The sequence below is a fragment of the Aquaspirillum soli genome (genome assembly GCF_054781915.1).
In genome coordinates this window covers 1-57,112 of record NZ_BAAGTM010000013.1, presented here as the reverse complement: position 1 = coordinate 57,112, position 57,112 = coordinate 1, and the positions used below count along the sequence as shown (strand labels likewise).

Sequence of the window (57,112 nt, the reverse complement as noted above, 5' to 3'; positions counted from 1 at the left end):
CGTAAGGAATTTGGCGAAGAACTGAAGCAGTATTACTGGAATAAGCCGGTGTTCTGGAGCCGCAGCTATTGCATCATCAGTTGCGGCGGAGCGCCATTGTCAGTGATTCAACAATACATCGAGCAACCCGTTGGGCGGCACGCCCCTTCACCCCCAGCCAAATCCTTTCGCCTGCGGCTCAGAAGGAAGGGATTGTGGCTGGAGCACTGGGGCGTAAGTCCGGTAGAACGTGGCTTGGGTTTGTGAGATTCAGAACTGATAGGGCTGCTGTCTGTTTAGAATCAACACTTTTTTATGTTGGCTCGCGCTATGATGCGCACTTTGCTTAAATTCGGACTGTTTAATGACAAAGTTCTGGAAAAGCATGGTGCAATATTTCACCTTGCCTGCACGGTTGGACAAGGCGTTTATCTTGTCCCTGTTGGTACCTTTTGGCCGACCGATGCACCTGCGCCGTCATGCAGCATCGGTCATTCTCGACCGCGTGCAGTTGATCGCTGCCCTTTTTGCCGTGTTAGTGCCTTTGGGTGCCGTGATTGATTTATTGGTGTTTCCGGCACCGTTAGCATGGCAGTTGGTGGGGTTGCGTTTTGCTTCGGCGTTTGCCTTTTTTCTGTTAGCAAAAAAGCGCGAGTTATCATCAAAACACCCATATCGACAGGCGATGGTCAGTTTATTGGCCTTGTTGATGATTCCCCCCTTGTTCCACTTATGCTCAGCAGACGCTTTAGCAGCGTCGAGTGTGACGCAAACACAACGATTGGTGGCCGAGCTATACGCTTATTTGCCAACGGTGGTGTTGGGTGGTTTGGCTATTTTTCCATTAACTGCGCTAGAAACTTTACTGTTATCGATTCCGGTGATTACAACGGGTAGCGTTGGTCTGCTGTTTGCTGAACAACATCTTTCATTGCAACAACATGGCGGGACTTTATGGTTTATGTCGATGATGTTGGGGGTGGCGGTATTTTCTGGCATGAGCCAGTGTCACTATATGGCCAGTTTGGTATTAAAAGCGATGCACGATCCACTGACAGGGGCGTTTACTCGGCAATCGGGAGAAGAGGCATTAAACCTGCTGTTTCGCTTGAATGCGATGGCAGAAAAACCGTTAACCGTAGCATTTTTCGACCTCGATCGTTTTAAAAGTGTGAACGATACATGGGGACACGAAGCCGGTGACCGTTGTTTATGTGCGTTGGTGAATTCGTTGCGGCAGGGTTTACGGCGCAGTGATTTATTGGTGCGTTGGGGAGGAGAAGAATTTATTGCGCTACTGCCAGATACTCCCAGTGAAAACGTCCCTGCTTTGCTACAACGCTTGCGTGAAAAAGGGTTTGGCTTGCGTCCCGATGGTCAGCCTTTAACGGCATCGATTGGTATTGCCGACAGCCACGAAGCGGGTATTGAATCGTGGAAACAGGTCATCGAGCTGGCCGACCAGCGGATGTATCAAGCGAAATCCGCCGGTCGTGATCGGGTGGTGAGTGCACAAGCCACAGTGCCGTTGACACCGGCGGTTGAGGCTCAACGCGCCGAAGGGACATGATGTTGCAGTTTTTCTGCCAATTCGGCTTGCTTGATCGGCTTCGATAGGTAGTCGTTCATCCCTGCCGCCAAGCAGTGTTCTCGGTCGCTTTCCATGGCATTGGCGGTCATGGCGATAATTGGCAAGGCGGTGAGACCGTGTTGTTGTTCATAGCGGCGAATTTCGCCAGTGGCGGCAATCCCATCCATCACTGGCATCTGCATATCCATCAACACCAACTGATAGCGGTCGTGGGCGGCGGCGATCATCTCGACTGCTTGTTGGCCGTTTTCAGCCAAGCTGACTTGATGACCCCATTTTTGCAAAATCAGCGTCGCCAATTTTTGGTTGACCGGATTATCTTCCACTAACAAAACCTGTAAACCGCTGTCGGTCTCGAAGGGGATGGGGGCCGGTACTGGCGTGCTTTTGACCACAGTTGTGGTATGCGTCTGGTGACTTAAGGCCCGTAGCATTGCCTGTTGTAAATCGTGATCGGTAACCGGTTTGGTGTAATGGCCTTGTAGATTGAGCTCGCGACAGCGTTCGCTATCGTTACCGAGAGGGCCCGACGACAGCATTAAAATCGGTATGGATTGGAAGGATGCTTGGGCACGAATCCATGCTGCAAGGCTAAAACCATCCATGTCAGGCATGTGTACATCAAGCAATACCAAATCGGGCATGGGGTGTTGTTGCAGCCATGTCTGTGCCAATGTAGCGTGTGCAACGGCATCGGGTTGTAGTTGCCACCGTTGCAGTTGGCGCAGGAAAATCTCACGATTGACTGCATTATCATCGACGATCAACACCCGCTTGCCGCGCAGTTGGCTTAAATCATGATGCGGTGGATCGAATGCACAATGTTGCAACGGTAGGCTAAAACTAAAGGTGCTGCCGACACCGATTTCACTGCTTACCTGCATTTCACCACCCATCAAGCGTACTAATTGCTGGGTAATGCTTAGCCCAAGCCCAGTACCACCATATTTGCGGGTAATTGAGTTGTCGGCTTGTGAGAAAGCTTCAAAAATTGTCGCCAATTTTTCAGCAGCAATGCCAATCCCACTGTCACACACGGCAAATTGCAGCACGCTGCTTTTGGCTTCATGGTTAAGGGTTTGCAGACGCAGCACAATTTGTCCACGTTCAGTGAATTTAATCGCATTACCCACGAGGTTAATCAAAATCTGCCGCAGGCGAACGGGGTCACCTTGTACTTGATCGGGGACGTCGTCGCCGATTTCACACAAAATTTCCAGCCCTTTTTCATGGGCGCGCAACGTCAGTGGCCGTAGGGCATCAATCAGGGTTTGCCGTAGCTGGAACGGCACTTGTTCGATTTCGAGTTTACCGGCCTCGATTTTTGAAAAATCCAGAATGTCGTTCAAAATCGCCAGCAACGCTTCGGCGGAGGATTTCACAATCCCAATATACTCATCCCGCTCTGTTTCATTGCGGGTGTCTAAGGCCAATTCACTCATACCAATAATGCCATTCATCGGCGTGCGGATTTCGTGACTCATATTGGCCAGAAAATCGCTTTTGGCGCGATTGGCGGCTTCAGCAGCATCTTTGGCCAGTTGCAAGGCTTGTTCAGTGCGTTTGCGTTCGGAAATATCCGTGCGAATACCGATATATTGATAGGGTTGTCCCGACTCATCGACAAAGGGGACGATGGTGGCGTTGACCCAATAATAACTGCCATCTTTGCGGCGGTTACAAATCTCGCCAGTCCATACTTTACCCGCCATCACGGTTTGCCACAGTTGGCTAAAAAAGATTTCCGGATGGTAGCCAGAATTGACCACACGGTGATTTTTCCCAATCAACTCCTCACGGTTATAACCACTGATATCACAGAATTTATCGTTGGCATACGTGATATTGCCTGCTCGGTCAGCCATGCTGACGATGGCGTGTTGGTCGAGGGCAAATAGCTGTTGACTGAGTTTACGTTGCGTGTCGCGCAGTTGGCGGTTGGAGTTTTCGGAGGCTAAAGCGGTTCGGTGGAGACCGCGCAGCGTCAACCACAGCAATAAAATGGTGCTGAGAATAAGGGCTGCGCTGATATAAGCCGCATGTTGTAACCCTGTTTCGAGGGCGGAGGAAGACAGCGGTCGCCGAATTTCCACCACACCCCGCACATCACCCACTTTCCAATCTGTTTTTGGCGAGCCTGGATAGCTGTTGTGGCAAGCAACACAGTTGGCTTTCATGCGATCAGCGGTGGCATAGCGCAGGGTTTTGACACCATTGAGTATGTCCACTTTGACATAAGGTTGATCAGGTGCGCTTTCGATAGCGGTTAAGGCTTGTTGTTGAAACTGATCCAGTTTGCGGTTGGCTTGCCGCCACGGGAAAGGGTGGGCGCTGAACATCTCGACCGCAAATCCCTGTTGTTGATTGCTGAGATATTCACCGAAATCGAGGGTAAAAGTCGCGGGGAGCGGCAGGGCGTGGGGTTGGTTTTTGTAGTCGTGGGTGATGCTAAGACCAGCATCTTTGGCACGCGGCACAATCTCGGCACTATAAAAGTTGCGAAATTGTGTGACCGAGTGGGAAAAAGCAGCGGCATCGCCAGTCGCATTATGCAGTTCGTGTTTGTGTAGTTGTTCTGATAAATACCATAACACCCCACCGGCACCCAAAGTGAGAAGAACGCCGAGGGCTGGGAGAAGCAATCGGTATCGTTGCTGTGACAAAATTCCTCTCCTCAAAAGCATGACCATTGTGATGGTGTGTGCTGTTTGGTTGGATTGATGGGGTGAGATGATTGATTGGATTAACGCCGAGCGTCAAAGATTGTCTGGGATTTTAACAGTTTTAACATTAAACGGTGGCGTCATAGGTACCGGATACAACAAAAGAAACCGGTTATAATCGCCGCCTGCTTAATTGTTAGGTGTCCTCCGTGTCTGATCGACTTGCTGTTCTTCCCCAATATCTGTTACCAAAACGAGCGTTGACGGTATTTGCTGGCCGTATTGCCGCTGCCGAAGCAGGTCATCTGACAACTGCCTTGATTCGTTGGTTTGTGCAGCGTTATCAGGTGGATATGAACGAAGCTGCCAACCCTGATATTGCCAGCTACCAGAGTTTTAACGCTTTTTTCACGCGCCCTTTAAAAGCGGGGGTGCGTCCTTTAGCCAAAGCCGATTTTATTTCGCCGGTGGATGGTGCCATTAGCCAGCTTGGGCCGATTGAACAAGACCAAATTTTTCAGGCGAAGGGGCATCATTATTCGACTAGCACGTTATTAGGTGGCGATGCGTCGTTGGCTGCACAGTTTCAACATGGCGCGTTTGCAACGCTCTACCTCAGTCCACGCGATTATCATCGGATTCACATGCCCTGTGCGGGACGTTTGCGCAGTATGACCTATATTCCGGGGGATTTATTTTCAGTCAATCCTACAACCGCGCGAGGGGTGCCCGGACTGTTTGCCCGTAATGAGCGGGTGGTGTGTGTGTTTGATGGTGAGTTTGGCCCATTTGTTTTGGTGTTGGTTGGGGCGACGATTGTGGGCAGTATGGCTACGGTGTGGCATGGCGTGGTGAATCCACCGCGTTTGGGTGAAATCAAAACTTGGCATTACCAAGGGAAAGATGCCATTCATTTGGTGCAAGGGGCTGAGATGGGCCGCTTTTTGTTAGGCTCAACTGTGGTCATGCTATTCCCGAAATATACCTTGCAATTCAATCCCTCTTGGCAACCCACCCGCCCAATCCGGATGGGTGAGGCCATGGCAAGTCGGGTGATTTAATGGTGCGTCGCCCCTTCGGGGTGACGGCACCCTACTAGACGTGGCTATCTGACTGGGCCTGCGGCAAAATGGACGCCCTGTATAAAATTTACCGACGTTCACCATGGAACTTCCCACACTTAAGACCATTGTTCATAGGTTCTATTCTGATGTATGGAATAAGCACGACAAATCAGCAATTCCCAATCTGCTTCAGCCAGACTTTACTTTCCGAGGCTCTCTCGGCCAATGTAAAACTGGACATTCCGAATTTGCCGATTACGTTGATTTTGTACATCAGGCCCTTGGTGCATACCAATGTGACATTCTTGATTTGGTGACAGAAGGTAATCAGTGCTTTGCCCGAATGCGCTTTTCAGGAAATCACCATGGCGAATTTTTTGGTTTCAAGCCAACAGGAAAAAAGATCGAATGGGCTGGTGCAGCACTCTTTGCTTTTAGAGACGGGCTAGTTGCCGACTTGTGGGTTCTCGGTGATGTGCATGGGCTGTTAGAACAGTTAGAACGTAACAGCGACTGAATCTGTGTAAGCCTAGCCTAGATATCGCCTTGTGCCGAACATCCAAAAACGGCAAAACACTGCCGTACATAACACCCAACCGCCTCACCATGAATTAAGTGTGGCGGTTTTTTCATGGTGTGTTGTTCGTACATCGCTTCATTCGTTTGGTAGGCACAAGACCCGTGCCTACCTTACCTCACTTATTTGGCAACCTAACAAAACCGACATCGGCAAACGGCAAAATACCGTCGTATGTAACACCGAATCGCCTCGCCCTGAATTGGGGGGGTATGTTGTTCTCAGTTTGTGTTGGGTTGCTAAACTGATCAATCCTCGAAAATATCCTCTAACCGTTGTGCCTGTGTTAACGACACTCCCCATTGCTGCAACTGCTCCGGCGTCGCTGCCCGTAACCGCGACAACACCCAATCTGGTAATGGTTGACCAAATTTTGTTTCAATCATACTGCGGAGGAATATTTTCATGCCTTCTTCGCGGCCTTGCTCGCGACCTTTTTGTATGCCTTTTTCCAAACCTTTTTGAATGCCTTCTTCTAAACCCTCTTCCCGTGCAGTGATGATGTCGGTGTTGTAATCCCACACCGCCCTCTGCCGTGCAATGGCACGCAGTTGTTCTTCTTTGGTTTGGCTGAGAGTTTCTAAAGAGCGTAGTGCAGTCACCACTGGGGTATGTGTCAGCTGTGCCATGATGTGTTGCTCCTGCCAGTGTTCAAACAGATCGACCCAATTCTTTAAGGCTGTTGGGGCCAGTTGGAGGCGGTCGGCTTTATCTAATTCCAGAATATCAATTTGCTGTGCTTTGGTGAGGACAACATCAGGAATGTGTTGATCACGTAGTTCAAACCGCCATGAGGCTTGTTGTGGATGGTCGGGGAATAAATCAAAATCCAGTAGATGAATACAAATTACATGCTTCATCTCGCGATAGGATTGACCGCTTTCTAACTGTTCGCTGATAAGACGCGAACTGTAATACAAACTTCGCTCTCCCCAATACGTCTGTTTCCGCACCTGAATTTCAATATTGTATTGCACGCCAAACCCATCTTTGGCTAAGACATCTAACACGATTTCTTTGGCGTGAAGGTCTTCACCGGAGATATTGGGATTGAGAATATCGGTAATGGTAATCGGTGGTTGATCGTAGCGGATGCTGTTAATCAAATCAGACAGCAATTCGGGTGACTGGGCAAAGAGACGTTTGAAAATGTAATCGTTCTTCGGATCGAGCAGCGGCAGCATGATTGAGGTGGGGGCTGAGGTAACAGTTGATTATAGCTTGTGGATGATAAGCCTAGGATGGTGGGAACCTCTTGTGCCCACCATACTAAACTTCGGGGTAACAGCATTGCCTGTTAGAAACAAAAAAACCGGCCCCATCTGGTAGCCGGTTTTGTGTAGGTGGTGGAGCGAAATTACACGTCGATATTCCGTGCAATCAGCGCATTGCTTTCGATAAAAGCACGGCGTGGTTCGACGTGGTCGCCCATGAGTGTGGTAAACACATCATCTGCCGTCATCGCATCCTCAATCCGCACCTTCAACAAACGGCGGACATTCGGATCCATCGTGGTTTCCCACAACTGTCCGGGGTTCATTTCACCCAACCCTTTATAACGTTGAATGCTCAGACCACGACGGGCTTCTTGCAACAACCACGTTAACGCCTCACCAAAATGTGCAATCACTCGGCCTTGTTCACCACGGCGCACTGTCGCATCGGGCCCTAACAACCCTAACAACACCCCTGCCGTTGTCTTGATATGTTGATAATCCACACTGTTCAAGAAATCGGCATCAATCGACGTCACCGTGCTATTACCATGCTGTTGCCGCACAATCCGAATTCGCCATTGATCGTTCTTATCATCATGCACCAAACTGAACTGCAACAATGCGGGGTCGAGTTGTGCCGAGAGCGTGTCTAATGCCTGCTGCGCGGCAGCTTGACTATCCAACTGCAACGGTGGGCAAGACAACAAAGCATGTAATACCAACGGATCAATCACTCGACTTTCACGCTCAATTACCGCCTGAGCCACCATATATTGCCGTGCAATATTGGCTAAAGCCTCGCCTTGCAACGGTTCTGCGCCTGCCCGAGGAATAATCTGTGCGTTGCTCAGAGCCAGCTCCAATAACGCATGATTCAACTCATGTTCATCTTTAAGATAACGCTCGGTTTTACCGTGCTTCATCTTATACAGCGGCGGCTGAGCGATATAGACATGACCACGCTCGATCAACTCCGGCATTTGCCGGTAGAAGAAAGTTAATAACAGCGTGCGAATGTGCGCGCCATCCACATCGGCATCGGTCATGATAATAATGCGGTGATAACGCAATTTCTCGGGGTTGTAGTCTTCTTTGCCGATGCCAGTGCCCATTGCAGTAATCAATGTTGCGACTTCTTGGCTAGCAATCATCTTATCGAAGCGTGCCCGTTCCACATTCAAAATTTTGCCCTTCAACGGCAAAATGGCTTGGAATTTACGATCACGCCCCTGTTTTGCCGACCCACCAGCAGAGTCACCCTCCACCAGATACAGCTCAGACAAGGCAGGGTCTTTTTCTTGGCAATCGGCTAACTTACCGGGCAAGCCCAAACCATCCATCACCCCTTTGCGACGGGTAATTTCACGGGCTTTGCGCGCTGCTTCTCGTGCGCGTGCTGCCTCGACAATTTTGCTACAGATAATTTTGGCGTCGTTGGGGTTCTCTTGTAAGAAATCGTGCAGCGTTTGCCCGATAATTTCTTGCACCACCGGACTGATTTCACTCGACACCAGTTTATCTTTGGTTTGTGAACTGAATTTTGGATCAGGCAATTTCACCGAAAGCACGCAGGTTAAACCTTCGCGCATATCATCACCTGCCGTTTCCACCTTGGCTTTTTTGGCAAACTCATGTTCCTCAATATATTGATTGAGGGTGCGAGTTAAGACAGCGCGTAATGCGGTCAAGTGGGTGCCGCCATCACGTTGTGGAATGTTGTTGGTAAAACATTGCACCGATTCTTGATAGGAGTCGTTCCATTGCATAGCGACTTCTACTGTCATACCCTCTTTTTCACCTTGGGCATAGTAAATTTTGCCATGCAGCGGGCTCTTGTTGCGGTTCATGTATTCCACAAACCCAGCGACCCCACCAGCAAAGGCAAAGTTTTCTTCTTTGCCGGTGCGCTTATCCGAAAGAATAATCGACACACCATTATTCAAGAAAGACAGCTCGCGAATCCGTTTCGCTAAAATCTCATAGTGGTATTCAATCAAGCCAAACGTTTCTTGGCTGGCCATAAACGTGACTTCGGTACCACGGTGTTGGCTTTGCCCTGTGGCCCGCAATGGAGCGACGGGTTCGCCACGGCGAAATTCCATTTCATGCACATGACCATCACGCCAAATTTTGAGGCGCAACCAATCAGACAGCGCATTCACCACCGATACCCCAACACCGTGCAACCCACCGGAAATTTTGTAGCTATTGCTATCAAACTTACCGCCAGCATGTAACACCGTCATGATGACTTCTGCTGCCGACCGGCCTTCTTCGGGGTGAATGTCGGTTGGGATGCCACGGCCGTTATCTTCAATCGAGATCGATTGATCGGGGTGAATGGTGATACGAATGGTGTCACAGTGCCCAGCCAAGGCCTCGTCAATGGCGTTGTCCAACACCTCGAACACCATGTGGTGTAAACCTGTTCCATCCGAGGTATCGCCGATATACATGCCAGGACGCTTCCGCACTGCATCCAAGCCTTTTAGCACTTTGATACTGCTGGAATCGTATTCTTGCTGTTCACTCATGAGCATTCTTTCTGTCTAATCGCCATGTATGGAAAAACCGACAATGTTTCACGTGAAACATTGTTCCCTTCACTGTCGGGACGCGGCTTAAATTCGCATCGGCATCACAATGTATTTGAAATTGGGATTGTCTGGGATGGTAAATAAGGCGCTGCGATTTGGGTCGCCGCAGGCAATTTGCACCGTATCAACCGAGACATGGTTCAACACATCTAACAGATAGTTGATGTTAAAACCGATCTCTAGGGTATCGCCCTCGTATTCAATTTCGAGTTCTTCTTGCGCTTCTTCTTGCTCGCTGTTGTTGCACATCACCGATAATTTTCCGGGTTCTAACATCAGGCGAACACCACGGAATTTTTCATTGGCCAAAATCGCCGCCCGTTGTAGGGCATGTTGTAATGCTTGGCGGTCGATTAAGAAAATTTTGTCGTTATCTAATGGGATGACGCGGTTGTAGTCGGGGAATTTACCATCGACAACCTTCGACACCACCACACTGGCACCAAAGCTAAAACGCACTTGATTGCCCAATAATTCAATCAACAGTGGCTCGTCATGGTCGGATAATTGTTTGGTCAATTCCAAGATGGTTTTGCGCGGCAAAATCGCCTCAGCGTGTGAAGTGGGGTAATCCACTTGCAAAGTGGTGTTGGCATACGCCAAGCGGTGACCATCTGTTGCCACCAATTTCACCTGATCGCCGGCCATGATAAACATCATCCCGTTGAGGTAATAACGGATGTCTTGCACTGCCATCGCGTATTGCACTTGCGACAGCAAATCTTTGAACACTTTTTGTGACAGGGTGAGTTGGGCTTGGGCTTGTTGATTGACCGCTAACAAGGGGAAATCATCGGCGGGCAGAGTTTGTAATTGAAACCGGCTCCGTCCGGCTTTCACGCTCAGCCGGTTGTCTTCATGTTCAAACGACACGGTCGAATGTTCGGGAATCGCTCGCAAAATGTCTTGCAGCTTCTTTGCCGAGGTGGTCAAAGAAAAATCTGGCCCGACAATCGTATCGGGGCTGGCGGTGGTGACTTGAATCTCAAGGTCGGTGGCTAGAAAACTGACGGTATTGCCCCGTTTTTGGATTAACACATTGGCCAAAATCGGTAGGGTGTGGCGGCGTTCAACAATGCCGGTCACCGCAGATAAAGGTTTGAGTAGATCGTCGCGGTCGGCTTGCAAAATCAACATGGCTTATTCCTCAATCACTGTAGTCGCTCTCAGTTGGAAACGGCGTTAACCGCGCAACATATTGAGTAGGGTGGTGTAGTCGCGGGCGAGTTCGGCATCACTCTCTCGCAGACTGTGTATGGTTTTACAGGCGTGCATCACCGTGGTGTGATCACGACCACCAAACGCATCACCGATATTAGGCAAACTCAATTCGGTGAGTTCTTTGGCCAAACACATCGCAATTTGCCGTGGACGGGCAATTTCGCGTTTGCGTTTTTGTGAGTACATATCCGCCAACTTCAGCTTGAAATACTCAGCAACGGTTTTTTGGATATTGTCGATAGAGATTTGCCGATTGCCTGCCGCCAGTAAATCTTTAAGCGATTCTTTCACTAACGGTAGGGTGATGGGCAGATTGCTAAAGCGCGCATAAGCCGCTACCCGCTTGAGTGCCCCTTCCAATTCCCTTACGTTCGAGCGCACATTTTGGGCAATAAAAAAGGCCACGTTGTGTTCGAGTTTAAGATGATCGGCTTCGGCTTTTTTCATCAAAATCGCCACCCGCATTTCAAGTTCTGGTGGCTGAATTTCCACCGTTAAACCCCATGAAAAACGCGAAATCAGGCGTTCATCCATCCCTTCAATCTGTTTGGGGTAGGTGTCACAGGTCATAATCACCTGTTTACCACTTTCTAACAGTGAATTAAAGGCATAGAAGAATTCTTCCATGGTGCGGTTTTTACCGGCAAAGAACTGAATATCGTCAATCAGCAACAAATCGAGAGAGTGGTAGTAGCGCTTAAAGTCATCGAACGATTTATGCTGATAGGCACGCATAATATCCGCCACATAACGTTCGGCATGAACATAACGAATTTTAGCGTGGGGGTTTTTTTGATAAACCAAATTTCCCACCGCTTGAATTAAGTGAGTTTTCCCCAGCCCCACCCCGCCGTACACAAAGAAAGGGTTGTAAGTCGGGTCGCCAGGATGCTCGGCAATTTGCATCGCCGCTGCGCGTGCCAGCTGGTTACCTTTACCGGTCACCAGACTGTCAAAAGTAAACGCTGGGTTCAGACGCGTACTTTCGTGGCCGCTACCAATTGGTTTGCTGGTTGGTTTGGCTGCAGTGATGCTAGCTGGTGAAGGGGGCGGCGTTAAAATCGCCGGCGCCGCAACCACCCGAGCAGGGGCAAGACGCGAGGGCGGTGTCTTGGGGGCACTGGCTGGTGTGGCAATCCGCAACTCTATTTCAACCCCCGCCATCCCTGCTTCTTCGGCAAAGGTTTCAATCCGAGCGAAAAAACGCTCTTTGATAAATTGCAAGACGAAGCGATTGGGCGCGTACAACACCAAACCCTGTTCTTTCACTTCACAGTGCAGCGGCTTGATCCATGTGTTGAATTGTTGGGCCGAGAGTTCTGTCTGAAAACGAGACAGACACAGAGGCCAAAATTGATCAAAGTCGGTCATGATGCGGCGAGGTCCACGTTAACAGATCCGCGAGCTCAATCCCAAAGTTTGCTGCACGGTGGAGGGAGAACGGATGCTTTATTCGCTGTGGCGTTTGGGGTCATTAACCATTCGATTACAGCAACATCCAACAAGAGGAACACCACTAGCAAGTGGTTGTTCGATGAGAAAATACACAGCGCGGGTTGTGAATAACTTGGCTTAAAGCCGGCGATTCTACTCGTTTTCCAAAAAGTTATCCACAGCCCACCCTAAAAATTGCCATTGACAATTTTGTTAGGACGCGTTGTAATCTCACGTTTATTTTCTGTTGCAGAATAGGAACTTAGTTCATGAAGCGCACCTTCCAACCTTCCGTCACCCGCCGCAAACGCACTCATGGTTTCCGCGTTCGTATGAAAACCCGTGGTGGACGCGCTGTGATCAACGCACGCCGTGGTCGTGGCCGTAAGCGTTTGGCTGTCTGATAGCCTTGGCTTTTTCCTTCCGCCGCACACAGCGTCTTTTGAAAACGGATGATTTTTCATCCGTTTTTCGTTTGCGTAGTTTGCGCAGCAATCAGTGGGTGCAAGTCTATGCGTGCCCCAACACAGTGGGTCAGGCTCGGCTGGGTTTGGTTGTGGGTAAAAAGGTGGCCAAACGCGCTATCAAACGCAACTATATGAAACGAACCACACGCGAAACCTTTCGGTTGTGTGCTGCACGGCTAGGTAGCGTTGACTTTGTGGTGCGAGTGCGTCAACCTTTCGACCGTCGCCATGCTGCCGAGGTCCGCTCGGCCTTACGCAGTCTTTTCACGAAACTGGCACGATGTCACGCATCTTCATCTTCCTGATTCGCTTTTATCAAGTCGCCATCAGTCCTTGGCTTGCACCGCGCTGTCGCTATCAGCCGACGTGTTCTAGCTATGCGCTCGAAGCAGTCCAAAAACATGGTGCGATCAAAGGCGGTTATTTGGCCCTAAAACGCATAGGTCGTTGCCACCCCCTTGGGGGCAGTGGTTACGATCCAGTTCCTTAGACTCCAGCCCGGAAACGAGATGGATACCAAAAGACTCATCGCTTTTATCATTCTGTCCTTCAGCATCTTGCTGTTGTGGCAAGAATTTTTCGCGCCGCCTCCGCCACCTAAACCGGCAGTGACGGCTTCCACAGACACCCCGACACCAACGCCAACCACAGCGACGAAAACAGTTGAGCCTGCTGCTGCGGGGCAGTTGTTAAAAGCACAGCGCATTCAAGTCGAAACCGATTTGTTGCGGGTGGTGATTGACACCCAAGGCGGGGATATCCGGCGTATGGAGTTGTTGAAGCAAGGGGCTGTGCACGATCCCAAACAGCCTTTCTTGCTGCTACAAGATGACGGAGGTCGGACGTATATCGCTCAAAGCGGTTTGATTTCGGCACAACATCCTAACCTGCCATCACACAAAACGATTTTCCAAGCTGGCCAAACTCGCTATCAACTGCAACAAGGGCAAGACCATGTGGATGTGGTTCTTACTGCGCCAGCAGTGAATGGTGTCGAGGTTCGCAAGGTCTATCGCTTCACCCGTGGTAGCTACTTAATTGATGTTCGCCACGAGGTGGTCAACCAAAGCAATCAGCCCTTGTCGCTCGAGGCTTACTATCGCTTCTTGCGTGATGGTCAAGCCCCAGAGGGGGAAAATTCTTTAGCTTATACCTTTACCGGCCCAGCGGTTTACACCGAAGAAGGCAAGTTTCAAAAGGTTAAGTTTGAAGATTTAGACAAGAATAAGGCTGAATACGTTAAACAGGCGGATAACGGCTGGGTTGCCATGTTGCAGCATTATTTTGCTACAGCGTGGATTTTAAAAACCAATGACGGTAAAACCCTGTGCCAAACAGCAACCGCATGTCGTTTTGAGTTGAAGCCTGCAAGCAATGGTCTTTACTCAGCGGGTACGATTGTTACCTTACCTGCCATTGCCGCCGGTCAAACCAGCAGCTTCTCGATACCGCTCTATGCTGGACCTGAAGAGACGCGTACCTTAGAAGCGATTGCACCGGGCTTGGACTTAACCAAAGACTATGGTTGGACCACCATCATCGCCAAGCCCCTGTTCTGGGTGTTGGATCGCTTGCATCAGTTGGTGGGGAACTGGGGTTGGTCGATTGTCTTGCTGACGGTGTTAATTAAAGCCGCTTTCTATCCGTTGTCTGCCGCCAGCTATCGCTCGATGGCAAAAATGAAAGCGGTGGCCCCTCGCCTACAACGCTTGAAAGAGCAATACGGCGACGACCGCATGAAAATGCAGCAAGCGATGATGGAAATGTACAAAACCGAGAAGATCAACCCTTTGGGTGGATGCTTACCGATTTTGATTCAAATTCCGGTGTTCATCGGTTTGTATTGGGCATTGTTGGCTTCGGTCGAACTGCGTCAAGCGCCTTGGTTAGGTTGGATTGAAGACTTATCGCGCCCTGATCCGTTCTACATTTTGCCTGTGATCATGGCTGCGACGATGTTCGCGCAAACCTTCCTCAACCCACCTCCACCCGATCCTTTGCAAGCGAAGATGATGAAAATCATGCCATTGGCTTTCTCGGTGATGTTCTTCTTCTTCCCTGCTGGTTTGGTGTTGTACTGGGTCGTCAACAATATTCTGTCGATGGCACAGCAGTGGTATGTCAACAAACAAATTGAGAAACAGTCGGCTTTGGCGCTGAATTCTTAATTTGCACTAGGTTGAAACGAAAATACCCCACTCAAAAGGTGGGGTATTTTTTATGCACTGGAGTCACAGGTGCGACGTTTTGCCACATTAGCAAGATAATTTCATGTCTTTATCATTGCAGCTTTATTTTTTCCAATAAAGCGACACCGACCGATGAATCCCCGTTCCTTCTTCATCGCTGCCTGTGCCCTCAGCAGTGCCAGTACCGTTTATGCTAATACCGATCCCGCCACACTTGAGCCGATTGTGGTGACTGCCACCCCCATGCGGGATCCGTTGACGATCATCACCGATGCGAAAGCGCCACGCCAACCTTTGCCAGCGGCAGACGGTGCGGGGTTGCTCAAGAGTATTCCAGGGTTTAGCGTGACCCGTAAAGGGGGCTCGGGGGGCGATCCTTTGTTACGTGGCTTAGGCGCAGGCCGCTTAAATATTTTGATTGATGGCAGCAGTGCCTTTGGTGGCTGTGGGATGCGGATGGATCCTCCAACAGCCTATATCTATCCAGATATGTTTGATCGAGTTGTTGTCAGCAAAGGCCCTCAAAGTGTGCAACATGGCCCAGTGCCATTAGCCGGTAGTGTCAGTTTTGAACGTGATACGCCCACTTTTACCGGCCCGAGTGTGAGTGGAGACATCTCAGCGACAGTGGCCAGTTTTGATCGTAATGACCAATCACTCAATCTATTGGCGGGCTCGGAGTTAGGTTGGATTCGCTTATCAGGTCAACGTAATGAAAGCGGTGACTATCGTGATGGAGAGGGTGTGCGGGTCAATTCTGCTGCCCGTCGCCATAGCGCAGCCGCGACTGTGGGTTGGACACCAGACAGTCAGACCTTATTGGAATTCTCTTATGACTGGAGCCGTGGCGAAGGCGCTTACGCTGATAGAATGATGGATGGCGCAAAGTTTGACCGCGATGCGTGGCAGATTAAGGCTGAACGCCGTCAGATCACGCCTTGGTTAAATAAAGTCTCCGCGTCTTACTATCACAGCTACGTTGATCATGTGATGGACAACTTCTCTTTGCGTCGGCCTCCCGCGATGAAATCAGCGTGGGCATTAAGTAATCCCGATCGTGAAGTAGAAGGTGCCAAAGTGGATGCGGAACTGAGTTTTGATCAACTCACCCTGAATCTTGGTGCTGATATACAACATGATTGGCACACTGCCCGTAGTGGAGTGAACTATCAACAACAAGCACGAACTCCCGATATGCGCTTTAGCCGCCAAGGGATCTATCTTGAAGGCAAATATACGCTGTCGGAACAAAGTCGAATTTTGGCTGGATGGCGTGTCGATCAGCACGAAGCGACCGATCAACGTGCTAACAGTGCTTCAAAAACCGCAGGGATCACTGATCGTGACACGTTACATGGTGGTTTTATCCGATTTGAGCAACAAACTACGCCACAATGGTTATGGTTTGCGGGGGTAGGGTATACCGAACGCGCGGCAGATTATTGGGAGCGTACCAAAGGCAATAACGCCTTCTTGCTGAATCCAGAGAAACAAACACAATTGGATCTTGGCTTGTCATGGCGGCAAGGGGATTGGCGAGCGAATGCCAGTGTATTTTACGCCAAGATTGATGATTTTATTTTGGCACAATACCCGAATGCCCCTCATTTCTCGATGGCAAGCGCAGCCAATATTGATGCAACCCGTCTAGGGGGTGAGGCTGACATTAGCTGGCGGTTTGCCAAACATTGGCAAGCACAAGCCAGTGTTGCCTATGTGTATGGTCGTAATGACAGCAGCGGTCGGCCCTTGGCACAAACACCACCGCTCGAAGGCCGCTTAGCGATTGATTACGATGATGGCGTTTTCTCTGCTGGTGCTTCAGTGCGTGCTGTTGCACGACAAACCCGTCTTGATCCGACACGCGGTAATGTCTTCAATATGGACTTATCCACACCTGCCGCCGGCTTTAGCACCGTGTCGCTGTATGGTGGTTGGAAGCCAGAAAAATCATTGTCGTTGATCGCTGGGGTAGATAACTTATTTGACCGCAGCTATGCCGAACCAATCAGTCGCGGCATGCCCGGCGGTATGGCACAACCCGCCGGCTATGAACAAACCCTGCGGGTCAATGAACCGGGTAGGACTTGGTGGTTAAAAGGTCGTTACCAGTTCTAATCTAAGTCATAACCCTTGTAAGTTGGGTTGCCAAGCACAGGTGGCCCAACGTATGCAAGCGATTGCTTTGACTATCATGTTTGCCCTTGCCTTTTTTGTTGTTGTCGCCACACTGGTAAGACCTGTTTATCTTAAAAAGGCGATGATGATGAAACTGTATTACACCCCTGGTTCTTGCTCGTTATCGGTGCATATTGCGCTGCATGAAGCGGCGTTGCCATTCTCTCTATGCAAAGTCAATCTACGTGCCCAGCCACACACCACAGAAGACGGCACTCTTTTTTCTTCGATCAATCCAAAAGGCTATGTGCCTGCTCTGCAGTTAGACAATGGGGAGTTATTAACCGAAGGGCCGGCTTTGGTGCAGTATGTGGCAGACTTGGCACCAGAAAAACAATTGGCCCCCACCAATGGCACCTTAGCGCGCTATCGTTTGCAAGAGTCTCTCAATTTTATCGCGACTGAAATCCACAAACCCTTTGGCCCATTGTGGAATGCCAAAGCATCAGCGGAAGCAAAAGAAGCGGCATGGCAACAGTTATCACGCCGTTTTGACGAATTGAATACCCATTTTTCGCAGCAGGATTGGTTGTTACCGCAATATTCGGTTGCCGATGGTTATTTATTTTCTTGCCTCAACTGGACCCGCTTTTTGCACCTTTCCCTCGAGAAATGGCCGGCACTAGAAACCTTTATGCAGCGCATTACCGCACGTCCGGCAGTACAAGCGGCTTTGCAAGCAGAGGGTCTCTTGGGGTAAGTTAATGCCTGTTGCCTGAAAAACGACGGGCAAAAAATAGCAACAGGATCAATCAACCTGCCATTTGCTGTGTAAAACGTGCTGCTAACAGCACATTTTTTAGTGGAAATCTTATGAAATTGAAATATGCCGCCTTGGCTGTTGCCACTGCGTTAACCTTAGTCGCTTGTGGTAAAAAAGAAGAAGCTGCTGCCCCTGCTGCTGATAAGGCAGCTGCGCCAGCCCCTGCTGCTGAAGTAGTGGTGAAAATCGGCCATGCTGCACCGTTGTCTGGCCCCGTTGCCCATTTAGGTAAAGACACTGAGTACGGTGTGGGGATTGCATTGGATGAAGCAAACGCTGAAGGCGTGACCATTGCTGGTCAAAAAGTGAAATTTGAGTTGGTCAGCGAAGATGATCAAGCCGACCCTAAAACCGCAACCCAAGTGGCACAGCGTTTTATCGACAATAAAGTGGCCGGTGTGATCGGTCACTTGACCTCGGGTGCGACAGTTCCAGCTTCGAAAATTTACGCTGATAACGGTATTCCTCAAATTTCGCCTTCGGCGACCAACCCCAGCTATACCGCACAGGGCTACACCACTGCTTTCCGTTTGATTGCTGATGACAGCCAACAAGGTAAGGCGTTGGCTGAGTTTGCGGTGAAAGATTTGGCAGCAAAAACCGTCGCGATCATTGACGATCGTACGGCTTACGGCCAAGGTTTGGCTGATGAGTTTGCTAAGGCAGTGGAGGCCGCCGGTGCCAAAGTGGTGAAGCGTGAGTTCACCAACGATAAAGCAACCGATTTCACCGCCATTTTAACCAGCATTAAATCGGAAAAGCCTGACCTGCTGTTCTACGGTGGGATGGACGCACAAAGCGGCCCGATGGCAAAACAGATGAAAAAATTGGGCTTGGAATCGAAGCTGTTGAGCGGCGACGGTATGCAAACCCCAGTTTTCTTGCAGTTGGCGGGTGATGCCGCTGAAGGCAAATATGCCAGCCAAGCCGGTGCACCGAAAGATAAATTACCTGGCTACACCAGCTTTGCAGAGAAGCTGAAAGCCAAGCACAATCAAGAAGTGCAGTTGTATGCAACCTATGCCTATGACGCGACTCGTGTGATGATTGACGCGATGAAACGGGCCGACTCGGTTGACCCTGCAAAATACCTGCCTGAAATCGTTAAGAGCCAATTTGAAGGGGCGACAGGTAAGGTCAGTTTTGATGATAAAGGCAATCGTCAAAACGCAGCTGTGACCATTTACCAAGTGAAAAATGGTCAGTGGGAAGTGGTGAATGTGGTAGGCGGCCAGCAGTAATCGCTTAGCTGCTTAGCCCGCGCCCAGTGTGATCGTTCGCACTGGGCGTTTTTTTGTCTAAAACATTAGGTTTGGCAAGGATTTAGCGTGCTGAGTGATGGCCGTCACCTTTTCTGTTTAGACAATGTTCTATACTGCGTGCTCTTTAAAGTTTTTGTCTGTGAATGGGTGTGCCATGTTGCCGTATAGTGAGACAGTTCAACGTTTGTTTTTAGCCTATTTGGGCTATCCCGCTGATCCGCCTGCGCTGGCTAATTGGAATGCTGCTCTACATGCTCGCCAAGGGGATACCGCTGTTGCGGTAGAAGCCTTTGCCCGTGCTGCGCCCTATCAAGCCCGTGTATTAGCACAAGACCCGACACAACACATCGACGCTCTATATCACCATCTCTTTCAACGTGCCGCCAGCGACAGTGAAGTTTCCCTGTGGCAACAACGGCTCGACAGTCGGTTAGTCACTGTGGATACCTTGCCGTGGGTATTACAAGCGGTGGCGCGGGGGGAAGATGCCGCGCTGTGGCAAACCCGTCTGACTGCCGCCCAAGCCTTTAGTGCAGCATTACAAACACCAGAAGCACAAACTGCCTATAGTGATGCGTTCTGGACACAATATGTCGCCGATTGGTTGGCACAACTTCAACCGCATCAGGCGATTGAAAACGAGGCGGTCTCTTTGGCACAGGTTTTACACGACAACTATCTCAGTCAATATGGTGTGTTGGAAAGCCTGCCAAAACTGCCGGTGATGGAAACCCGTTTGCCAGTGGCGACGGTCGAAGTCGATACCGTCCTGCCGTTGTGGCTGGAAACGCCCGACTTGGTCTTGCATACGCCAATCGAATTACCAACCATCGAGTTGCCCGAAGCGGCAATTACATTGGTTGGTGTGTGGCCTGAGATGGATGCGAATACGATATAAGACAATTTTTGTAGGCTATTCTAGGTATTTTTCTTGCATAAGGTACCAATTTTGAGCGAAAAAGAATAAAATTTAAGTTGAAAGCAATACGAAAAAATTATTTTTTTTGTTTGAGTCGCCAATAAACTTAAAGTATCGCTAGAATAGTTGTTGTCTTTGATCCTTCTGTCAGTTTACCGCCATGAGTAACCCAGAGTTCTTTCTTGCTCGTCAACCAATCGTTGACCGTTCGCGCCAATTAGTGGCTTATGAATTGCTGTTCCGTGCTGGTAATGTCGGTCACGCAGAAGTGACCAGCGACATTGCCGCGACCGCCACAGTGATTCGTAATGCCTTTATGGAGCTTGGCCTATCTGAAGCTTTGGGTGAACACCAAGGTTTTATCAATGTGTCGGCGGATTTGCTGCTCAGTGATTTGATGGACTTAATGCCCAAAGATCAAATCGTGATTGAGCTGTTAGAGACCATTGAAATCACCCCCGAGATTGTCGAACGTTGTCGTGAATTGGCGTTGGCAGGTTACACCTTGGCATTAGACGACTGTATCGAACTCGATCCACCCCGCCGTGCGCTCCTTCCTTATATCAAGATCATCAAAATTGACTTGATGGCCTTAACCTCAGAACAGCAACTGATCGATGTCGCCAGACAAATGCGCCATCTTCCGGTGAAAAAACTGGCAGAAAAAGTCGATAGTGCCGAACAATTCGAACTCTGTTTATCCCTCGGTTTTGATTACTTCCAAGGTTACTTCTTTGCTAAGCCTTCGCTGATGCGCGGCAAGCAATCTACGCAAGAAAACGACCCGATGTTGCTCAAGTTGTTGGGTTTGGTGGCGCAAGATGCTGAAACAGAAGAATTAGAGCGTGCTTTCAAACAAGCACCCCACATGACTGTCAACCTATTGCGTTTGGTGAACTCGGTGGCTGCCGGTGCGCCGCGTAAACTCAGCTCGGTACGCGATGCCATTATGGTATTAGGTCGTGCCAAACTGAAACGTTGGGTGCAGCTGTTGGTGTTTGCTGCGGGCAACCAAGCCGGTGGTGGGAGCAGCAATGCGCTGCTCGAAGTGGCTGCCGTGCGTGGGCGGATGATGGAAATCATGGCGCAGCAGCGATATGCCAAAGACCGCGAATTACCAGATAAAGCCTTTATGACGGGGATGTTATCGGTGGTTGATGCGCTGTTAGATAAGCCTTTGAGCGAAATTCTTCAAGCCACTGGTGTCAGTGCTGAAATCAACGAAGCTTTACTACAAGGAACTGGGGTGTTGGGTGGCTTCTTGGATGAGGTAATTGAAACAGAAGTCGGCATCGGTACTCCCGAACTGACCAACATCCAAATTGAAGCTTTGCGTTGGGTGCAAGATACTCGTAAAGATATTTAGATCATGCGTTGGCATCGCCCAATTCAGCGAGGCTTATGGCTACTGGGTGGCTTGTTATTGTCTCAACTGACTTGGGCGACAACGCCGGTTTCATTACAGCTGCGTTGGCTGCACCAATTTCAATTTGCCGGCTACTATGCGGCGATCCACAAGGGCTTTTATGCCCAAGAAGGTCTCGAGGTCACGCTTAAACAGGGCGGCGTGGGGATTGAGCCTGTTACGGAAGTGCTCTCTGGTCGTGCCCAATTTGGCGTGTCGAATGCCGGTTTAATTGCCGATTATCTCAATGGCCGTTCGGTCTTGATGTTGGCACCAATTTTCCAACACTCTCCTAATGTTCTATTAGTCCGTGGTGACGTCGCCACCCCTACAGAATTGGTTGATGCTGGGCCGATTGCGTTAATGGGTGGCGATCAAGACATCGACCTAAAGGCGATGTTTGTCAATGAAGGCATCCCTCTACAACGCTTGGCATTTACTCAAGCCGGTGGTCATTTAGATGATCTGATTAACGGCAAAGTCAAAGCAATCCATGCCTATCTGTCAAACGAACCCTTCGAATTAGAATTGCGTGGCGTACCGTATAGCGTGTTAAAACCGCAAAGCTATGGCATGGACTTCTATAGCGATGTGTTGTTTACCGAACAAGACTATGCCAAAGCTCACCCAGAGGTGGTCACGGCATTTCGCCGTGCTTCGTTTCGTGGCTGGCAATATGCACTGCAACACAGTGATGAAATCATCACCTTAATCGAACAACACTACAACTCACAGGGTAAGACCCGCGCCCATTTACAGTTTGAAGCGTCGATTATCAAAAAACTGATTCAACCTGAACTGATTGAACTCGGACACAGCAATATTGGCCGTTGGCAATTTATCGCGAATACCTTTGTTTCATTTGGTTTAGCGCCCCCCAACAAAAAATTAGAATCGTTTTTCTATCAGCCAGATAAAAACCGCGACTGGATCTTGTTATACCCCTACTTATTGGCCTCGGCAGTGGTGTTAGTGCTGTTGAGCAGTGTGGTTTGGTATATCCATCGTATCAATCGCCGTTTGCGTTTGGCTTTGCAACAACAATCGGTGGTGGAAACGCGGTTGCGTGAAAGTGAATTGCGCTATCGTGTCTTTTTTGAAACCGCACCTTCAGCCGGCTTGGTGTGGACAGAAGGCTTTATTATTACCGACTGGAATCGTCGTGCTGAAGAAGTATTTGGCTGGAAACGCAGCCAAGTCATTGGTCGCAATTTCTTTGAGTTTTTGATTCCAGAGCAAGTTAAGTTGCAATTGCGGCCAGAACTGGAAGGGTTACTACAGCGCAACATTCGCCCCCACGCCATCAACGAAGTGCAAACCGAAGATGGCCGCGTGATTGTCTGTGAATGGTTTAATGATTGGTTGCCGGATGTGCCGGGTAAAGGGCGCGAGGTAATCTCGCTGGCGATTGATATTACCCAACGCTTGCAAATGGAACAGGCGCTGCAGCGTAGCGAACGTCGCTATCGAATGTTGACTGAAACCATGAAAGATGTGGTGTGGACACTGAACACCCAAACGCTGCGTTTTACCTATGTCAGCCCCTCAGTGTATCAACTGCGTGGTGTATTGCCTGAAGAAGTGATGCAACAACCCTTAGATGCGGCTCTTCCACCTGCCGAGCAAGGTTATATCCGAGCGTTGATTCATGAACGGCGCGAGGCTTTGTTATCGGGTGAGATTGGCCCAGATAATTTCTTTATCAACGAAGTGCAACAACCTTGTGCTGATGGCCGTTTGGTGTGGACGGAAGTGATTACACGCTATTGGCTGAACACAGAAACGGGCGAAGTTGAATTACATGGGGTGACGCGTGATATCAGCGAGCGTAAAACCGCTGAAGCCCAGATTCGGCACATGGCACAACATGATGCCCTAACTGGATTGGCGAATCGTGCTTTGTTCTCGGAGTGTTTGCAGCGCGCGATGGCGGTGGCGCGGCGCGAAAAGAGCAAGTTGGGGCTGTTATTTCTCGATCTTGATCGCTTTAAGCCAGTCAACGATGTGCTGGGCCATGCTGTCGGGGATGCCTTATTGCAGTTGGTGGCAAAGCGAATTGGTGAGTGTGTACGCGAGGCAGACACCGTGGCGCGGCTTGGCGGTGATGAATTTGTGGTGTTGTTACACGGTGTTCAACAAGCGGCGGATTGTGTCTATGTTGGCGAGAAAATCCGTCAAGCGTTAAGCACTGCGTTCCAAATTGATACGCATACGCTGCATATTTCCAGCAGTATTGGGGTGGCGGTGTTTCCTGATCATGGGGAAAATGAAATTGAACTGACGCAACATGCCGATCATGCGATGTATCAGGCGAAAAACAGTGGCCGTGATAGCGTGCAGCTGTTTACCGCTGTCGGCGCAACAACCCACTAAAACAGTTCAATCTCACCACCATCGTTGCTATCGTGTTGGCTGATTAGGCCTTGCATCAATAACTCATGGTAGCCATACACTGCATTGCGGCCATGTTCCTTGGCGTAGTACAGCGCCTTGTCTGCTTCTTCGACCACATGGGCGGGTAACCCCTGTTGGTCAATTTCAACAAACCCAATGCTGATAGTCAGATGTCCCACCTGAGGAAAATCATGTTGTGCAATCTGTTGGCGCAACAAGTCTAGGGTCTGTTGGGCGTGGCTGGTGTTGTGTTGTAGTAAAACGGCAAATTCTTCTCCGCCATAACGATATACTTGGCCCTGTTGCCCAATATGACGCAATAACAAACCCGCCGTGAGCAATAACACTTCATCACCAACAATATGGCCATAATTGTCGTTAATTGGCTTGAAATGGTCGATATCAATCAAGGCCAAGACATGCTCACCGTCCCGATTTGCTAACAACTCATATAAGCGAGTGTCGAACTTGCGGCGGTTGAGTAGGCCAGTCAACATATCGCGTTCTGCCTCATACAACAGCTGCAAATAGTTGGCATGAATACGCAAGACCCCCAACAAAAATGCGGCTTGTTCCGGTTGCAAGGGATGTTGGCAGGGCATTTCAATCAGCTCAACAATATCGCCAAATTGATGTACCGGCAGCCAGAGCTTGCCATCGTGCCAAGGCAGCATGTCGCTGCTCTGTTGGGCGGCAAAGAGTGCTTGTTGTTGCTGTTCCGATGGAAGACCCCACTGACTATCAGGGTGCAGTTCAAGGAGATGTTGGTTGTTATGACGGTAGAGGTTTTTGATCTCCCACTGGCCTTGTGTTTCACGCACGCTAAACACCTCGGCTGAGGTGGTGTTGAGAAAGCCAACGATGAGATCGAGCAGCGAATGCTCTAACTCATGGCGCTCGCGGCGCGAGGTCAGTTCTGCCACATGCTTCATTAGCGCTGAGGCAGGCATCACATCACTAGCAGAAAGATCGTTCACGCTTCACAATCCAAAAGAAGAACAGGCTTAGGACGAAAAAACCCGATAGCAGCTGCCATCGGGTGCAAACCACAAGCAAAGACCAGACCTAGTCGGCATACTGCTTTTTCATCCGCTCGCGGCGTTCTTGTGCATCAACAGATAGCGAGGCAGTCGGGCGGGCTAATAAGCGGCGTAGGCCGATAGGTTCGCCCGTATCATCACAGTAGCCGTAGTTTTTTTCATCGATTTTGCGCAAGGTTGATTCTATTTTTTGCAACAACTTGCGTTCACGATCGCGGGTACGCAATTCCAGCGCATATTCCTCTTCGAGCGTAGCCCGGTCGGCGGGATCGGGGGTGGCCTCTTGTTCTTGTAGATGGCTGGTTGTGGCGGTGGCGTTGCTCAGCAACTCTCGCTGCATAGTGAGCAGGCGTTCGCGGAAAAACTCCAGATGGTCGTTATTCATATAGTCCTCTTCTGGGCCATTCCAGTTGAGGATGTCTTGTTCAGTCAGCTTGGCCATGCGCGTCTCCTGCAAGATGATAAGCAAACGGGCACGAAGGTTACTAGAGCTTGTGCCTCGTAGCAATGAAGATTCGCTCTGCCGACAGTCGTGTGCTGCTTGGCTTAAAGATTCAGTAGTTGGTCTTGCTCTTGTGGTAAAGGGTCAAAACCGCGTGTTTCATAATGATGGAAAATCCGTTCCACAATCTCTTGTGGCGAGTCGGTGATATACACCAAGTCGAGATCTTGTGGTGAAATCATGCCTTCGTTCACTAGATGTTCCTGAAACCATTGTACTAAGCCCCGCCAAAAACTGCTGCCAACCAACAAAATCGGCATTTTTCGAACTTTGCCGGTTTGAATCAGAGTCAAAGACTCAAACAGTTCGTCTAAAGTTCCAAACCCTCCCGGCATCACCACATAGGCCACGGAATGTTTAACAAACATCACTTTACGTGAGAAAAAATGGCTGAATTTCAAACTGATGTCTTGGTAGGGATTGGGCTTTTGTTCGTGTGGTAACACGATATTTAAGCCAACTGAAGGGCTTTTGCCGTGAAAAGCCCCTTTGCTGGCGGCTTCCATTAAACCGGGGCCTCCACCAGAAATGACGGCAAACCCCGAATCTGACAAGCCTCTGGCAATCGATTCTGCCAGCTTATAATAAGTATGGTCAGGTGGCGTGCGGGCGCTACCAAAGATACTGACCGCTGGTAAGACCGATTGCAATTCCTCTGCCGATTCGACAAATTCTGCCATCACTTTTAAAACATGCCAGGCTTCTCGGGCACGGAATTGTTCCATATTGGCGTAACGATCCGAGACCGCAGGGACTTTATGGGCGAGGCTCATCGTCTTTCCTTTTCTCTTTTTTAAGTACATAAAAACCAATGAAAACTTTGTTATTAGTCGATGGCTCTTCGTATTTGTATCGCGCCTTTCATGCCATGCCAACTTTGCGTGCACCTGATGGCGTGCCCACTGGGGCGGTTTATGGGGTCATGAATATGTTGCGACGGTTAGAGCGCGAATTGCACTATGAAGCTGCAATTTGTGTCTTTGATGCGAAAGGCAAGACATTCCGCCATGACTTATACCCAGACTATAAGGCACAACGTGGGCCGATGGCGGATGGGCTGGCGCAACAAATTCCCTTGGTACACCAAGCGGTCGAGGCTTTGGGATGGCCTTTATTACAAATGGCTGGAGTAGAAGCCGATGATGTGATTGCGACTTTGGTGACACAGGCTGAGGCCCTCGGTTGGGACACCATTGTTTGTACCGGTGATAAAGACCTTGCGCAATTGGTCAGTGCAAAAACACGGTTGTATAACTCGATGTCAGAACAATGGTTCGATCAAGCGGCAGTGGTTGAGAAATTTGGTGTAGCACCTGAAAAAATGGTCGATTTCTTAACGCTTACGGGGGATACCTCCGACAACATCCCGGGCGTGCATAAGTGCGGTGAGAAAACCGCCGCGAAATGGCTGGCAGAGTTTGGTTCATTAGAAGGGGTGGTGGCGGCGATTGAACGGGGGGCGATTAAGGGGAAAATTGGTGACTATGCCCGTGAGGCTTTGCCTCATCTGCCGCTGTCGCGTGAATTGGTCACGGTAAAGCGAGATCTGGATTTGAGTACGCTATTGCCGGCGGGTTTGGCGGCTGTTGAACGTCAACCTCCGCAATTATCTGTACTGCAAACACTGTGTCGCCAACTTGGTTTCAAAGCATGGCTACAAGAATATAGCCGAGTATCCGCTGCAACACCGTCAGAAAACGCGCCTGTCGCCACCACACCAGAACCGATGGTGTCGCCTACGTCTACAGCAGCGGTGTTACCCAGCGCCTGTTATCACACGCTGTTGACGCAAGACGCGTTCGAATCATGGCTGGCGCGGATTGAAGAAGCCGAATACGTGAGTTTTGATACGGAAACCGATCGGCTTGATCCGCTGGAGGCGGAGTTGGTGGGCATCAGTTTTGCGGTTGCACCCTATGAAGCGGCATATCTTCCTTTAGCGCATCGTGGCCCCGGGGTGGCACAACAGTTAGATCGGGACTGGGTGTTACAACGCTTGAAGCCATGGTTAGAAAACCCTGACACCAAGAAAGTTGGCCAAAATCTCAAATTTGATCGCCATGTCTTGGCGCGTTATCAGATTCGTCTGCAAGGGGTGGCCGAAGACACCATGTTGTTGAGTTATGTCTTGCAAAGCCATGTGGCACACAATATGGATGCGCTGGCAAAGCGCTATCTCAACTATGACACCCTGACCTTTGAGGAAATTTGCGGCAAAGGGGCCAAGCAAATCAGTTTTGCCGATGTCGATTTAGACACCGCCACGCGCTATGCAGCAGAAGACGCAGATATTACGCTGCGTTTGCTGCACGCGATGCGTCCTTTGCTGACACCCGAGGCTGAGCGTGTGTATCGTGACATTGAGTTGCCGGTGGCTGAGATTTTGACCGACATGGAAGAAGTCGGGGTATCGGTTGATCCTAAAATTCTGCAAGATCAAAGTATGGTATTAGGACAGCGCTTGTTACTGCTTGAACAACAGGTTCATGCGATGGCTGGCCAGCCGTTTAATCTCAATTCACCAAAACAGGTCAGTGAGATTTTATTCGACCGCCTACAGATTCCAAGTAAGGGCCTGAAAAAAACCACCACGGGTATTTCCACCAATGAAGAAACGCTAGAGAAATTAGCGACGACGTATCCGATTGCCCAACAGTTGTTGGATTACCGTGGTTTGGCAAAACTGAAATCGACTTACACCGATAAATTACCAAACGCGATTTCTCTACAAACACAACGGGTGCATACCCACTACTCGCAAACCGGCACCATCACGGGTCGCTTGTCCAGTTCAGAACCAAATTTACAAAACATCCCCATCCGCAGTGAAGAAGGGCGAGCCATCCGAAAAGCGTTTGTTGCACCAGCGGGGACGGTGATTGTCTCGGCGGATTATTCGCAGATTGAGCTGCGGATTATGGCGCATTTATCGCAGGATGAAGGCCTGCTACAGGCATTTCAGCAAGGGTTAGATATTCATCGTGCAACAGCCGCTGAAATTTTTGAAATACCGTTGGATGAGGTTAGTCCCGAGCAGCGGCGTTACGCAAAAACCATTAACTTCGGCCTGATTTACGGCATGACTGTGTTTGGTTTGGCCAAGGCGTTAGAAATTGAACGCAGTGCTGCCCAACAATTTATTGATCGTTATTTCCAACGCTACCCCGGTGTGGCGCGCTATATGGAAGACACGCGCCAGCTGGCCCGTGAACAAGGTTATGTCGAAACCGTGTTTGGCCGCCGTTTACTGCTACCCGATATTAACGACCGCAACCCGATGAAACGCCAAGCGGCCGAACGCGCGGCAATTAACGCCCCGATGCAAGGCACGGCAGCTGATTTAATCAAAATGGCGATGATTCAGGTGGCCAAACGGTTAGGGCCGCCACCGCTTGATTTGGTCGATTTGTCTCAACACACGATATTGATGATGCAAGTGCATGATGAATTGGTGTTACAGGTGCCCGAGGCGGAAAAAGACGCTGTGTTAGCGTGGTTACCTCAAGACATGGCAGCAGTGGCGACCTTGCGCGTGCCATTGCTGGCCGAGGTGGGATATGGGCCAAGTTGGGGGGCTGCCCATTAAAATTGGGTATTAATTTTGCATTTGGCACGTCTTGTGCTGTGATAGTCGATGCTCTCTTTTATTTGGCGTGATATTGATCGTGAACTCTCTTCATTCCTCCAGCTTACGCTATCACTCCTACTTTCAGCCGATTTATAGCTTGGCTCATCGTCGAACCATTGGCATGGAAGGATTGTTGCGAGCTTCGTACCCCGACGGCACGATGGTGCCGCCGGTGGTGTTATTCGATCCGCAACGACCCGCGCTAGAAAGGACACAATTGGGCGCTTGTGCCCGTGGCCTGCATTTGGCCCACTTCAGTCAGATGCAGCCAGCACAAACATGGTTGTTCTTAAACGCTGACTTAGAAGGTTTTTTGTTGGCCGATGATGGCCCTAGCCGCTTTGCCGAGTTGTTACAACAGCATGGTGTTGCACCGCATCAAGTGGTGTTAGAGATTCTTGAACATGCGATTGATAACATCGATGATTTGGCACATGCCATTCAGGGGTTTCGTGAGTTGGGGTGTTTGATTGCGGTGGATGATTTTGGCGCTGGCCACTCCAACCTAGACCGCCTGTGGCGTTTGGCACCGGATATCGTCAAGCTAGATCGGCTTTTGGTGCGTGATGCCGCCCATCAAGCCCGCGCAAGGGCCGTCTTGCCCCGTTTAGTGGCGCTCTTGCACGAAGTTGGTGCATTGGTGTTGACTGAAGGGGTTGAAACCGAAGCAGAAGGCTTATTGGCCTTAGAATCTCAGTGTGATTTTGTACAAGGGTTTTGGTTTGCGCGGCCTGCTGCCGATCCCCCCGACGATCAGCTGATTACCCCTCGACTGGATTTATTGTGGCAAGACCATGCCTCTCGTGAACAGCGGCGGCATGATGCTGCACTGCATCTACAAAATACCAGTATTCGGGCGTTTCGTTTAACCGCCTCTCGCTTAGCCAGTGGCCAAGCCTTAGTCCAAGCGGCGATTCCTCTATTAGCTCAGCCAGATGTGTTGCGCTGTTTTGTGTTGGATGATGCGGGGCGGCAGTTGGGCGATAACTTAGAGCCTGATGATGTGGTGCATTGCCTACAGCGACAACAGCGTTTCTCGCCTCTCGCCAATACCCGCGATGCCCTGTGGTCGCGCCGTACCTATTTCCGCCAAGCGATGCGACAACCCGGGCAAGTGCAATGTACCAGCCCCTATTTGTCGATGACCGAACCTACACCATGTATCACGCTTTCTATGGCGATTGATATGGGTGATTGTTATCAAGTGTTGTGTGCCGACTTGCGTTGGCATGATCCTGATGCCTTAGGCGAGGTGTTGCGCTAAAACAAAACGCCTCTTGGATGAGCAAGAGGCGTTTGCTGTCGTGGTGACAACCGTTTAGTGCACGCCGATATCATCGGCCGATTCTAAACTTTCTAGCGCACGGTTCATGCTGTCTTGTAAGCATTCTTCCATGGTGTAAGGAAAGCCTTGCACCGCTGTGTTGTCATCTTGTGCTGCGCTTGCAGCGAGTTTCAGATCGTCGTTTTGTGATTCGCTCATGAGAAAGATCTCCTTAACTTTGTTGCACTGCACAAATCATAGCATTTTATTGGCAAAGTGCTAGGGCAGAAACAGCAGATGAGTCACTGATTTTTAATAAAATTTTCTGGATGATTTTGCTAAGCTGATTGTTTTAATCTATGGCTACAGTCTTTTATGCTTTGGTTTTATGCCAAAAAGTTTTTTGGAATCATCATGATAAAAATCATTACCAAAAAACGGCGACTTTAATCGCAAAGTTGCCGAATCTTCGTATAATCTCCGTTCGCTTTTTGCACAAGGAACCGACAGCGCGACAGTTTTTGTCGCACTGCAAGAAAACACTATGGAAGGCGGATTACAAGAGCTCTATAAGCATGTGTCGGTGCGCCGACATGCGTGGGATTTTTGGACGGTTGAGGTCTCTGGTAAGCGGGTAGAGATTGAGGGCAGTATTTTCCCATTTAAATCGGCTTCTTCACGTCGTCCGGAATCCTTTTTGGTTCGCATCCCGGGCCAACCTCCCTCGCTGACTTCGCGGTTTGATACAGCAATTTGGATGGCCTATATGGGATTGCGCGGTGGTGGGATTTAATGCACTTGTTGCCACAAATCCCATGAGAATTTACCAATCAATACGGTCAGCAAAACCAAAAACAATACGCGTACCAAACCCGCACCGCCACGCATGGCTAATCGTGTCCCCACTAAGCTGCCGGCAACATTACACACAGCCATCGGCACGGCAAAGTGAAGCAAAAGATGACCGCTCGGTACAAAAAAGCTCAGTGCGGCCAAATTGGTTGAGAAATTGACAAATTTGGCTGCTGCTGATGCGTGTAAAAAATCAAAAGCAAAAAAGCGGATAAATAAGAAAATTAAGAAGCTGCCCGTGCCAGGGCCAAAAATCCCATCATAAAATCCAATTGCCCCACCTATCACTGCCGCCAACCAGCGCTCTCGTTGCCCAATCTCAGTCGGTTTGTGCAGTTTGCCAAAGTCTTTTTTCCATAGCGTATAAATCGCCATCGCGATTAATAACACCAACACCGCCGGTTTCATGACCTGTTTTGGAATCAAACTGACCGCTGCGGCGCCAGCAAAAGAAAAGATAAAAGCAAAAAATGCTGCTGGTAGCACCAAGCCCCACGGAATACGCACCCGTCGCATAAACGATAAGGCGGCTGAGGCAGTACCAAAGATCGACGAAAATTTATTGGTGCCAAACAGGGTTGCCACCGGTGTCTGTGGCAAGGCATTGAACAGGGCTGGAATTTGAATCAATCCACCACCGCCGACAGCCGAGTCGATCAACCCCGCCGCAAACGCCATCACGCCTAAAAAGACGATTTCTTCCCACATGATGTGATCCAAAAAAGCGATTTAGCCTAGCGAGCCAATCGAAAAAAAGCAAGAAACCTGAAAAAACCACCTATTTATTATGAATAATCATTTTTAATATAAAATTACATTTTTTGATATAATGATTTTTTCTATTGTTTTTTAACCTATGCGTGAGGGAACCGGTTCAAGATGAATACATCGTCGCTGCAATTTCGGTTACTAATGGTCATTGTCAGTGTTGGCATCATGGTGGCATTGGTTGCCGGGATGTTTGTGTGGCAAATGAGTGGCAAGCTGTCGTTGCGTGAGCAGGATGCAATGAATCAAACCTTGCGTGATACGTTGCAAAATCGTCTCGATAGCAAGTTAGATGTGGGATTGACCAATGCAGCAGCCTTGGCCGTACGGCCTGATATCGTGACAGCGTTGATGAGCGGTGACCCTGCTTTTGCCAAAACCACTTTAGCTGGGGTAAGCGAAAACATTAAGAAAGAAACCAACTACAAAGGCATCCGCTTACATCTGATTGATGCGGAGTTAAATAGCTTGGCACGCAGTTGGACGGACAAAGGCGTAGGTGACTCGAATGCAGCGCGGGCCAGTCGGCAACAAATTAAAGCCGATCAAAAGCCCATCGTGGGGTTTGAAGCGGGTAAAGAAGGGGTGTGGTTGCGTGGTATTGCTGCCATTCATGATCCCGACCAACGCTTTATTGGGATGTTGGAGTTTATTCAGGGCGTAGGCAGTATCAGCCGCGATTTTGAAAAAGAAGGGCGTCGCTATGTCGCCTTGGTTAATCCCGATCTGGCCCCACAGGGCGACAGCGTGGGCGCATGGAAATTGACGGTTACCAAACACTACAGCGATGAAACACAGGCTTTTGCTCGCAGTTTGGATTTGGCGACCTTATTTGCCCAAGGTGTATTAAACACCCCAGATTGGTATGTGGTGGCGTTGCCGTTAAAGGATATCGGCGGTAAGCAGTTGGGATGGCATGTGTTAGCCGAACCTCAAGTGCGCTTACAAGCAAAAATGGAACATGCCCAGCAGATGGGCTGGTTATTTCTGGTGTTGTTATTGCTGTCGCTGGTCACCATGGGCGCAGGTGTGTTGTTCTTGGTACGCAAAGCGATGGTGAAACCGACACAAGGCATTGCCAAGCGGATGAGGAAATTGGCTGAGGGCGATTTTACTACCCAATTTCACACCGAGCGCAATGATGAAATCGGGTTAGTGTCGCAGTCGGCTCAGAATATGGTGCAACAGACGGCGACGACTTTTGGGCAGGTGCGCCACGCCTCGCAACAGCTGCATGTGGCTGCCGATACGCTAAGCCAGCAAGCGCGGGAAATCAATCAAGGGGCACAGGAACAAAGTCGTAATGTCTCGGCAACAGCGGCAGCCGTCGAACAGATTAGCCGTAGTATTGAAGAAGTGGCGCGGAGTGCTGCCTTGGCACAGCAAGAATCGCTGGCTACCCGTCAGACAGTGGAAGAAGGGGTGCAAGTGGTGTCAATCACCTGCCAAGATATGATTGGTATTGCCCAAAGTGTGCAATCGGCGGCTAAAAAAGTGACGCATCTCAATGCTTCGACGGATCGTGTGGAAAATATTGTGCAAACGATTAAAGACATTGCCGATCAAACCAACTTATTAGCGTTGAATGCAGCGATTGAAGCGGCGCGCGCAGGGGAAACCGGGCGTGGGTTTGCGGTGGTGGCGGATGAAGTGCGCAAATTGGCAGAGAAAACCATTATTGCCACGGAAGAAATCAGTGGCATGGTGCTAGAGATTCAAGGCTCGACCGATTCTGTGGTCAAAGAGATGGAACAGAGTTTGGGACAGGTGGATCGTGGCCAACAGAGTGCCACACAAGCAAGCACTGCCTTGCAAGATATTCGGCAACGAGTGGAGCGTGTTACGCAAGAAATGCAGCAAATTAGCTTGGCCACGCAAGAACAAGCGCGGGCGACGCATAGCCTTGGTGAGGCGATGACTGGGATTGCCGAGGTGGCGGCATCTAATGCACAGGCGGTGGAGCAGACACAAACTGTGGCTGAGGAAATTAACCAGCAGGCCAATCAGATGGAGCAACAATTAGCAGGCTTGCGCTTGCCATAAGTCAATGAATGTTGGGTGACCCAACACTGGTAACCCAACATTCACCTAATGTGCGAGAAGCCTCGGGGTTGAGCCCGAGGCCAAGAGACTTCTCTATTAACAACTTATAAGCGTGCAAAAGCACGTTCGGCGGCGGTGATGGTGGCTTGAATATCCTCATCGCTGTGTGCGATAGACACAAAGCCCGCTTCATAGGCCGAAGGTGCGAGATAGACGCCTTCATCTAACATGGCATGGAAGAAGCGTTTAAAGGCGTCGCTGTTGCAGGCGGTAACGGTGGCGTAACTATTGGGGACTTCTGGTGCAAAGTAGAAGCCAAACATACCGCCGACCCAATCGCTGCTAAACGGTAGCCCTGCGGCGTTGGCTGCTGCTTGTACCCCTTTAACTAAAGTTTCGCTGCGGCGAGTTAATTCTTCGTGGAAACCCGGGCGGCTGATAAGGCGTAGGGTAGTGACGCCAGCGGCCACGGCCAGTGGGTTGCCCGACAAGGTGCCCGCTTGATAGACCCCACCCAGTGGGGCGATTTTGGCCATGATGTCAGCACGACCGCCAAACACCGCCATCGGCATTCCACCACCCACCACCTTGCCGAGGGTGGTCAAGTCTGGTTTGATGCCGTGTAGTGATTGGGCACCGCCGAGTGCGACACGGAACCCCGTCATCACTTCATCATAAATCAACACTGCACCGTGTTTCTCGGTCAGACTCCGCAGCGCATGAACAAAAGCTTCGCTGGGGCGAATCAGATTCATATTGCCGGCAAAAGGCTCCAGAATCACACACGCAATTTCATCGCCCAATTCGGCAAAAGTCTGTTCCAACTGACTGACGTTGTTGTAGTCCAGCACGAGGGTATGACGGGTAAAGTCGGCTGGGACGCCGGCGGAAGACGGATTGCCAAAGGTGAGCAAACCTGAGCCGGCTTTGACTAATAAGCTATCCGAATGCCCGTGATAGCATCCCTCGAATTTGATGATCTTGTCGCGACCAGTAAAACCGCGTGCCAGACGAATCGCAGTCATGGTGGCTTCGGTGCCGGAGCTAACCAAACGCACTTGTTCCATTGAAGGGACGAGTTGCCGAATCATCTCCGCAATTTCAATCTCACCTTCTGTTGGCGCACCATAAGACAGCCCATTGGCTGCTGCAGCTTGAACCGCCGCAATTACTTCAGGATGGGCATGGCCGAGAATGGCCGGCCCCCACGAGCCGATGTAATCGATAAATTTTTTATCATCTGCATCCCAAAAGTACGCACCTTGTGCCCGTTGCACAAAGCGGGGGGTGCCTCCGACGCTGCCAAAAGCGCGTACTGGGGAATTGACACCACCGGGGATGGATAATTTAGCACGTTCAAATAACTCGGCATTACGGCTCATATTTAAGTCAAACCTTTAAAAACGGGGCTGCCAGACAGCAGCAAAGACAATTAAGGGTGTAGCGTCCAACTGGTGTAGGGATGTTGTGACAGATAGGCATTGGTATAACGACCATCCTCTGTCACCTCATGGCCTAGCCACGAGGGTAGGGCAAAGGTATCGGTCTCGCTGGTCAACTCGATTTCTGCTAACACCAAACCAGCATTAACCCCCTCGAATACATCCACTTCCCAGTGTTTGCCATCGACCATGACATGGTAACGGGTTTTTTCCATCACTTGCGGACAGAGGTGGTCCAACATTTCATTTGCGTCGCTGTGCGGAATCGCATACTCAAATTCGCGCCGTGTGCTGGCGCTGACCATGCCTTTGACCGTTAACCATGCTTGGTCACCGCTGATGCGAACCCGCACCACTTTTTCAACACTGACTGCCAAAAAACCTTGCCGGATACGTTGTTGACCGGTGACTGCGGTTTGCCAATCGGTATTTTTGACGACATAGCGCCGTTCAATTTCTAAAGCCATCGTCTGCTCTTTGGGTTAGAAAGGTTTGAGAACCACTAAAAAGACCACGGCAAACATCACCAAGACGGGCCCCTCGTTAAAGAAACGGTACCAAACATGGCTGCGGCGGTTTTGGCCGTTGCGGAAGGTTTTTAATAGATGGCCGCAATAGAAGTGATAGCCGATGAGGGCAGCAACCAGTGTCGTTTTGGCGTGTAACCATCCGCCCTGAAAGCCAAACCCGAACCATAGCCACAAACCAAACACTACAGCCAATGCCCCTAATGGGGTCATAAAGCGGTAGAGCTTGTGTGACATCAAGGTCAAACGGTCGCGTTCGGCTTGGGTGTCAGCCATCGCCAAATTCACAAACAGCCTTGGTAGATAAAACAAACCAGCAAACCAAGCGATCACGAAACAAATATGTAACGCTTTTACAACGGGGTAGCTCAAGAGATGTCCTCTCAAAAAAGTGGGTTAACCCTGTTCCCACGGGTTGATGATATTGACGCCAGTGGGTTTGAAATCATCGATATTGCGGGTGATGACGGTCATACCATGTACCAGTGCTGTGGCAGCAATCAGTGCATCGCGTTCCCCTCGCTTGTCTGGAACATGCAGCCGAGCACAGCGTTGGGCGACAGGGGTATCAATCGCCAAAGTCCTCTCGGCAAATTCCGGCAAGACTTGTTGCACTAACCATTTGCGTAATAAAGCCCCTTGATGACTATCCCTGCGCTCAATGGCTAACACACCCAACTCCAATTCCATGATGGTGATCACCGAGATAAAGAGATCGGAGGCATTTACCGTGTTAGCCCATGTCACAACATTTGGGTTCGCTTTGCCAAGGTGTACCTTGCGTAGCTCAGAGACCACATTCGTATCAACAAGATACATTATTCGAGATCCACTGTTTTGGTGTGAATCATCAACCGAGGGGGGATAAAGTCAATCTCCTCAATACTTGGCATAGCCAGTGCGTCAGCAATACTGCGCCGTGGTTGTGTCAATTTTTGGTACTCGGCAAAGCTTAAAAGGACATGAGCAGGGCGGCCACGATCAGTGATAAACACAGGCCCGTGGTTAGCGGCTCTTTTTGCTTCGCTGGCTTTTTGATTGAACTCGCGGCTTGAGAAGGTGGTGATTGCCATGTGAAATCTCTCCGGTGCTAGTGGATGTAGAAACATTACTACATGGTGCAGGCAGCCGCAAGCGACTATGGCGCCGGATGGCTCAAAACTTTATGGATGAGTGATGTCAAAAAAATATGACCTAGATCAAGTCAAGTAGCAGTCATCTTTCCTAGCCTGTGCCCTTATTTTTTATGGCTCTCGCCGTCGAGAAAGGAAAATTGTCGATGTTCTCTCTGTCTTCTCGCCATGAAAAAGAGATTCTGTTATCACTAGATCAAATGATTGTGACCAAAACCGATCTGAAAGGGCAGATTACCTATGCTAACCGGACTTTCATGGAAATCGCTGATTTTCAAGAACATGAAGTGTTGAACAAACCACATAACCTCATCCGCCATCCCGATATGCCTCGCGGTGTATTTCGTCTGATGTGGAAGACCTTACAAAAGCGGCAAGAGTTTTTCGGTGTGGTGAAAAATTACACTTCTAATCGCAAGCAATACTATTGGGTGTTGGCAAACATCACCCCCGATTTTAATAACGCAGGTCAGTTGGCTGGTTTCTACTCGGTGCGCCGTCCTGCCTCACGCGCTGCTATCGCTGCTTTAGAACCGATTTATCAACAAATGCGCCAGATCGAAGCCAAACTAAGCAAGACCGAAGGGCCGGATGCTTCTGTTGCTTGGCTATTAGATCAGGTCAGAATGAGTGGCGCGAGTAATTACGAAGCTTTTGTCATGTCTTTAAATAAAGATATTATCAAACAAACAAAAATCACAAGAAATTGACTAAATAAATGTTTCATTATTTTGACATAGCGCAAAGCAGATCAAGGTATGATTACATCCTTTGTGAACTGTCTGCTCTGTCAACCTCATGTCTGCCCACTCATCTAGCCAAGAAGTGCTGTTGTCCGCTCACGATTTAATCATCACTAAAACCAACACCAAGGGACATATTACCTACGCTAACCGTATGTTTATGACGGTTTCGCAATATCCAGAAGAACGGTTATTAGGCGAAGCACACAATATCGTGCGCCATCCTGATATGCCCCGTGGCGTGTTTCGCTTAATGTGGAAAACGCTAAGCCAAGGACATGAATTTTTTGGTGTTATTAAAAACTATACTGCATGTCATAACTACTATTGGGTCTTCGCAAATATAACGCCAGACTACGCTAAAAATCGGCAGATACAGGGGTATTATTCTGTACGTCGCCAAGCCAGTCGTGCCGAAATTGCGACCATGAGCGAGATTTATCAAAAAATGCGAACGATTGAGCAACAGCATGGCAAACAACAAGGCCCAGACGCGGCGATGAGTTGGTTGTTAAATTATGTGCGGCAGCAAGGCTACACCAGCTACGAAGGCTTTATCTTGTCTTTACACCGCGCTCACCAAGGAACAAAACAGCGATGACGCATCCCCACTCGCGCTTACACATGCCGTTTTTGCGTACATGGATTAAGCTCATTTTGGTTAGCTTTAACCTGATTATGGTGTTTGGGCTGACTTTGGTGCACTTTTTTCCTGATATGCACAATCTGCTGTGGCTGATTCCTTTGCTGTCGATTGCAATCAGTTTTTATATCCATCTCAACAGTCAACGCACGTTGAAAGTATTGGATATTATGCGCGAGCAAATTCACCACGCGCGGCAAGGTGAGTTGCACCACCGTGCCACTCGTACCCGCCATTTGGGTGAGGTTGGGCTCGTAGCGTGGGAAATGAATGATTTTTTAGATTTGGTGGAAACTTACTTCAAAGAAATTAACACCTGTTTTCGCCGTGTCAGTGAACATGACTTCCAACGCCGGCCATTGGCCGCAGGCTTGCCCGGGATGTTTGCTGAGTCGCTCGGCAAAATTGACGAGGCAATTCAAGCGATGGCCGATAACGACCGCTTTGTGCGGCAAAATCGCCTATCGTCAAAACTGCATAATCTCAACACCGAACATCTCCGCAGCAACCTTGCCTCGAATCAACACGATTTACAAATTATCAGTGATGAAATCTCGGTGGTGGCAGAGATTGCACAAGAGAACGCTGCCAGCGCCAGCAAAAGCCAACAAACCGCCGATGCTATTGGCCGCCATCTCGACACCATCGCCGGTAGTGTGACCTCGGTGAATACCGCAGCAGAAGATTTAAACCGCGAATGGCAACATATTGGCGAATCATTACAAGCCATCTCTGCCATTGCCGAACAGACCAATTTATTGTCGCTCAATGCCGCGATTGAGGCCGCACGGGCGGGGGAATCGGGGCGCGGATTTGCGGTGGTGGCAGATGAAGTGAAAAAACTCGCCACCCGCAGTAAAGAAACAGCCGATCAGGTGCAGGCTATTTTGGGCCGCCTGTCGTCACGCATTGAAGATATGCTGCAACGGGCGGGGAATGCAGGTTCGGTGGCCGAGGAAGTGCGAACCTCGGTTGACGAATTTCGCCATCGTTTTGTCCGTCTGGCTGACACTTCATCCGAGGTTATTCGCCGCGTCAGTCTGGTACAAGATAAATCGATTACGTCTTTGCTAAAAGTCGATCACATTGTCTCAAAACAAGAGGCCTATCACCTGCTCTCGGGTGAAGGCAATCCCCAGCAAGATCCAATTGGCCAAGGCCGATTCCAAGCATGGTATGGCAGCGATGGACAGGCCCGCTTTGGTGATTTAAGTACCTTCAAACTGCTGCACGACAAATATAGCGCGGTGCAACAACAGGTACAGCTGGCGTTGAGTCATTTGGCCGATCAAGAAGAACAAACCATCTTACAAGCGATGAATGTGGCAGAGGGCGCGAGTGAGGCACTGTTAGCAGGCCTCGACTCGTTGGCTAAAGAAAGACAAGCCACACAACGCTAATTGGTGATGTTTTCTTCCTGTTTTTCTGCTTTTTCAGGGGGCAGTGTGTCCGCTGCCAGTGTCAGCGCTTCGGGTAGCACAACATCAGGCAGTGCCACTTGATCGCTTAAATCGGGTGCTGTTGTTACCACTGCTGGTTTTTTCGGTGGTAAGAAGAACTCACGCGTGTGATGGCGGAAGTGACGCCATAGGCTGCCAAACAACAGCCCTTGTTGTGTCGTGTTCACGCCACGTGCGCGCAAGGCTACAAACAGCGCCAAGGAAAAGCTCATGGTTAAGTTGACCAAGCCGACCAACGCCACCCCAAGTGCTGCCCATGCCATCAATCCGAAGGCAAAATGAAAATCTAATGCCACTGCGGAATAGCCCAAATAAGCAGAAGAAAAAGCGATATGGCGAATATCCACCGGCAGGCCGAATAACACCCCGAACGCAGTCACGCCCCCTAACATAAAGCCAAACGAAAAATTCCCTGCTAGGGCACCGAGGTTGTTGCGAACGTACTCCGCTACGCGGTACATGCGCGACTCGCCAAAAATTTTTCTTGGCCATTTCAGTTGTAATAGCCGTTCTGGGATGCGGTTATAGGCGGCGGCATTGTCGTAATAGCCAGCGACCAAACCAGACAGGAACAAACAGACCCCCGCCACTGCCGCATAAAACACCGCACCCGATTGCCAAGGGTGGACATCTTGCAGCAGATGGTGGGCTTTATCGACCGAGATCATGTGCTGACCCGTGGTGCCATAGATCAGCAAACCAATCAACATGGCCATTGGCACGGCAAGGCCGACGTTGCCAATGATAGCGGCGAGTTGGCTGCGGCTGAGGCGCGCAATCAGGACCGCCAGTTTTTGCATATCACGCAATCGTCCTTGGCCCTCGCTGAGGGTGGCGGCGATGGTGTTGGCGGTCATGGCTGGCTGTTTGGTGGCCACTGTACCGTGGAGAATATGAATCAGCACAAACCCCAAGCCGTAGTTCAAACAAAACAGCAGGGCTTCGCTTAATGGCGGCAAATGGGCCTTACTGACTTCTAATTTGATCATCGCCATAAAGGCAATAATAAAGCCCCCTAACATCGCAGACCGTAGCAGGCTAAAGTAATCTTTGCGGGTTTCGGTGATGTAGTGTTCACCGGTGCGGCTGGCGTTATCTGTCACCCGTCTAGCGAGTAATTCAATATTTTGTCGCCAATAATGGCGCAAGTGATTTTTCCGACATTCAGCGCGAACTAGGGTTTTCCACAGGTGGATAATATGCGGCGCAGTGGCCTGAAAGTCTTTTTCATCACGCAGGGTTTCTACGATATTGAGCAAGACTTGGGCGCGGTCGAGTAACTGCCCTAAGCGGCGCAGGTGAAAAGTCAGCGATAGGCTAGTACCCTCGCGCCCTGCCCGATTGCGAATTTTTTCAACAATGCCACGACATTGATCGAGCAACACTAAAAGATGTTTATCATCAATCGGTTGCTCTGGATCGTGGTAGTGGTCGAGATAGGCGACAGTCTCGACGTTTTGCGCTAAAAAGGGAGATTCAAACTCCTCTATTTTTGGCTCAATCCGCACCAGCTCGGGTTCTAAGCCAATTGCAGAAATGCGGTATGACACCACACGCAGGGCTTCGAGTAGCTGTTGCAGGGGGCGCTGCGAATACTTTTCTTCCTCGAAATGTAAAGCGGCGATGACATCAAGCCACACTTGATCGGAAACAAGCCCGAGCCATAAAGCATCGCTGGCTTGGTGGAACACCATGCCAATAATGTCTTTGAGATAATCGGTATTGGGGACATCAGGTAGCAAAGTGCGTGAAATACGGCGGCCACTTTCGGTAAAAAAGCCCGTTCCTGGAAATACCCCAGTGTCCACATACAAGGAAATCGCTTTGCGTTCGCCAACCAATTGGTAAAGCGTGTTGCGTAGATGTCGGCGCAAATCGGCATGGGTGTGCAGCATGTGGCACAGCGCCTGCAAATTGCGGGTGGCTTCTTCGCCATCATCGGGCCGTCGTGGCCGTAGGCTGGTGCCTAAATCGATGAGCGCAATAATCGGGTCTTGCTGTGCGTCACCAAAGCGTGCCAGTGCCGCTTCAAGAGAGAGTTTTGTCATAGTTCGCACATCACCGTATGTAAGAAAGCTGATGGCTTAGAGTGCAGCAACTGATGTTGCAGTGCAAGTAGAGAATATACCCATTAGCTTTGTGCTAGATTAAATTGCTTTAGCATGTCCCGATCATGTTTTTGTCACGCAGACGGTGCTGTTTGTAAATAAAATTATTTTTTACATGATTTATTTAATGGTTTTTTGAGAAAAAAACCGGCTGCGTACAACCGGTTCTCGAGACCAAAGAGATAAGGCTTTTAATTTACCTTAAATTGCGTCAGTAGCGTTTCCATGCGATTAGATGCCACACGGGTTTGTTGTGCGCTTTGTTCACTTTGTAAGATAACCGCTTCGATGTTTTCTGCTGTATCCGCCACATGGCGCACATGCTGATCGTGGGCATGGCTGCTGTCGGCAATTTGTTTAATTGCTTGCAACAACTCCCCCACCAAACGATGGGCGTCACCGTTTTCGCTGGCGGCACTGGCGGCGAGTTTTAAGCCTTCTTCCATATCGCTCATGCCGGTTTCCATGCTGCTGACTGCGCCTTGTGCCTGTTGTTGAATGTTGTCGATCATCTGACGAATTTCATGTGTTGCACCCGATGTCCGTTCCGCGAGCTTACGTACCTCATCCGCCACCACCGCAAACCCCCGCCCACTTTCGCCTGCTCGAGCGGCTTCAATCGCTGCATTCAGCGCCAACAGATTGGTTTGGTCGGCAATTTCACTGATAACGGCGACAATTCGGCCAATTTCGGTTGTGCTTTGCGCCAGCTGTTGTAACGTCTGCGCCGAGGTGCCCACGGATTGTTGAATGCCTTGTGAGCGGGAGCGAATCATCTCCACCTGCCCTGCGGCATGGTGGGTGAGTTGTTCTAACTGTTGCTGCACTTGGGCAGCGTGGGCGCTGGCGGTGTCGATTTGGTTGCGCTGTTGCCCCAAAGAATCCAACATTGCCGCCGTTTCTTCTAAGATATGTAAACCTGTTGAGCGGGTTTCGCTTTGTGCTACTTCGGCTTGGCGGTTGGCGGCGGCAATTTCGTGTGAAGATTGCACAATCCGCCGCACAATACTTTCCAACTGATCAATAAAGCTGTTCAGCCATTGTGTCATGGTGGAAATTTCGTCTGGCTTGTGCGCTTGTTGTGCCAGACGTTGCCGCAGGTCGCCACCGCCTTCGGCAAGGTTGCGAATCATGCGAATACTTTCGCGCAAGCGGCGTGACAGGTGACGGGCACCAAATTGATAGAATAAAAATGCACCAAAAAAATGCAGAAATAAAGTCAATAATGCCCCAACCCAGTGCGGTAAATCCAGTGCATAGCTGGTCGAACTGGCGACACCACCGGCAACCAAACTACACGCTAGATAAAACTTCATCAGCCGATAGGCCACAGGGCGGTTGCGATAGACCTCTTCCAAATCGGCTTCACACATCAAGCCCCAAGTATCAGGCGAACCAGGTAACTGGAAGGTTACACCGCGACCAATCACCGGAATATGGCGATAGTCGGCATAGCCGGGATAGGTGACAAATAGGTTTTCACCTCGGTGGATGGTTTCGCGCACACCTGGATGTAATTGACCGGTGGCAGGATCGTTGAAGATCAGCTCCAATTCGGTGCGTTTTTGAACTTTCACTGTCCCATAAGGGGTGCGAACACCGTCTTTTAAATTGTCGCCTAACGTAAAAGTTTTATCCTCAAAGCGTGAGCGAGACAGTGCTGTGCCTGCTTTAACCGCAGGATCAAACACCGATTTCGCCATAAATAAATAGTTGTCACCCGAGTCGTGAAAAATATGGCCTGCTTCACGTTGAATCAGGTCGCTAATCACATCATTTGGTACTCGGCCACACAAAATCGCTACCGTTTGTTGGTCTTTGATTAACGGCAAATAAAACATCAGCGTCATGTCATCATGAAACTTTGAGCTAGATGGGCCGAGTTTTTCTGTCCAAGGGTCGGCGTATGGACCATGTAACAAGCGTTGTTGCTGGATATGCGCTAATACTTTGGCTGGGGTATCACTGACACCAATACGGGCAGCGTGGCTAGAGGCTAAAACCTCACCCGCCAAATCAAGAATAAACAGTTCGGAAAAATCTTCAGCCAGCTGCAAGCGCCGCGCCAGTGTTTGATGGTCGAGCTGTGGCCACCGCCCTAAACACGGTTGTGCTAAGGCGTTGAGGTGGCTCCATTGTTGTTCTGTCCACTGTTTCAACAAATTGACACGGGTTTGAGCAATCCCAGTAAAGACTTGCTCCAAACCTTCGTAACGGTGGCGGTTGAGCAAACAAGACCAGCGCATGGCAAGCTTGCCGCTTTTACCGAACCAAGGCAGCCAGCGACGTTCGCTGTCACTCAGCGGCATAGAGTGGCTATGAAGTTGCATAAGGCGTATCCCCAAATGGCCTATTGTTATTGTATGAATGCGACAGGCTTTTGTTGTAAATGCGACATTTTAAGCAACTAACATGCCGCAACGCGACATTTTTCTTAATAAAAAAAGGAACAAACAGTGTTTTATGCTGTTTGTTCCCTTTTCTAGTTTTTAACGGTGTTTTATTGATATTGATTAGCCGGTGTTGCGTAAGCCAGCGGCAATCCCGTTAATGGTTTGATGAACAGAATATAACGTTGCCTCATCATCCGGTTGTGCCCGCAGACGGCGCAGCAATTCCAACTGCACAAAGTTCAAGGTATCGAGGAAGGGCAAACGACTCTTGAGCGAACGTGCCAAGGTTGGGTTAGCGGTCAGCAACTCGGCGCCATCGGTAATCAGGCGGAAGGCGTTGACGGTGCTTTCCCATTCTTGGCGAATCATGCCGAAGATACGCTCACGCAAGGCGGCATCTTCAACCAACTGGGCATATTCTGCCGCAATGGTCATGTCCGACTTTGCTAACACCATCTCCATATTATCCAACACCACTTGGAAGAACGGCGACCCACGGTACAAGGTGCGTAAGCGTTCAACACCGGCATCACCGTGTTGTGCAATAAAACTTTGCACCGCACTGCCCATGCCATACCAACCCGGCAATAACACCCGCGACTGCATCCAGCTAAACACCCACGGAATGGCGCGTAAATCCTTAATACTCTCCAGCGTTTTGCGCGAAGCAGGGCGGCTGCCGATATTCAGTCGTGCAATTTCACGAATCGGTGTGGCTTCAAGGAAATACTGCATAAAGCCTTCACTCTCCACCAACTGGCGATAAGCGCGGTGCGCTGCCTTCGACAATTCACCAAGCAAACTCTCATCGGTACTGACGTGGGTGTGATTGGCTAAGCTGGCTTCGAGGGTGGCGGCTAACAGCGCTTCGAGATTGCGTTGACCAATTTCTGGGTCGGAATACTTAGACGAAATGACCTCGCCTTGTTCGGTAATACGAATTTGACCTGCTACCGTGCCGGGGGGCTGGGCGATGATGGCTTCGTACGATGGGCCGCCGCCACGTCCCACTGACCCCCCACGACCATGGAACAGGCGCATTCTGACACCGGCAGCTTGGAACACATCGACCAAACGGCATTCGGCCTGATAGAGCTCCCATTGGCTGGTGAAATAACCGCCGTCTTTATTGCTGTCCGAGTAACCTAGCATCACCTCTTGCGTATCATCGCGGCTACGCAACATATTGCGATACCACGGCAAGGCAAATAACTCGCTCATCACCCGAGCGCAGGCATCCAAATCTTCCACCGTTTCAAATAATGGAATGATGTTCATGCGGGCGGTGGCTTGGCTGTTGTTGGGCAATAACAGGCCGGTTTCTTTCAAAATCAACGCCACTTCCAGCAAATCAGAGGCTTGAGCACAGTTAGAGATAATGCAATTGGGCAGCGCTTCTTCGCCATAGCGTTGTTGCAGCGCCTGTGCCATGCGGAAAATGGCCAACTCTTTTTCAGTCAATTCATCGTAGCTGACGAAGGGAGAATATAACGGCCGCGCATGGCTGAGTTCTTGCAGCAATAAGGCCCGACGTCCTGCTTCATCCAATTCCAGATAATTTTCAACACCAGCGTGATGGAATAAATTTGCTACCACATGGGCGAAAATTTCCGCATGTTGCCGCATATCGAGTGGCATTAAGAAGAAACCAAATACCTCCACCGCACGGCGTAGGCGTTTTAACCGACCTTGGGTCAGGACACTGCTGCCATGTTGTTCCAGCGATTCAGCAATCGTCCGCAGATCGTCGCTTAATGCCTGTTGATGTGGGTACGGTTGGCTATCGGGTTGTTGATAGCGGTGTTGATAATTGACGCCAAGGGCGGCGGCGCTGGCCGAGAGACGAGCAAGAACATGGGCTAAAGCGCGGCGATAGGGTTCTTCACGGCGGCTTTCTGCATGATCGGGGGAGTGTTCAGCCAGCGCTTGCAGGGCTGGACTGACTTGGATATGTCGCAAAGACAGCGACATTTCACGATACAGCCCTTCTAATTCATAGCCATAGTGACGGAATGCCACTTCGGCTTGTCGTGAAAGCGCATGTTGTACCACCTGTGCATCGACAAAAGGATTGCCATCACGGTCGCCACCAATCCAACTGCCAATGCGGAAAAAACTCGGCAGATTAATGGTTTTTCCCCATTCGGCGGCGATACCTTCTTCCAAACGATGATAGAGCGCGGGCAGTGCGGCAAAAAAGGTCAGTGGATGGTAGGCGACGCCGTTTTCAATTTCATCTCGTACATTGAGCTTAAAGGGACGGATTTCGCTGGTTTGCCACAGTGTGACCAAAACCCGCTTGATTTTGGCTTCTAAAATTTCTTCTTCTTCCGCCAATAACTCTGGATTGTTCAATTGCACCAGAAATTTGCGGATAGCGCGTTGGGCATCCAACACGCTTTGCCGTTGTACCTCGGTTGGATGTGCGGTTAACACAGGTACAATGCAGGCGTGACGGAATAATTCTTCTAAGGCGTCAAACGACACATTGTCTTGCTTTAAGCGGCGAATGGCGCGTTCGAGGCTGCCTTGCTGTGGCGCTGAGCCAGCCCGCTTATGTGCGCGGCGGCGGCGGTTGTGATGCAGGTCTTCGGCCAGATTGGCCAACTGTGCATAAAACCCACAAGCCCGCACCAAAGTGGCAGCAGCTTCTGGAGACATACTGTGGACCAATTCGGCAAACGCTGGTGTGCCGAGGGTTTCCCGCGCACGAGCTGGGATCGTTTGGATTTCACGAAAGACAGTTTCACCTTTTTGTTCACGAATGACCTCGGCTAACAGACGGTCGAGGCGGGCGCGGTCGTGACGCAGGGGGAGGTCCTTGTCGAGTTCTCCGTTCATTTTTTCTCGCTATGTAGTCGGATGGTAAAAGAAAATCAGCAGACATGCCGCCGCCAATTTGCGCGAATCCGAACAAGCAGCACAGGGCCGAATGTTAGAATTACAACAAAATTACCACAAAGGAATACAAAATGAAGCAATTAGTGATCGCAACCCGTGAAAGTGCCCTTGCCTTGTGGCAAGCCGAGCACGTTAAAGCCCGTCTTCAAGCCCTTTATCCTGATCTAGAGATCCAATTATTGGGGATGACCACACAAGGTGATCGTATTCTTGATGTCACCCTGAACAAAATCGGCGGTAAAGGGTTGTTTGTCAAAGAATTGGAAACGGCCTTAGCCGAAGGCCGCGCCGATTTGGCGGTGCATTCACTGAAAGATGTGCCCATGCATTTACCCGAAGGGTTTGCCTTGGCTGCGATTTTGCAACGAGAAGACCCACGCGATGCGTTGGTGTCTAATCACTATGCCTCGTTAGAAGCGTTGCCGGCTGGGGCCGTGGTTGGCACATCGAGTCTGCGTCGAGAAAGCCAACTCCGTGCGCGCTTTCCCCATTTAGTGGTGAAGCCGCTGCGAGGCAATGTGCAAACCCGATTACGCAAATTAGACGAGGGCGAGTTTGACGCCATTGTGTTGGCGGCCGCTGGTTTAAAACGGTTGGGCTTGACCGAGCGAATCCGCCTTGAATTATCACCAGAACAAAGTTTGCCAGCGGTGGGTCAAGGTGCGCTTGGGATTGAGATTCGGGCTGATCGTGAGGATGTCTTAGCGTTGCTGGCGCCGCTAAATGATGCTGAGACTGCCGCATGTGTGACTGCTGAACGGGCGATGAGTCGAGCCTTGGGCGGTAGCTGTCAGGTACCTTTGGGAGGATATGCTGAACTGCAACACGGTATGCTCACCTTGCGTGCTTTCGTGGCTGAGCCGGATGGGCGTGTGGTTTATACCGCACAAGCGCAAGCGCCCGCTGCCGAAGCCGAGCAACTGGGGCAACAACTGGCTGCGCAATTATGCGAACAAGGCGCGGCAGCGATTATTTCGCAACTGGCGCAGGCCTGATGTCGGCATTGCAAGGGGTGCGGGTCGCGTTGACTCGCCCGTTACCACAGAGTGCCGCATTAGCCGCACAGTTACGCCAACAAGGCGCTGCGGTGTTGTTCGCGCCGTTGTTAGAGATTGTGCCGATTGCAGCGGTGCTCGCTGAGTTATCCACAGCCGTGCCGGCAGCAGATTGGGTGGTATGGGTCAGTCCGAGCGCGATTGATGTGTCGTGGCCGGCGATGGCGCCGTTTTTGCTGTCCCACACTCGCTTTGCCACGGTGGGGGCGGCCAGTGCCAAACGTTTAGCACGTTACACCTCGCGCCCAGTCTCTTTTCCGACTGCCGCAGATGACAGTGAGGCGTTATTGGCATTACCAGAATGGCAAGCTGTGGATGGAAAAACGGTGTTGCTCATCAATGGTGAACAAGGGCGACCGGATTTGGCACTAAACCTGATGGCGCGAGGGGCTCAGGTGGTGGTGAAAAGTTGTTATCGGCGCCAAGTATTGGCTGTCGATTGGCCGGCTTGGCAGGCCTTTTCTCCCCAAGCTGTGGTGGTCAGTAGTCGAGAAATTGCACAACACTTGTGGCAACAAGCTGACGCAATCGAGTTGGCAAGGCTACAATCGTTGTTGTTTGTGGTACCCCATCCTCGAATTGGCGAGACGTTACGTCAATTGGGGGCACCGCATGTGATGGTGACGCGAGCGGGTGAACAACACACGCTTTCCGCTTTAGATACATGGTTCAGAGCTATCGATGACCGTTGAAACTTCTTCTGCTACGCCAGCTTCGCCGCTGGCTCCACACTCTCGCCGCTGGTCGGTGGGTGTGCCCTTGGTTGTGTCTGTGCTGGCGTTGAGTATTGCCGGTTGGCAATGGTTTGAGTCACGACAAGTTTTGCACAGCGCACAAACCGAACTGGCGCGTAAGCTGAGTGATCAACTTAACGCCAATCAGGCTTTGAAAGCACAAGCCGAACAAACCCAACAGGCTATTCAGTCTTTGACGGCTCGATTAGGCACGATGGAAACCCGTGTGAACGAGGCCGCTGGACAATTTGCCACGATCCAAAATATGTACCAAGAGCTTAATCACTCGCGGGATGATTGGAAATTGGCCGAAATTGAGCACGCACTGACCATTGCAACACAACAGCTTCAACTGGCCGGCAATATTCCTGCGGCGATTACCGCGTTGTCGTTATTAGACGAGCGGTTAAACCAACAAGAACAACCGCAATTTATTGCCTTGCGTAAAGCGATTAGCCAAGACCTACAAACGCTGCGTGCTTTGCCCCACGTGGATAAAGTCGGTTTAACGGTAAAACTGGATCGCTTGGCGTATGCGGTGGACAGTTTGCCGTTGCAAATTGATATTGAGCGGACACAACCAAGCCACAGCCCTGTGGCGAAGGCTGAGCAAGGCGATGGATTCACAGCTTATCTGTCGCCATTCTTACAACAGTTGTGGAGTGAATTTGCCCGTCTTGTTCGCGTCCGTCATCTCGATCAACCCGATGCTTTGTTATTAACGCCAGAACAAAGCTATTTCTTGCGTGAAAATCTGCGATTACAGCTCTTGGATGCACGGTTAGCTGTATTGCAAGGCGAAGAAAATCATTTCCGTACCACGCTTTCGGCGGTTGAACAGCATGTGCGCCGTCATTTCGACACCCGTTCGGAGAAAGTGGCCACGTGGTTAACCAGCTGTGTGGAATTACAACAAAGCCCCGTGGCGGTCGTGGTGCCCGATTTGGCGAATAGTCTCAATGCTGTTCGTGCGGCGCAAGGCTCAATGCAAAACCGCCCTGTGGCACCCGTGACCCCGGCGCAGGAGGGCGCATGAAATTTGTCCTCTGGTTAGTCGGCTTATTTGCCTTGGCAGTTGGGTTGTCGTTATTTGCACAGGTCAATACAGGTTATGCCATTTTGGTGTTGCCGCCCTATCGCGTGGAACTGTCGCTCAATATGGCAGTGGTAATCCTGATTTTGGCGATTGTGGTGGCTTATGGTGTGTTGCGTGGGTTGGCGGTGGCGTTCCGCTTGCCGGAGGAAGTGAAACGCTTCCAACGGCAGAAAAAATTAACTGCTGCGCGCCATGCTTTGCGTGATGCTTCTTTGGCCTATTTGGAAGGGCGTTATCAAAAAGCTGAACGCGAGGCAGTGAAGTCATTGGATGACGAAGAAAGTGCCGAAAGCCGTGCTTTGGCGTTGTTATTGGCTGCTCAAGCGGCACATCGCACCAAAGACTATGCCCGTCGTGATAGCCATTTTGCTGCCTTAGACCAATTACCTTCATCGGTACAACTGGCCCGTCATATGCAGGAAGCCGAACTGTATTTTGATGAAAAACGCCTCAATTCTGCCTTGCAAGCGGTGACCGCTGCGCGTGAAATCTCACCGAGTTTGACCGCCGCGTTAAAGCTCGAAATGAAAATCCGACTGTTGCAAAATGCGCCTGATTTGGCATTGCCGTTGATCGAAAAACTGCAAAAGTCGGAAGGCATTACGCAAGAACAAGCGCAGCGTTATCGTCGTGCAGCGTGGCTTTTACAGTTAGAGGGATTTCTTGATCTGGCTGAGTTGCAACAGTGGTGGCAAAAATTACCGACTACCGAGCGGATGCACCATGAAATTCTGTTACCGGTGGTGCGCCGGTATGCTCAGTTTGAGGAAGTCGATACGGCAGCAGAATTGCTGGTGGCCGCGTTGGATCAACAGTGGTCAACCGAGCTATTAGAAGAATTGGTCGAAGTGGCGGCAGAACTCAGCGAAACAAGCCGGCTCTCGCTGGTGAAGCGTGCAGAGGCATGGTTAGAAGAACACCGCCGCGACTACCGTTTGCTGTTGCTGTTAGGTTGGTTGGCCTTGGCACAACAGCTCTGGGGCAAAGCCCAGAGCTATTTCGAGGCGAGTTTGTCGGTCGAACCGAGTTTGGCTGCTCATGCCGCGTTGGCACAGATGTTCGAAAGTTTGGACCGACCAGACGATGCCGAGCGACACTATCAAGCCAGCGTTGAATTGGCGTTGGCGATGGGAAACGCCACGCACTAATGCAGTGTGTTGCGGACTTCTCCACTGTATAGGCCCAAACTCATCAAAGCGTGATGCAGACTTTCCAGCGCTGCATCACGGTCGGGCGCCAAATCAGGGGGTAATAGCCAGGCAAAGCCGGTGAGTTCATGGCCTTTGGCATGTTTAAAACTCAACTGAAAGGCTAAGGCATCTGGTTGGTATTCAATACTGACTTTGATGCCGTCCAACCCCACGCTTTTTTCCAATACCGTGACCGTAAAGAATAACCGCCGTAGGTTGTATTCTTGTGTGCCGGTGGCCAAGCTTTCCCATAGAGGTTCTGGGGCAAATAATGTGGCTTCGCCATATTCAATGGTTTCATCCAACGCATTTTCGACCACTGGCATCGCTGCATCGAGCAATAAATTGCCAGCTGGGCGTTTGTCTGGAGTCAGACTGCCGCGTGCCACGCTAAAGACCACCCACGCTAAGACTAAGCGGGGCGTGGTTTGGCTGCGGTCTTTTTCATAGGCTGCCACCATTTTTTCCAGTTCTTCCGGAATAAAGGCGTCGCCGGCATCCAACGCTGGCGCAACATGAACCAACTGTTGGCAATGGCTTTCACGCAACATTTCAACAGAAAAAACCGTGGGTGAGACATGCAGTAGGCTGGCTCGTCCTAGGCCATAGGTTTCGCGCAACACCCCTTCAAGTTCAGACAACTGTGGAAAATACCAACAGTGCCCGAGGTGTGGCATGGTGTAAATCAGTGGCATGGCCCACAGGTCGTAAGGCTGAAATGTGCCATCTTCGCGTGCAATATCCGGTTGTGCGATTAAATCACGGGCGGTATTGAGCAAGGCTTCACGCAAAATCGGTTGTTCTGTAAGTGCTAATTGTGCCTCGGTTAACACCCGTGCATCGCCGCTGAGTAGGGCTTGGTGGACCCGTGCCATCAGTGTTGGCCGATACATCGCGTCTTGGTTGGCTTGGCGAGCGCTTTCGAGGAGAGACTGAATCTCTTGTGCTAACTCCTCTACTTCGAGTGTGGCCGCTGGGAGGCAACGCAATGGCCGCAGGGGCAACCCTTCGCGATGGGCGTTATAGGCCTCATCCAAACGCCAATAGTGCACCATCGCCTCATCACAGATTTTCTTTAAGGCACCGGCTGTCGGTTCATCTTGGAAAAAAATAAAGTCGGTCAACGCAATGCCATCACTGCAAGCGTAATAGCTGACGTCCTCATCGGGGTCGTACAGCATGGCGCTTTGTCCCCCGTGGGCATTGCTGGCGCTATTGGCGGGCAGTTCAATGCTTTTGCGCATAATCCGGCACACAAAAGCGGGGGTTTCGGTGTGAATCAGATATTCGTATTCTTCAATCCCATTTTCATCAATGGCATCGCCAAAGATAAAACGATTGGGCAAGAAGGGATCGCCTTTAAGGCGCGAGCGCGGAGACAGTGGTTTCATGTCGCCTATTATACTGCGCTTTGATTTTAAAAACGGTTTCCACTGTTTGGAATACCAGCGGACATCATCTCTCCGTGGCGAATTGGCAATAGGCAGGTGTCGCGCTCACGTCATGTCATAACTCAGGCCGCAGCGCGACAGTGCTGGTTTGATGCACGACATCATTGTGTCGTACATTTATCAATGTGGCTTTGCTGGGACTTCGGTAACAAACCCGATTCGGGTGACGCCATTCTCTTGCGCTTGTGCTAAGACACGAGCGACTGGGCCGTAGTGAGCGGTTTGATCGGCCCGTAAATGAAGTTCAACTAGTGGGTTGCTACGGGCTGCATCGGCAAAGCGCGTGGCCAGCGTTGTTTCCGCGACGGGCTCGTCATTCCAAAAGTATTTCCCTTCGGCATCAATGGTAAAGCGAATGGCTTTAACATCCTCTTTATGTTCCGAAGCGGTGGCCTGAGGCAAATCCACTTTAATCGCGTGGCTGAGGACTGGCGCGGTGATAATAAATACTACCAACAGCACTAGCATCACATCCACCAGCGGTGTTGTATTGATTTCTGCCATAGGCGCAGAACTGCCTTTATCAAATCCACCGAAGGCCATTATGCTTTCTCCGCACTGAGCAATTGCGCATGTAAATCATGAGCAAAACCATCTAAATCCTGTGCAATAACCCGATTGGCACGCAAAAATGCGTTGTAGGCAACGACGGCAGGGATGGCGGCAGCCAAACCGGCGGCAGTAGCGACCAAAGCCTCGCCAATTGGGCCTGCTACAGCTGCAATCGAGAGCTGCCCTGCACCGGCAATACCGACTAAGGCATGGTAAATTCCCCAAACTGTGCCGAACAAACCTACAAACGGCGCTGTAGCACCGACTGTCGCTAACCAAGTCATACCATGCTCTAATCGACCCGTTTCACGGGCAAGACTCATCCGGATATTACGCACCAGAAATTCATCTAACGAGCAATGCTGTCCTAAGGTACGGGTGGCTTGGGCTTGGTGGCGATTGAGGCTATCGAGGCCACTTTGTGCGACCCGCGCTAATGGGGCTTCTTGGCCATGAATCAGTTGTGTTGCACTGTGTAAATCGGTGGCTTGCCAGAAGGCCTCGCTAAACTGGCGGTTTTGCCGTTTTGTCTGAAATAGATGAATACTACGAGTCAGAATAAGCCACCAACTGCTGATCGACATCAGCAATAAAGATAAAAAGACAGCAATCAGAATGCCATCACCTTGGCTGAAAACCAGAGAGAGATCCATCGTTAACCCTGTTGTTTGATATTAAAGTTGAGTGGAACAATGACCGAACCTGCAATAGCAGTCTCGCCGCGTTTGGCAGGGATAAAACGCCACCGTTTCACGGCTTCTAATGCAGCACGGTCTAATCGTGGAAAACCGCTGCTACGATGTAGTGCCACTGTTGTGGGATGACCGCTGGCACTGACTTCGACTTTTAGCTGTACCGTACCTTCTTCGTTCAGCTCTAAAGATAAGGCGGGATAGGCTGGTTTAGGGTTTGAAAGATAGGCTGCAGCAAAATTGGGCGCTGTTTCTTTTTCTGGTGCGGCATGAGGGCTGCTTTTGCCTTCTTTGCCCTGTTCTGTCTGTTCGCCTTGTGCTGTGCTTGATGTATCCGGTGTGTTTGCCTGCGCGATGGCATTTGAGGGCACCTGTGGACGTGCAATAGGCTTTTTCGGCGTTGGTAAAGTGGTTTGTTTGACCTCTTTCTTTGGAGCTGGTTTTTCTTTGCGTGGTTCGGGTTTGGCGGGCTCAGGTGCCGGTGGTTGTGGTGTCGGCGCTTGCACTGTCGCATCCACTAACTGCAACAGTTGTGGTTGAGGCGGCGGTGTTTTGTCTACTGCGCTACTGTGTTGCAAGGCAAACAGCACGCCGGCGTGGGCGAGTAACACAAAGCCAAAAGAGAGGGTATGGGATAAACGTGACATCTTACTATGATAACGATAACACTTCTCATTTGTAAACAAGTCTGATCATACCCCTCATCTCGCCACAATTTTCTTTTCTTGTCTTGCGACAGAGTGTCGCAGCTGGGCTGTGTGATATGGTTGCTTGCAATTTCTGCCAATGTCGGCATTTATCCCTCTCGCCAACGTGGTCGTGTGGCGTCTCGTTTTTTAAGGGCATGACATGCAACAATTTGATGGAACGACAATCGTGTCGATTCGCCGGGGCCAACAAGTGGCACTGGGCGGCGATGGCCAAGTGACCTTGGGTAACATCGTCATTAAATCAACCGCGCGCAAAATTCGCCGTTTGTATCACGATAAAGTGCTAGCTGGCTTTGCTGGTGGAACAGCTGATGCCTTCACCTTATTTGAGCGTTTTGAAGCAAAGTTAGAAAAACATCAGGGCCATCTGGTTCGCGCAGCTGTTGAATTGGCTAAAGATTGGCGTACCGATCGCATGCTGCGTCGTTTAGAAGCCATGCTGATTGTGGCCGATCGTGAAGCAACCTTGATTATTACTGGGAATGGTGATGTGTTAGAACCAGAACAAGGGATTGCCGCTATTGGATCAGGCGGTGCTTTTGCCCAATCTGCTGCACGGGCCTTATTCGAAAACACCGATTTGAGCCCGGCTGACATTGTGAAAAAATCGCTTACGATTGCTGGCGATATTTGTATTTATACCAATCAGAATCATTTGATCGAAACACTGGATTGAGTTGAACCGATTATGAGCCAAATGACGCCACAAGAGATTGTGCACGAACTCGACAAACATATCGTCGGACAACAAGAAGCCAAGAAAGCCGTTGCCATTGCCTTGCGTAACCGCTGGCGGCGACAACAAGTACCCGAGCCATTACGGCATGAAATCACCCCCAAGAATATTTTGATGATTGGGCCGACTGGGGTGGGGAAGACAGAAATTGCTCGGCGTTTAGCACGCTTGTCGAATGCCCCTTTTATTAAAATCGAAGCCACTAAATTTACCGAAGTTGGTTATGTGGGCCGCGATGTCGATTCGATTATTCGTGATCTGATGGAGATTGCCATCAAACAAGAGCGCGAACAGGCGATGACTCGGCAACGTCATCGGGCTGAAGATGCTGCTGAAGAGCGGATTTTGGATGCGCTATTGCCACCTGCCCGTTCACCAGTGGTGGGTTTTGCTGATGAACCAGCTGAACCTGTCCGCCAAGATAATGAAACACGGCAAAAATTCCGCAAGATGTTGCGTGAAGGAAAGTTGGACGATAAAGACATCGATATCGAACTGCAACAAACCGCACCACATATTGAAATGTTGGCACCTGCTGGGATGGAAGAGTTGACTCAACAAATCCAAGGCATGTTTGCCAATATGAATACTGGCAAGAAAAAAAGTCGCAAGCTGAGAATTGCTGAAGCGCGTAAATTGTTGGTGGAAGAAGAAGCGGCCAAATTGCTCAATGAGGACGACATTAAACAGGCTGCACTGAATAATGTAGAGCAAAACGGGATTGTGTTTTTAGACGAGATTGACAAAGTCACCAGCCGTAGCGAAGGTCATGGGGCCGATGTCTCGCGTGCAGGGGTGCAGCGTGATTTACTGCCCTTGGTAGAAGGCACTACCGTGAACACCAAATATGGCATGGTGAAAACCGACCATATTCTATTTATTGCTTCTGGTGCATTCCATTTAGCGAAGCCTTCAGATTTGATTCCTGAGCTACAAGGGCGTTTCCCTATCCGTGTTGAATTGAAATCACTGTCGGTGGCCGATTTTGAACGTATCTTGACAGCGACTGACGCCTGTTTAACACAACAGTATCAGGCACTATTAGCTACCGAAGGCTGTCAGGTGCAATTTAAAGAGGATGGCATTCGTCGATTGGCCGAGATTGCGTTTAGTGTGAATGAGAAAACGGAAAACATCGGCGCGCGGCGACTTTACACCGTGATGGAACGGCTATTAGAAGATTTAAGCTTTAATGCGAAGACTGGAAACGTCGAAATTGATGCAAATTATGTTGATTCACGCTTAGAAAGCTTGTCTCAGCGGGAAGATTTGGCGCGCTACGTCTTGTAACGCCTGTCTTGTTCGAAGAATTGCCACTAAATAGTGGCAATTCTTTTTTCAGAAAATCAATGCTTTATCTACTTTTATAGATTTTTTTGGTGATTAGGTGTTGACGGTGTGTGAGGGAGTGGGTATAGTTCGCTTCCTCGCTGCAACACAGCAGCAGCAAACAGCGTTTAGTTGTTTGATCGATCTTTAACAGAATACAACCGATAGGTGTAAGCGCTTGGACATCAAGTGCTTGCACA

Annotated in this window: 49 protein-coding genes; 27 read left to right on the top strand and 22 right to left on the bottom strand. The window is 50.1% G+C overall.

Annotated elements, in window-relative coordinates:
* Both ACYVJG_RS10725 and ACYVJG_RS10720 read left to right on the top strand, forming a co-directional pair.
* A partial coding sequence (locus ACYVJG_RS10725) for a transposase (RefSeq protein WP_460431047.1) occupies positions 1-246 on the top strand: 246 nt, incomplete at its 5' end.
* Between the two features lie 97 nt (positions 247-343).
* Positions 344-1,549 carry a GGDEF domain-containing protein gene (locus ACYVJG_RS10720; RefSeq protein WP_460431046.1) on the top strand — a complete coding sequence of 402 codons (1,206 nt, stop codon included), beginning with the start codon at positions 344-346 and terminating at the stop codon, positions 1,547-1,549.
* On the opposite strand, the gene ACYVJG_RS10715 is transcribed toward ACYVJG_RS10720, so the two are convergent.
* On the bottom strand, positions 1,528-4,233 hold the full coding sequence (locus ACYVJG_RS10715) for a response regulator (RefSeq protein ID WP_460431045.1): 2,706 nt from the start codon (positions 4,231-4,233) through the stop codon (positions 1,528-1,530). The two genes, ACYVJG_RS10720 and ACYVJG_RS10715, sit on opposite strands and share 22 nt — an antisense overlap.
* A gap of 209 nt (positions 4,234-4,442) precedes the next feature.
* Between ACYVJG_RS10715 and asd the strand changes: the two genes are divergently transcribed.
* Complete coding sequence (gene asd, locus ACYVJG_RS10710; protein WP_460431044.1) at positions 4,443-5,294, top strand: archaetidylserine decarboxylase; 852 nt, start codon at positions 4,443-4,445, stop codon at positions 5,292-5,294.
* Between the two features lie 103 nt (positions 5,295-5,397).
* Positions 5,398-5,814: an ester cyclase gene (locus tag ACYVJG_RS10705; protein WP_460431043.1), complete on the top strand. Its 417-nt coding sequence runs from the start codon at positions 5,398-5,400 to the stop codon at positions 5,812-5,814.
* Positions 5,815-6,122: 308 nt separating this feature from the next.
* Here the strand turns inward: ACYVJG_RS10705 and ACYVJG_RS10700 are convergent, their stop codons facing one another.
* The 4 genes from ACYVJG_RS10700 to dnaA all read right to left on the bottom strand — a co-directional run bounded on the left by ACYVJG_RS10700 (position 6,123) and on the right by dnaA (position 12,280).
* The gene (locus ACYVJG_RS10700; protein WP_460431042.1) at positions 6,123-7,058 is read right to left on the bottom strand and encodes an Rpn family recombination-promoting nuclease/putative transposase; all 936 of its coding nucleotides are present in this window, start codon (positions 7,056-7,058) and stop codon (positions 6,123-6,125) included.
* Positions 7,059-7,231: 173 nt separating this feature from the next.
* Positions 7,232-9,625, bottom strand: a complete 2,394-nt coding sequence (gene gyrB, locus ACYVJG_RS10695; RefSeq protein ID WP_460431041.1) for a DNA topoisomerase (ATP-hydrolyzing) subunit B — start codon at positions 9,623-9,625, stop codon at positions 7,232-7,234.
* An 87-nt stretch (positions 9,626-9,712) separates the two neighbouring features.
* On the bottom strand, positions 9,713-10,825 hold the full coding sequence (gene dnaN, locus ACYVJG_RS10690) for a DNA polymerase III subunit beta (protein ID WP_460431040.1): 1,113 nt from the start codon (positions 10,823-10,825) through the stop codon (positions 9,713-9,715).
* Between the two features lie 45 nt (positions 10,826-10,870).
* Positions 10,871-12,280, bottom strand: coding sequence for a chromosomal replication initiator protein DnaA (gene dnaA / locus ACYVJG_RS10685; protein WP_460431039.1), 1,410 nt, complete (start codon positions 12,278-12,280; stop codon positions 10,871-10,873).
* A 332-nt stretch (positions 12,281-12,612) separates the two neighbouring features.
* Here dnaA and rpmH point away from each other — a divergent pair, with 332 nt between their 5' ends.
* From rpmH to ACYVJG_RS10635, 10 genes are all read left to right on the top strand, one after another.
* Positions 12,613-12,747, top strand: a complete 135-nt coding sequence (gene rpmH, locus ACYVJG_RS10680) for a 50S ribosomal protein L34 (RefSeq protein ID WP_022653334.1) — start codon at positions 12,613-12,615, stop codon at positions 12,745-12,747.
* A 5-nt stretch (positions 12,748-12,752) separates the two neighbouring features.
* On the top strand, positions 12,753-13,115 hold the full coding sequence (gene rnpA / locus ACYVJG_RS10675) for a ribonuclease P protein component (protein WP_460431038.1): 363 nt from the start codon (positions 12,753-12,755) through the stop codon (positions 13,113-13,115).
* Positions 13,091-13,300: a membrane protein insertion efficiency factor YidD gene (yidD, locus tag ACYVJG_RS10670; protein WP_081642694.1), complete on the top strand. Its 210-nt coding sequence runs from the start codon at positions 13,091-13,093 to the stop codon at positions 13,298-13,300. The genes rnpA and yidD overlap by 25 nt, the downstream gene beginning before the upstream one ends.
* Positions 13,301-13,319: 19 nt before the next feature.
* A complete protein-coding gene (gene yidC / locus ACYVJG_RS10665) occupies positions 13,320-14,978 on the top strand; it encodes a membrane protein insertase YidC (RefSeq protein WP_460431037.1) in 1,659 nt (552 codons plus the stop codon).
* A gap of 153 nt (positions 14,979-15,131) precedes the next feature.
* Positions 15,132-17,117, top strand: coding sequence for a TonB-dependent copper receptor (locus ACYVJG_RS10660; RefSeq protein WP_460431036.1), 1,986 nt, complete (start codon positions 15,132-15,134; stop codon positions 17,115-17,117).
* 52 nt (positions 17,118-17,169) lie between these two features.
* Complete coding sequence (gstA, locus tag ACYVJG_RS10655; RefSeq protein ID WP_460431035.1) at positions 17,170-17,877, top strand: glutathione transferase GstA; 708 nt, start codon at positions 17,170-17,172, stop codon at positions 17,875-17,877.
* Positions 17,878-17,990: 113 nt separating this feature from the next.
* Entirely contained in the window at positions 17,991-19,181 is a 1,191-nt protein-coding gene (locus ACYVJG_RS10650; RefSeq protein WP_460431034.1) for a branched-chain amino acid ABC transporter substrate-binding protein, read from the top strand.
* 175 nt (positions 19,182-19,356) lie between these two features.
* Positions 19,357-20,100, top strand: coding sequence for a hypothetical protein (locus ACYVJG_RS10645; RefSeq protein ID WP_460431033.1), 744 nt, complete (start codon positions 19,357-19,359; stop codon positions 20,098-20,100).
* 181 nt (positions 20,101-20,281) lie between these two features.
* Positions 20,282-21,487, top strand: a complete 1,206-nt coding sequence (locus ACYVJG_RS10640; RefSeq protein ID WP_460431032.1) for an EAL and HDOD domain-containing protein — start codon at positions 20,282-20,284, stop codon at positions 21,485-21,487.
* A 3-nt stretch (positions 21,488-21,490) separates the two neighbouring features.
* Positions 21,491-23,899, top strand: coding sequence for a diguanylate cyclase domain-containing protein (locus tag ACYVJG_RS10635; RefSeq protein ID WP_460431031.1), 2,409 nt, complete (start codon positions 21,491-21,493; stop codon positions 23,897-23,899).
* Here ACYVJG_RS10635 and ACYVJG_RS10630 read toward each other — a convergent pair.
* The 3 genes from ACYVJG_RS10630 to ACYVJG_RS10620 all read right to left on the bottom strand — a co-directional run bounded on the left by ACYVJG_RS10630 (position 23,896) and on the right by ACYVJG_RS10620 (position 26,235).
* Entirely contained in the window at positions 23,896-24,897 is a 1,002-nt protein-coding gene (locus ACYVJG_RS10630) for a GGDEF domain-containing protein (RefSeq protein WP_460431030.1), read from the bottom strand. The two genes, ACYVJG_RS10635 and ACYVJG_RS10630, sit on opposite strands and share 4 nt — an antisense overlap.
* Before the next feature lie 88 nt (positions 24,898-24,985).
* Positions 24,986-25,402, bottom strand: a complete 417-nt coding sequence (gene dksA / locus ACYVJG_RS10625; RefSeq protein ID WP_460431029.1) for an RNA polymerase-binding protein DksA — start codon at positions 25,400-25,402, stop codon at positions 24,986-24,988.
* A gap of 104 nt (positions 25,403-25,506) precedes the next feature.
* On the bottom strand, positions 25,507-26,235 hold the full coding sequence (locus tag ACYVJG_RS10620; protein WP_460431028.1) for an LOG family protein: 729 nt from the start codon (positions 26,233-26,235) through the stop codon (positions 25,507-25,509).
* A 38-nt stretch (positions 26,236-26,273) separates the two neighbouring features.
* Between ACYVJG_RS10620 and polA the strand changes: the two genes are divergently transcribed.
* Both polA and ACYVJG_RS10610 read left to right on the top strand, forming a co-directional pair.
* Complete coding sequence (gene polA, locus ACYVJG_RS10615) at positions 26,274-29,048, top strand: DNA polymerase I (protein ID WP_460431027.1); 2,775 nt, start codon at positions 26,274-26,276, stop codon at positions 29,046-29,048.
* Positions 29,049-29,127: 79 nt separating this feature from the next.
* On the top strand, positions 29,128-30,354 hold the full coding sequence (locus ACYVJG_RS10610; RefSeq protein WP_460431026.1) for an EAL domain-containing protein: 1,227 nt from the start codon (positions 29,128-29,130) through the stop codon (positions 30,352-30,354).
* A 54-nt stretch (positions 30,355-30,408) separates the two neighbouring features.
* Here the strand turns inward: ACYVJG_RS10610 and ACYVJG_RS10605 are convergent, their stop codons facing one another.
* A complete protein-coding gene (locus ACYVJG_RS10605) occupies positions 30,409-30,573 on the bottom strand; it encodes a hypothetical protein (protein ID WP_022653603.1) in 165 nt (54 codons plus the stop codon).
* Positions 30,574-30,898: 325 nt separating this feature from the next.
* On the opposite strand from ACYVJG_RS10605, the gene ACYVJG_RS10600 reads away from it, so the two are divergent.
* Positions 30,899-31,147 carry a hypothetical protein gene (locus ACYVJG_RS10600; RefSeq protein ID WP_022653604.1) on the top strand — a complete coding sequence of 83 codons (249 nt, stop codon included), beginning with the start codon at positions 30,899-30,901 and terminating at the stop codon, positions 31,145-31,147.
* Here the strand turns inward: ACYVJG_RS10600 and ACYVJG_RS10595 are convergent.
* A complete protein-coding gene (locus tag ACYVJG_RS10595; protein WP_022653605.1) occupies positions 31,144-31,914 on the bottom strand; it encodes a sulfite exporter TauE/SafE family protein in 771 nt (256 codons plus the stop codon). The two genes, ACYVJG_RS10600 and ACYVJG_RS10595, sit on opposite strands and share 4 nt — an antisense overlap.
* A 171-nt stretch (positions 31,915-32,085) precedes the next feature.
* Between ACYVJG_RS10595 and ACYVJG_RS10590 the strand changes: the two genes are divergently transcribed.
* Entirely contained in the window at positions 32,086-34,017 is a 1,932-nt protein-coding gene (locus ACYVJG_RS10590; protein WP_460431025.1) for a methyl-accepting chemotaxis protein, read from the top strand.
* A 104-nt stretch (positions 34,018-34,121) separates the two neighbouring features.
* On the opposite strand, the gene hemL is transcribed toward ACYVJG_RS10590, so the two are convergent.
* The 5 genes from hemL to ACYVJG_RS10565 are packed head-to-tail and all read right to left on the bottom strand — an operon-like array spanning position 34,122 to position 37,059.
* Positions 34,122-35,399 carry a glutamate-1-semialdehyde 2,1-aminomutase gene (gene hemL, locus ACYVJG_RS10585; RefSeq protein WP_460431024.1) on the bottom strand — a complete coding sequence of 426 codons (1,278 nt, stop codon included), beginning with the start codon at positions 35,397-35,399 and terminating at the stop codon, positions 34,122-34,124.
* Positions 35,400-35,449: 50 nt separating this feature from the next.
* A complete protein-coding gene (locus ACYVJG_RS10580; RefSeq protein WP_460431023.1) occupies positions 35,450-35,926 on the bottom strand; it encodes a CYTH domain-containing protein in 477 nt (158 codons plus the stop codon).
* A gap of 15 nt (positions 35,927-35,941) precedes the next feature.
* Entirely contained in the window at positions 35,942-36,358 is a 417-nt protein-coding gene (locus ACYVJG_RS10575; RefSeq protein ID WP_022653609.1) for a CopD family protein, read from the bottom strand.
* 24 nt (positions 36,359-36,382) lie between these two features.
* Entirely contained in the window at positions 36,383-36,805 is a 423-nt protein-coding gene (locus ACYVJG_RS10570) for a PIN domain-containing protein (RefSeq protein WP_460431022.1), read from the bottom strand.
* Positions 36,805-37,059, bottom strand: coding sequence for a type II toxin-antitoxin system Phd/YefM family antitoxin (locus ACYVJG_RS10565; RefSeq protein ID WP_460431021.1), 255 nt, complete (start codon positions 37,057-37,059; stop codon positions 36,805-36,807). Before ACYVJG_RS10565 ends, ACYVJG_RS10570 begins: the two co-directional genes overlap by 1 nt.
* 206 nt (positions 37,060-37,265) lie before the next feature.
* On the opposite strand from ACYVJG_RS10565, the gene ACYVJG_RS10560 reads away from it, so the two are divergent.
* The 3 genes from ACYVJG_RS10560 to ACYVJG_RS10550 all read left to right on the top strand — a co-directional run bounded on the left by ACYVJG_RS10560 (position 37,266) and on the right by ACYVJG_RS10550 (position 39,905).
* Positions 37,266-37,829: a PAS domain-containing protein gene (locus tag ACYVJG_RS10560; protein ID WP_460431020.1), complete on the top strand. Its 564-nt coding sequence runs from the start codon at positions 37,266-37,268 to the stop codon at positions 37,827-37,829.
* Between the two features lie 88 nt (positions 37,830-37,917).
* The gene (locus ACYVJG_RS10555) at positions 37,918-38,463 is read left to right on the top strand and encodes a PAS domain-containing protein (RefSeq protein ID WP_460431019.1); all 546 of its coding nucleotides are present in this window, start codon (positions 37,918-37,920) and stop codon (positions 38,461-38,463) included.
* Positions 38,460-39,905 (top strand): methyl-accepting chemotaxis protein, encoded by a 1,446-nt coding sequence (locus tag ACYVJG_RS10550; RefSeq protein WP_460431018.1) that lies wholly within the window; start codon positions 38,460-38,462, stop codon positions 39,903-39,905. The genes ACYVJG_RS10555 and ACYVJG_RS10550 overlap by 4 nt, the downstream gene beginning before the upstream one ends.
* Here the strand turns inward: ACYVJG_RS10550 and ACYVJG_RS10545 are convergent.
* The 3 genes from ACYVJG_RS10545 to ppc form a co-directional block, all read right to left on the bottom strand.
* The gene (locus tag ACYVJG_RS10545; RefSeq protein ID WP_460431017.1) at positions 39,902-42,013 is read right to left on the bottom strand and encodes a site-specific recombinase; all 2,112 of its coding nucleotides are present in this window, start codon (positions 42,011-42,013) and stop codon (positions 39,902-39,904) included. The genes ACYVJG_RS10550 and ACYVJG_RS10545 overlap by 4 nt on opposite strands.
* A 251-nt stretch (positions 42,014-42,264) precedes the next feature.
* Entirely contained in the window at positions 42,265-44,403 is a 2,139-nt protein-coding gene (locus tag ACYVJG_RS10540; RefSeq protein WP_460431016.1) for a methyl-accepting chemotaxis protein, read from the bottom strand.
* A gap of 183 nt (positions 44,404-44,586) precedes the next feature.
* Entirely contained in the window at positions 44,587-47,307 is a 2,721-nt protein-coding gene (gene ppc, locus ACYVJG_RS10535) for a phosphoenolpyruvate carboxylase (protein ID WP_022653616.1), read from the bottom strand.
* Positions 47,308-47,438: 131 nt separating this feature from the next.
* Between ppc and hemC the strand changes: the two genes are divergently transcribed.
* The 4 genes from hemC to ACYVJG_RS10515 are packed head-to-tail and all read left to right on the top strand — an operon-like array spanning position 47,439 to position 51,400.
* Positions 47,439-48,362 carry a hydroxymethylbilane synthase gene (gene hemC / locus ACYVJG_RS10530; protein WP_460431015.1) on the top strand — a complete coding sequence of 308 codons (924 nt, stop codon included), beginning with the start codon at positions 47,439-47,441 and terminating at the stop codon, positions 48,360-48,362.
* Positions 48,362-49,114 carry a uroporphyrinogen-III synthase gene (locus tag ACYVJG_RS10525; protein ID WP_460431014.1) on the top strand — a complete coding sequence of 251 codons (753 nt, stop codon included), beginning with the start codon at positions 48,362-48,364 and terminating at the stop codon, positions 49,112-49,114. Before hemC ends, ACYVJG_RS10525 begins: the two co-directional genes overlap by 1 nt.
* Positions 49,104-50,192, top strand: coding sequence for a uroporphyrinogen-III C-methyltransferase (locus tag ACYVJG_RS10520; RefSeq protein ID WP_460431013.1), 1,089 nt, complete (start codon positions 49,104-49,106; stop codon positions 50,190-50,192). The genes ACYVJG_RS10525 and ACYVJG_RS10520 overlap by 11 nt, the downstream gene beginning before the upstream one ends.
* Complete coding sequence (locus ACYVJG_RS10515) at positions 50,189-51,400, top strand: heme biosynthesis HemY N-terminal domain-containing protein (RefSeq protein ID WP_022653620.1); 1,212 nt, start codon at positions 50,189-50,191, stop codon at positions 51,398-51,400. The genes ACYVJG_RS10520 and ACYVJG_RS10515 overlap by 4 nt, the downstream gene beginning before the upstream one ends.
* Here the strand turns inward: ACYVJG_RS10515 and ACYVJG_RS10510 are convergent.
* The 4 genes from ACYVJG_RS10510 to ACYVJG_RS10495 form a co-directional block, all read right to left on the bottom strand.
* On the bottom strand, positions 51,397-52,833 hold the full coding sequence (locus tag ACYVJG_RS10510; protein ID WP_460431012.1) for a hypothetical protein: 1,437 nt from the start codon (positions 52,831-52,833) through the stop codon (positions 51,397-51,399). The genes ACYVJG_RS10515 and ACYVJG_RS10510 overlap by 4 nt on opposite strands.
* Positions 52,834-53,013: 180 nt before the next feature.
* Entirely contained in the window at positions 53,014-53,436 is a 423-nt protein-coding gene (locus tag ACYVJG_RS10505; RefSeq protein ID WP_460431011.1) for an ExbD/TolR family protein, read from the bottom strand.
* Positions 53,436-54,098 carry a MotA/TolQ/ExbB proton channel family protein gene (locus ACYVJG_RS10500; RefSeq protein WP_460431010.1) on the bottom strand — a complete coding sequence of 221 codons (663 nt, stop codon included), beginning with the start codon at positions 54,096-54,098 and terminating at the stop codon, positions 53,436-53,438. The genes ACYVJG_RS10505 and ACYVJG_RS10500 overlap by 1 nt, the downstream gene beginning before the upstream one ends.
* 2 nt (positions 54,099-54,100) lie before the next feature.
* A complete protein-coding gene (locus tag ACYVJG_RS10495; RefSeq protein ID WP_460431009.1) occupies positions 54,101-54,784 on the bottom strand; it encodes an energy transducer TonB in 684 nt (227 codons plus the stop codon).
* Between the two features lie 202 nt (positions 54,785-54,986).
* On the opposite strand from ACYVJG_RS10495, the gene hslV reads away from it, so the two are divergent.
* Together hslV and hslU are read left to right on the top strand one after the other, a co-directional pair.
* The gene (gene hslV / locus ACYVJG_RS10490; RefSeq protein ID WP_022653625.1) at positions 54,987-55,523 is read left to right on the top strand and encodes an ATP-dependent protease subunit HslV; all 537 of its coding nucleotides are present in this window, start codon (positions 54,987-54,989) and stop codon (positions 55,521-55,523) included.
* A gap of 12 nt (positions 55,524-55,535) precedes the next feature.
* A complete protein-coding gene (gene hslU, locus ACYVJG_RS10485) occupies positions 55,536-56,873 on the top strand; it encodes an ATP-dependent protease ATPase subunit HslU (RefSeq protein ID WP_460431008.1) in 1,338 nt (445 codons plus the stop codon).
* Positions 56,874-57,112: the final 239 nt, after the last annotated feature.

Bases quoted from the DNA above. Each gene is read 5' to 3' on its own strand.
- ACYVJG_RS10550 (WP_460431018.1), top strand. From the start codon at position 38,460: ATGACGCATCCCCACTCGCGCTTACACATGCCGTTTTTGCGTACATGG.
- ACYVJG_RS10620 (WP_460431028.1), bottom strand. From the start codon at position 26,235: ATGAGCCTCGCCCATAAAGTCCCTGCGGTCTCGGATCGTTACGCCAAT.
- ACYVJG_RS10540 (WP_460431016.1), bottom strand. From the start codon at position 44,403: ATGCAACTTCATAGCCACTCTATGCCGCTGAGTGACAGCGAACGTCGC.
- ACYVJG_RS10640 (WP_460431032.1), top strand. From the start codon at position 20,282: ATGAGTAACCCAGAGTTCTTTCTTGCTCGTCAACCAATCGTTGACCGT.
- ACYVJG_RS10510 (WP_460431012.1), bottom strand. From the start codon at position 52,833: ATGAAACCACTGTCTCCGCGCTCGCGCCTTAAAGGCGATCCCTTCTTG.
- ACYVJG_RS10635 (WP_460431031.1), top strand. From the start codon at position 21,491: ATGCGTTGGCATCGCCCAATTCAGCGAGGCTTATGGCTACTGGGTGGC.
- ACYVJG_RS10650 (WP_460431034.1), top strand. From the start codon at position 17,991: ATGAAATTGAAATATGCCGCCTTGGCTGTTGCCACTGCGTTAACCTTA.
- ACYVJG_RS10570 (WP_460431022.1), bottom strand. From the start codon at position 36,805: ATGTATCTTGTTGATACGAATGTGGTCTCTGAGCTACGCAAGGTACAC.
- ACYVJG_RS10660 (WP_460431036.1), top strand. From the start codon at position 15,132: ATGAATCCCCGTTCCTTCTTCATCGCTGCCTGTGCCCTCAGCAGTGCC.
- dksA (WP_460431029.1), bottom strand. From the start codon at position 25,402: ATGGCCAAGCTGACTGAACAAGACATCCTCAACTGGAATGGCCCAGAA.
- ACYVJG_RS10600 (WP_022653604.1), top strand. From the start codon at position 30,899: ATGGAAGGCGGATTACAAGAGCTCTATAAGCATGTGTCGGTGCGCCGA.
- rpmH (WP_022653334.1), top strand. From the start codon at position 12,613: ATGAAGCGCACCTTCCAACCTTCCGTCACCCGCCGCAAACGCACTCAT.
- ACYVJG_RS10590 (WP_460431025.1), top strand. From the start codon at position 32,086: ATGAATACATCGTCGCTGCAATTTCGGTTACTAATGGTCATTGTCAGT.
- ACYVJG_RS10560 (WP_460431020.1), top strand. From the start codon at position 37,266: ATGTTCTCTCTGTCTTCTCGCCATGAAAAAGAGATTCTGTTATCACTA.
- dnaA (WP_460431039.1), bottom strand. From the start codon at position 12,280: ATGACCGACTTTGATCAATTTTGGCCTCTGTGTCTGTCTCGTTTTCAG.
- ACYVJG_RS10705 (WP_460431043.1), top strand. From the start codon at position 5,398: ATGGAACTTCCCACACTTAAGACCATTGTTCATAGGTTCTATTCTGAT.
- hemC (WP_460431015.1), top strand. From the start codon at position 47,439: ATGAAGCAATTAGTGATCGCAACCCGTGAAAGTGCCCTTGCCTTGTGG.
- ACYVJG_RS10520 (WP_460431013.1), top strand. From the start codon at position 49,104: ATGACCGTTGAAACTTCTTCTGCTACGCCAGCTTCGCCGCTGGCTCCA.
- ACYVJG_RS10720 (WP_460431046.1), top strand. From the start codon at position 344: ATGACAAAGTTCTGGAAAAGCATGGTGCAATATTTCACCTTGCCTGCA.
- hemL (WP_460431024.1), bottom strand. From the start codon at position 35,399: ATGAGCCGTAATGCCGAGTTATTTGAACGTGCTAAATTATCCATCCCC.
- ACYVJG_RS10555 (WP_460431019.1), top strand. From the start codon at position 37,918: ATGTCTGCCCACTCATCTAGCCAAGAAGTGCTGTTGTCCGCTCACGAT.
- ACYVJG_RS10565 (WP_460431021.1), bottom strand. From the start codon at position 37,059: ATGGCAATCACCACCTTCTCAAGCCGCGAGTTCAATCAAAAAGCCAGC.
- hslV (WP_022653625.1), top strand. From the start codon at position 54,987: ATGCAACAATTTGATGGAACGACAATCGTGTCGATTCGCCGGGGCCAA.
- dnaN (WP_460431040.1), bottom strand. From the start codon at position 10,825: ATGTTGATTTTGCAAGCCGACCGCGACGATCTACTCAAACCTTTATCT.
- gstA (WP_460431035.1), top strand. From the start codon at position 17,170: ATGCAAGCGATTGCTTTGACTATCATGTTTGCCCTTGCCTTTTTTGTT.
- ACYVJG_RS10515 (WP_022653620.1), top strand. From the start codon at position 50,189: ATGAAATTTGTCCTCTGGTTAGTCGGCTTATTTGCCTTGGCAGTTGGG.
- ACYVJG_RS10580 (WP_460431023.1), bottom strand. From the start codon at position 35,926: ATGGCTTTAGAAATTGAACGGCGCTATGTCGTCAAAAATACCGATTGG.
- ACYVJG_RS10645 (WP_460431033.1), top strand. From the start codon at position 19,357: ATGTTGCCGTATAGTGAGACAGTTCAACGTTTGTTTTTAGCCTATTTG.
- ppc (WP_022653616.1), bottom strand. From the start codon at position 47,307: ATGAACGGAGAACTCGACAAGGACCTCCCCCTGCGTCACGACCGCGCC.
- hslU (WP_460431008.1), top strand. From the start codon at position 55,536: ATGAGCCAAATGACGCCACAAGAGATTGTGCACGAACTCGACAAACAT.
- yidD (WP_081642694.1), top strand. From the start codon at position 13,091: ATGTCACGCATCTTCATCTTCCTGATTCGCTTTTATCAAGTCGCCATC.
- gyrB (WP_460431041.1), bottom strand. From the start codon at position 9,625: ATGAGTGAACAGCAAGAATACGATTCCAGCAGTATCAAAGTGCTAAAA.
- ACYVJG_RS10545 (WP_460431017.1), bottom strand. From the start codon at position 42,013: ATGACAAAACTCTCTCTTGAAGCGGCACTGGCACGCTTTGGTGACGCA.
- ACYVJG_RS10605 (WP_022653603.1), bottom strand. From the start codon at position 30,573: ATGAGCGAATCACAAAACGACGATCTGAAACTCGCTGCAAGCGCAGCA.
- yidC (WP_460431037.1), top strand. From the start codon at position 13,320: ATGGATACCAAAAGACTCATCGCTTTTATCATTCTGTCCTTCAGCATC.
- ACYVJG_RS10495 (WP_460431009.1), bottom strand. From the start codon at position 54,784: ATGTCACGTTTATCCCATACCCTCTCTTTTGGCTTTGTGTTACTCGCC.
- ACYVJG_RS10500 (WP_460431010.1), bottom strand. From the start codon at position 54,098: ATGGATCTCTCTCTGGTTTTCAGCCAAGGTGATGGCATTCTGATTGCT.
- ACYVJG_RS10595 (WP_022653605.1), bottom strand. From the start codon at position 31,914: ATGTGGGAAGAAATCGTCTTTTTAGGCGTGATGGCGTTTGCGGCGGGG.
- ACYVJG_RS10700 (WP_460431042.1), bottom strand. From the start codon at position 7,058: ATGCTGCCGCTGCTCGATCCGAAGAACGATTACATTTTCAAACGTCTC.
- ACYVJG_RS10525 (WP_460431014.1), top strand. From the start codon at position 48,362: ATGTCGGCATTGCAAGGGGTGCGGGTCGCGTTGACTCGCCCGTTACCA.
- ACYVJG_RS10505 (WP_460431011.1), bottom strand. From the start codon at position 53,436: ATGGCCTTCGGTGGATTTGATAAAGGCAGTTCTGCGCCTATGGCAGAA.
- polA (WP_460431027.1), top strand. From the start codon at position 26,274: ATGAAAACTTTGTTATTAGTCGATGGCTCTTCGTATTTGTATCGCGCC.